The organism is Streptomyces sp. NPDC028635 (assembly GCF_040637635.1).
In the GTDB taxonomy this organism is placed as follows: Bacteria; Actinomycetota; Actinomycetes; order Streptomycetales; family Streptomycetaceae; genus Streptomyces.
Map to the genome: position 1 here is coordinate 56,658 of NZ_JBEZWX010000020.1, position 57,671 is coordinate 114,328.

At 72.4% G+C, this 57,671-nt stretch carries 49 protein-coding genes and 1 riboswitch (2 of these 50 cut by a window edge); of the genes, 32 read left to right on the forward strand and 17 right to left on the reverse strand.

What is annotated here, in order from left to right; all coding sequences use genetic code 11:
• From AB0E88_RS21695 to thiO, 6 genes are all read right to left on the reverse strand, one after another.
• Window positions 1–384 carry the 5' portion of a DUF4396 domain-containing protein gene (locus tag AB0E88_RS21695; RefSeq protein ID WP_361632732.1) on the reverse strand. The gene continues 180 nt to the left of window position 1, outside the view, so only the first 384 of its 564 coding nucleotides appear in the window; it begins with the start codon at window positions 382–384; its stop codon lies off the left edge, out of view.
• A gap of 75 nt (window positions 385–459) precedes the next feature.
• Window positions 460–1,332 (reverse strand): deoxyribonuclease IV, encoded by an 873-nt coding sequence (locus AB0E88_RS21700; RefSeq protein ID WP_361632734.1) that lies wholly within the window; start codon window positions 1,330–1,332, stop codon window positions 460–462.
• Window positions 1,333–1,411: 79 nt separating this feature from the next.
• Window positions 1,412–3,346 (reverse strand): Stk1 family PASTA domain-containing Ser/Thr kinase, encoded by a 1,935-nt coding sequence (gene pknB, locus AB0E88_RS21705; protein ID WP_361632736.1) that lies wholly within the window; start codon window positions 3,344–3,346, stop codon window positions 1,412–1,414.
• 140 nt (window positions 3,347–3,486) lie between these two features.
• A complete protein-coding gene (locus AB0E88_RS21710) occupies window positions 3,487–4,281 on the reverse strand; it encodes a thiazole synthase (protein ID WP_361632738.1) in 795 nt (264 codons plus the stop codon).
• 3 nt (window positions 4,282–4,284) lie between these two features.
• Window positions 4,285–4,485: a sulfur carrier protein ThiS gene (thiS, locus tag AB0E88_RS21715; RefSeq protein WP_361632740.1), complete on the reverse strand. Its 201-nt coding sequence runs from the start codon at window positions 4,483–4,485 to the stop codon at window positions 4,285–4,287.
• The gene (gene thiO / locus AB0E88_RS21720; protein ID WP_361632742.1) at window positions 4,482–5,672 is read right to left on the reverse strand and encodes a glycine oxidase ThiO; all 1,191 of its coding nucleotides are present in this window, start codon (window positions 5,670–5,672) and stop codon (window positions 4,482–4,484) included. The genes thiS and thiO overlap by 4 nt, the downstream gene beginning before the upstream one ends.
• Window positions 5,670–5,783, reverse strand: a riboswitch (TPP riboswitch). It overlaps the preceding gene by 3 nt.
• A gap of 52 nt (window positions 5,784–5,835) precedes the next feature.
• Between thiO and AB0E88_RS21725 the strand changes: the two genes are divergently transcribed.
• From AB0E88_RS21725 to AB0E88_RS21750, 6 genes are all read left to right on the forward strand, one after another.
• Window positions 5,836–6,207, forward strand: a complete 372-nt coding sequence (locus tag AB0E88_RS21725) for a hypothetical protein (protein ID WP_361632744.1) — start codon at window positions 5,836–5,838, stop codon at window positions 6,205–6,207.
• A gap of 32 nt (window positions 6,208–6,239) precedes the next feature.
• The gene (locus AB0E88_RS21730; RefSeq protein WP_361632746.1) at window positions 6,240–7,472 is read left to right on the forward strand and encodes an FAD-dependent oxidoreductase; all 1,233 of its coding nucleotides are present in this window, start codon (window positions 6,240–6,242) and stop codon (window positions 7,470–7,472) included.
• Window positions 7,473–7,582: 110 nt separating this feature from the next.
• Window positions 7,583–7,948: an Rv2175c family DNA-binding protein gene (locus AB0E88_RS21735; protein WP_361632748.1), complete on the forward strand. Its 366-nt coding sequence runs from the start codon at window positions 7,583–7,585 to the stop codon at window positions 7,946–7,948.
• Window positions 7,949–8,756: 808 nt separating this feature from the next.
• On the forward strand, window positions 8,757–9,410 hold the full coding sequence (gene thiE, locus AB0E88_RS21740; RefSeq protein WP_361632750.1) for a thiamine phosphate synthase: 654 nt from the start codon (window positions 8,757–8,759) through the stop codon (window positions 9,408–9,410).
• A gap of 146 nt (window positions 9,411–9,556) precedes the next feature.
• Window positions 9,557–10,480: a methylenetetrahydrofolate reductase [NAD(P)H] gene (metF, locus tag AB0E88_RS21745; protein ID WP_361632752.1), complete on the forward strand. Its 924-nt coding sequence runs from the start codon at window positions 9,557–9,559 to the stop codon at window positions 10,478–10,480.
• A 56-nt stretch (window positions 10,481–10,536) separates the two neighbouring features.
• Complete coding sequence (locus tag AB0E88_RS21750) at window positions 10,537–11,478, forward strand: hypothetical protein (protein WP_361632754.1); 942 nt, start codon at window positions 10,537–10,539, stop codon at window positions 11,476–11,478.
• Window positions 11,479–11,494: 16 nt separating this feature from the next.
• Here AB0E88_RS21750 and AB0E88_RS21755 read toward each other — a convergent pair whose 3' ends face one another.
• From AB0E88_RS21755 to AB0E88_RS21770, 4 genes are all read right to left on the reverse strand, one after another.
• Complete coding sequence (locus tag AB0E88_RS21755; RefSeq protein ID WP_361632756.1) at window positions 11,495–13,006, reverse strand: NAD(P)/FAD-dependent oxidoreductase; 1,512 nt, start codon at window positions 13,004–13,006, stop codon at window positions 11,495–11,497.
• Between the two features lie 452 nt (window positions 13,007–13,458).
• Window positions 13,459–14,085: a TetR/AcrR family transcriptional regulator gene (locus AB0E88_RS21760; RefSeq protein ID WP_361632758.1), complete on the reverse strand. Its 627-nt coding sequence runs from the start codon at window positions 14,083–14,085 to the stop codon at window positions 13,459–13,461.
• A 98-nt stretch (window positions 14,086–14,183) separates the two neighbouring features.
• The gene (locus tag AB0E88_RS21765; RefSeq protein ID WP_361632760.1) at window positions 14,184–16,268 is read right to left on the reverse strand and encodes a YhgE/Pip domain-containing protein; all 2,085 of its coding nucleotides are present in this window, start codon (window positions 16,266–16,268) and stop codon (window positions 14,184–14,186) included.
• Window positions 16,240–17,142 (reverse strand): ATP-binding cassette domain-containing protein, encoded by a 903-nt coding sequence (locus tag AB0E88_RS21770; RefSeq protein WP_361632762.1) that lies wholly within the window; start codon window positions 17,140–17,142, stop codon window positions 16,240–16,242. Before AB0E88_RS21770 ends, AB0E88_RS21765 begins: the two co-directional genes overlap by 29 nt.
• A 167-nt stretch (window positions 17,143–17,309) precedes the next feature.
• Here AB0E88_RS21770 and AB0E88_RS21775 point away from each other — a divergent pair, with 167 nt between their 5' ends.
• From AB0E88_RS21775 to AB0E88_RS21785, 3 genes are all read left to right on the forward strand, one after another.
• Window positions 17,310–17,876 carry an SAV_6107 family HEPN domain-containing protein gene (locus AB0E88_RS21775; RefSeq protein ID WP_361632764.1) on the forward strand — a complete coding sequence of 189 codons (567 nt, stop codon included), beginning with the start codon at window positions 17,310–17,312 and terminating at the stop codon, window positions 17,874–17,876.
• A 135-nt stretch (window positions 17,877–18,011) separates the two neighbouring features.
• Window positions 18,012–18,782, forward strand: a complete 771-nt coding sequence (locus AB0E88_RS21780; protein WP_361632766.1) for a methyltransferase — start codon at window positions 18,012–18,014, stop codon at window positions 18,780–18,782.
• Between the two features lie 287 nt (window positions 18,783–19,069).
• Window positions 19,070–19,462 (forward strand): DUF3040 domain-containing protein, encoded by a 393-nt coding sequence (locus AB0E88_RS21785; RefSeq protein WP_361632768.1) that lies wholly within the window; start codon window positions 19,070–19,072, stop codon window positions 19,460–19,462.
• Window positions 19,463–19,733: 271 nt separating this feature from the next.
• On the opposite strand, the gene AB0E88_RS21790 is transcribed toward AB0E88_RS21785, so the two are convergent.
• From AB0E88_RS21790 to AB0E88_RS21800, 3 genes are read right to left on the reverse strand one after another with little or no spacing between them, the layout of a single operon-like run.
• Entirely contained in the window at window positions 19,734–22,214 is a 2,481-nt protein-coding gene (locus AB0E88_RS21790) for a DUF3488 and transglutaminase-like domain-containing protein (RefSeq protein WP_361632845.1), read from the reverse strand.
• A complete protein-coding gene (locus AB0E88_RS21795; protein ID WP_361632770.1) occupies window positions 22,214–23,590 on the reverse strand; it encodes a DUF58 domain-containing protein in 1,377 nt (458 codons plus the stop codon). Before AB0E88_RS21795 ends, AB0E88_RS21790 begins: the two co-directional genes overlap by 1 nt.
• On the reverse strand, window positions 23,590–24,624 hold the full coding sequence (locus AB0E88_RS21800) for a MoxR family ATPase (protein ID WP_361632772.1): 1,035 nt from the start codon (window positions 24,622–24,624) through the stop codon (window positions 23,590–23,592). Before AB0E88_RS21800 ends, AB0E88_RS21795 begins: the two co-directional genes overlap by 1 nt.
• Before the next feature lie 680 nt (window positions 24,625–25,304).
• On the opposite strand from AB0E88_RS21800, the gene rsmH reads away from it, so the two are divergent.
• The 16 genes from rsmH (at window position 25,305) to AB0E88_RS21880 (ending at window position 43,496) form a co-directional block, all read left to right on the forward strand.
• Window positions 25,305–26,261: a 16S rRNA (cytosine(1402)-N(4))-methyltransferase RsmH gene (rsmH, locus tag AB0E88_RS21805; protein ID WP_361632774.1), complete on the forward strand. Its 957-nt coding sequence runs from the start codon at window positions 25,305–25,307 to the stop codon at window positions 26,259–26,261.
• A gap of 391 nt (window positions 26,262–26,652) precedes the next feature.
• The gene (locus AB0E88_RS21810) at window positions 26,653–27,234 is read left to right on the forward strand and encodes a septum formation initiator family protein (RefSeq protein WP_361632776.1); all 582 of its coding nucleotides are present in this window, start codon (window positions 26,653–26,655) and stop codon (window positions 27,232–27,234) included.
• Between the two features lie 5 nt (window positions 27,235–27,239).
• Window positions 27,240–29,213, forward strand: a complete 1,974-nt coding sequence (locus AB0E88_RS21815; protein WP_361632778.1) for a penicillin-binding protein 2 — start codon at window positions 27,240–27,242, stop codon at window positions 29,211–29,213.
• A 282-nt stretch (window positions 29,214–29,495) separates the two neighbouring features.
• Window positions 29,496–31,016, forward strand: a complete 1,521-nt coding sequence (locus AB0E88_RS21820) for a UDP-N-acetylmuramoyl-L-alanyl-D-glutamate--2,6-diaminopimelate ligase (RefSeq protein ID WP_361632847.1) — start codon at window positions 29,496–29,498, stop codon at window positions 31,014–31,016.
• A gap of 4 nt (window positions 31,017–31,020) precedes the next feature.
• Complete coding sequence (murF, locus tag AB0E88_RS21825; protein ID WP_361632780.1) at window positions 31,021–32,436, forward strand: UDP-N-acetylmuramoyl-tripeptide--D-alanyl-D-alanine ligase; 1,416 nt, start codon at window positions 31,021–31,023, stop codon at window positions 32,434–32,436.
• Window positions 32,436–33,506: a phospho-N-acetylmuramoyl-pentapeptide-transferase gene (mraY, locus tag AB0E88_RS21830; protein ID WP_361632849.1), complete on the forward strand. Its 1,071-nt coding sequence runs from the start codon at window positions 32,436–32,438 to the stop codon at window positions 33,504–33,506. Before murF ends, mraY begins: the two co-directional genes overlap by 1 nt.
• Complete coding sequence (murD, locus tag AB0E88_RS21835; RefSeq protein ID WP_361632782.1) at window positions 33,488–34,921, forward strand: UDP-N-acetylmuramoyl-L-alanine--D-glutamate ligase; 1,434 nt, start codon at window positions 33,488–33,490, stop codon at window positions 34,919–34,921. The genes mraY and murD overlap by 19 nt, the downstream gene beginning before the upstream one ends.
• Window positions 34,922–34,990: 69 nt before the next feature.
• Window positions 34,991–36,352, forward strand: a complete 1,362-nt coding sequence (ftsW, locus tag AB0E88_RS21840; RefSeq protein WP_361632784.1) for a putative lipid II flippase FtsW — start codon at window positions 34,991–34,993, stop codon at window positions 36,350–36,352.
• 6 nt (window positions 36,353–36,358) lie between these two features.
• Window positions 36,359–37,456, forward strand: coding sequence for an undecaprenyldiphospho-muramoylpentapeptide beta-N-acetylglucosaminyltransferase (gene murG / locus AB0E88_RS21845; protein ID WP_361632786.1), 1,098 nt, complete (start codon window positions 36,359–36,361; stop codon window positions 37,454–37,456).
• A 26-nt stretch (window positions 37,457–37,482) separates the two neighbouring features.
• Window positions 37,483–38,277: an FtsQ-type POTRA domain-containing protein gene (locus AB0E88_RS21850; protein WP_361632788.1), complete on the forward strand. Its 795-nt coding sequence runs from the start codon at window positions 37,483–37,485 to the stop codon at window positions 38,275–38,277.
• 278 nt (window positions 38,278–38,555) lie between these two features.
• Window positions 38,556–39,755 (forward strand): cell division protein FtsZ, encoded by a 1,200-nt coding sequence (ftsZ, locus tag AB0E88_RS21855; protein ID WP_361632790.1) that lies wholly within the window; start codon window positions 38,556–38,558, stop codon window positions 39,753–39,755.
• Entirely contained in the window at window positions 39,752–40,480 is a 729-nt protein-coding gene (gene pgeF / locus AB0E88_RS21860; protein WP_361632792.1) for a peptidoglycan editing factor PgeF, read from the forward strand. The genes ftsZ and pgeF overlap by 4 nt, the downstream gene beginning before the upstream one ends.
• Before the next feature lie 6 nt (window positions 40,481–40,486).
• Complete coding sequence (locus AB0E88_RS21865) at window positions 40,487–41,206, forward strand: YggS family pyridoxal phosphate-dependent enzyme (protein WP_361632794.1); 720 nt, start codon at window positions 40,487–40,489, stop codon at window positions 41,204–41,206.
• Window positions 41,207–41,334: 128 nt separating this feature from the next.
• Window positions 41,335–41,976: a cell division protein SepF gene (gene sepF, locus AB0E88_RS21870; RefSeq protein WP_103782991.1), complete on the forward strand. Its 642-nt coding sequence runs from the start codon at window positions 41,335–41,337 to the stop codon at window positions 41,974–41,976.
• A 52-nt stretch (window positions 41,977–42,028) separates the two neighbouring features.
• Window positions 42,029–42,319 carry a YggT family protein gene (locus AB0E88_RS21875; RefSeq protein WP_361632797.1) on the forward strand — a complete coding sequence of 97 codons (291 nt, stop codon included), beginning with the start codon at window positions 42,029–42,031 and terminating at the stop codon, window positions 42,317–42,319.
• A gap of 52 nt (window positions 42,320–42,371) precedes the next feature.
• Window positions 42,372–43,496 (forward strand): DivIVA domain-containing protein, encoded by a 1,125-nt coding sequence (locus AB0E88_RS21880; protein WP_361632799.1) that lies wholly within the window; start codon window positions 42,372–42,374, stop codon window positions 43,494–43,496.
• Between the two features lie 228 nt (window positions 43,497–43,724).
• On the opposite strand, the gene ileS is transcribed toward AB0E88_RS21880, so the two are convergent.
• Window positions 43,725–46,868, reverse strand: coding sequence for an isoleucine--tRNA ligase (gene ileS, locus AB0E88_RS21885; RefSeq protein ID WP_361632801.1), 3,144 nt, complete (start codon window positions 46,866–46,868; stop codon window positions 43,725–43,727).
• Between the two features lie 612 nt (window positions 46,869–47,480).
• On the opposite strand from ileS, the gene AB0E88_RS21890 reads away from it, so the two are divergent.
• The 6 genes from AB0E88_RS21890 (at window position 47,481) to AB0E88_RS21915 (ending at window position 53,680) form a co-directional block, all read left to right on the forward strand.
• The gene (locus AB0E88_RS21890; RefSeq protein WP_361632803.1) at window positions 47,481–49,034 is read left to right on the forward strand and encodes a TraR/DksA family transcriptional regulator; all 1,554 of its coding nucleotides are present in this window, start codon (window positions 47,481–47,483) and stop codon (window positions 49,032–49,034) included.
• Window positions 49,035–49,104: 70 nt separating this feature from the next.
• Window positions 49,105–49,704 carry a signal peptidase II gene (gene lspA / locus AB0E88_RS21895; RefSeq protein WP_361632805.1) on the forward strand — a complete coding sequence of 200 codons (600 nt, stop codon included), beginning with the start codon at window positions 49,105–49,107 and terminating at the stop codon, window positions 49,702–49,704.
• A 51-nt stretch (window positions 49,705–49,755) separates the two neighbouring features.
• Window positions 49,756–50,700 carry an RluA family pseudouridine synthase gene (locus AB0E88_RS21900; protein WP_361632807.1) on the forward strand — a complete coding sequence of 315 codons (945 nt, stop codon included), beginning with the start codon at window positions 49,756–49,758 and terminating at the stop codon, window positions 50,698–50,700.
• The gene (locus AB0E88_RS21905; RefSeq protein WP_361632809.1) at window positions 50,697–51,167 is read left to right on the forward strand and encodes a GNAT family N-acetyltransferase; all 471 of its coding nucleotides are present in this window, start codon (window positions 50,697–50,699) and stop codon (window positions 51,165–51,167) included. The genes AB0E88_RS21900 and AB0E88_RS21905 overlap by 4 nt, the downstream gene beginning before the upstream one ends.
• Window positions 51,168–51,308: 141 nt before the next feature.
• Window positions 51,309–52,895 carry a Na+/H+ antiporter gene (locus AB0E88_RS21910; RefSeq protein WP_361632811.1) on the forward strand — a complete coding sequence of 529 codons (1,587 nt, stop codon included), beginning with the start codon at window positions 51,309–51,311 and terminating at the stop codon, window positions 52,893–52,895.
• 38 nt (window positions 52,896–52,933) lie between these two features.
• Entirely contained in the window at window positions 52,934–53,680 is a 747-nt protein-coding gene (locus AB0E88_RS21915) for an SDR family oxidoreductase (protein ID WP_361632813.1), read from the forward strand.
• Between the two features lie 44 nt (window positions 53,681–53,724).
• Here the strand turns inward: AB0E88_RS21915 and AB0E88_RS21920 are convergent, their stop codons facing one another.
• Complete coding sequence (locus AB0E88_RS21920) at window positions 53,725–54,852, reverse strand: mechanosensitive ion channel domain-containing protein (protein WP_361632815.1); 1,128 nt, start codon at window positions 54,850–54,852, stop codon at window positions 53,725–53,727.
• A 77-nt stretch (window positions 54,853–54,929) separates the two neighbouring features.
• Here AB0E88_RS21920 and AB0E88_RS21925 point away from each other — a divergent pair, with 77 nt between their 5' ends.
• The gene (locus AB0E88_RS21925) at window positions 54,930–55,499 is read left to right on the forward strand and encodes a dienelactone hydrolase family protein (RefSeq protein ID WP_361632817.1); all 570 of its coding nucleotides are present in this window, start codon (window positions 54,930–54,932) and stop codon (window positions 55,497–55,499) included.
• A gap of 7 nt (window positions 55,500–55,506) precedes the next feature.
• Here AB0E88_RS21925 and AB0E88_RS21930 read toward each other — a convergent pair whose 3' ends face one another.
• Together AB0E88_RS21930 and AB0E88_RS21935 are read right to left on the reverse strand one after the other, a co-directional pair.
• Window positions 55,507–56,490, reverse strand: a complete 984-nt coding sequence (locus AB0E88_RS21930) for a zinc metalloprotease (RefSeq protein ID WP_361632819.1) — start codon at window positions 56,488–56,490, stop codon at window positions 55,507–55,509.
• A 259-nt stretch (window positions 56,491–56,749) separates the two neighbouring features.
• Window positions 56,750–57,671, reverse strand: the 3' portion of a protein-coding gene (locus tag AB0E88_RS21935) for an alkaline phosphatase D family protein (protein ID WP_361632821.1). Its footprint extends 752 nt past the window's final position; the window shows 922 of its 1,674 coding nt (coding positions 753–1,674); its start codon lies off the right edge, out of view — the gene reads right to left on this strand; the stop codon is at window positions 56,750–56,752.

Here is a 57,671-nt window from a genome sequence, read left to right on the forward strand (position 1 = left end):
CAGTTCCATCACGGCGATCGACAGGGTGTCCGCGGCCAGCGCCACCCGGAAGGCCGTACGGAAGTCGACGCCGGCCTTCAGCACGCCGCGCAGCGTCAGGGAGTAGCCGAAGACGAAGGCCAGCGCGATCGCCGCCACCATCGTCGCCACGTTGCCCCAGCCGAGCCAGGTGCCGATCACCATGCCCAGCACCTCGCCGATGGCGCAGCCGGTGAGGCAGTGCAGGGTGGCCTGCGCGGCCATGGCCCAGCTCGCGGCCGGCGCGTGGTGACGGCCGCCGTGGCCGTGGCCGCTGTGGCTTTCGTGGTCAGCGTGGTCGCTGTGGTCGCCGTGACCGTGGTCCGCGTGGTGGTGCGTGTGCTCGGCGTGCGCTTCGTGCTGCATGACTGCCCCCATGGCCAGGTAACGGTTCCTGCGACGACAGGAACCGTATACCCCCCTGGGGTATTCCTCAACGCGTTATGACACGCGGAGTTTCTTCAGCCGCTCCACGTCCGCCGCGTGCCCCTCCTTGCCGCCGGGCGTCTCGATGACCAGCGGCACCCCGTCGGTCGCGGGGTGCGTGAGCAGCGCGCGGAACGCGTCCTCGCCGATGTGACCGGCGCCGATGTTCGCGTGCCGGTCCTTGTGCGCGCCCACCACGTCCTTCGAGTCGTTGGCGTGGATCAGCTTCAGCCGTCCCTCACCGACCGTTTCCACCAGCAGATCCAGCGTCTGGTGCGCCCCGTCCGGCCCGGTCAGGTCGTGCCCCGCGGCGAAGATGTGGCAGGTGTCCAGGCACACGCCGAGCTTCGGGTGACGGTCCAGCGCGTCGAAGTACGGCCCGAAGTCCCAGGTCCGCGAGCACAGCGAGGCACCCTGCCCGGCCGTGGACTCCAGCAGCAGGAACGGATCGTCGTCATGGGTCAGCTCCTCCAGCAGCGGAAGCATGTGCGCGCGCACCTGCTTCAGCGCCACCTCCCGGTGCCGGCCGCCGGTCGCGCTGCCGGTGTGCACGACCACGCCCAGCGCCCCGATCTCACGCCCCCGCCGCAGCGAGTGCCGCAGCGACTCCACCGACCTCTCGACCGTCGCCTCCGTGTGGGAGCCGAAGTTGATCAGGTACGGCGCGTGCACGTACGCCGGGATGGACTCCGCCTCGCACGCCGCGCGGAACGCCTCGTCCTGCCGCGGGTTCCCGGCGGGCGTGGCCCAGCCGCGCGGGTTGGCGACGAAGACCTGCACGGTCTCGGCACCCAGGTCACGGGCGTACGGCAGACCGACGGAGTGCAGACCGCCGGCCACCGGGACGTGCGAGCCGACGGGGTTGCGCAAGGGGGATCGAGGTGTCACCCGTTCAGCCTGCCACGCGCGCCGGCGTGGCCCCGCACACGGCCGAGGTGGCCTCGGTCACCGCAGGCCCGCTGCTCCGTCAGCGGATGGTGATCGTGATCGTCGACCCCTTCGGCGCCTTCTCGCCGCCCTTCACGGACTGCTTCTTCACCGTGTCACCGAACAGCCCGAGCAGCCCGCGGTCCTCCTTGACCTGGAAACCGGCGTCCTTCAGGGCCTGCTTGGCGTCGTCGACGCTGTCCCCGACCACGTCCGGGACCTCGATCATCTGCGGTCCCTTGGACAGGGTCAGCGTCACCGTGTCGCCCTCGGCGGCCTGACCGCCGGAGTCCGGGGACTGCGCGGCGACCTGTCCGGCGTCGAGCTCCGAGTTCACCCGCTCCGGGGCGACCTTCACCTTCAGGCCGGCCTCCTCCAGCTGGGACCGGGCGTCGGCGAGGCCCGAGCCGGTGACGTCCGGGATGTCGACGGGGCTGCCCTTGCTGACCGTGAGCGCCACCGCCGAGCCCGCGCGGCGCTCCGTGCCCGCCTCGGGATCGGTGCCGATCACCGAGCCGCGCGTCACGTCGTCGCTGAACTCCCGGTTGATCATGCCCGGCTCCAGTCCGCTGTCCTTCAGCACGGAGCGGGCCTTGTCCAGCTTGTAGCCCTCCAGATCGGGCACCTTCACGGTCTCCGGGCCCTTGGACACGGTCAGCCGCACCGCGTCGTGGTCACGGATGCGGGCTCCCGGCTCCGGGTCGGTGCTGATGACCTTGCCCCGCGCGACCGTGTCGCTGTAGGCGTAGGTGACCTTGCCGGACTCCAGACCGGCCCGCTCCAGCCGCTGCTTGGCCTGCGCCTCGGACTGCGCCAGCAGCGGCGGCACCTTGGTGAACTGCCCCGAGTTGATGTACCAGACGCCCGAGCCGACACCGAACACCAGCAGCACGGCGGCGACCAGGGTGATCAGCCGCCGCCGGGAGCGCGAAGGCCCCGGGCGCGGAGGCACCGGCGGCGGGCTCTGCAAGCGGCTGGTGCGGTTCAGCACGGCCGCGCCGCCCTCGGCGTCCACGTCGACCGGCAACGGGCGGGGCACGGTCAGCGCGCGCGGGATCACGCTCGTGCGGTCGTCGGCGTTGTCGTGCTCCGCGGACAGCGCCTGCGGCGGCACCGCGTCCAGCTGCTGCTCGCTCAGCCCGGCCCGCGCCTCGCGCGCGTGCGCCAGCAGCGCCACCGCGTCGTGCGGGCGCGCCTCGGGCGAGCGGGCGGTCGCTGCCGCGACGAGTTCGTCCAGGGGGTGCGCCAGCCCCGGCACCAGGGTGGAAGGCGCCGGGACGTCCTCGTGCAGATGCTTGTAGAGCACGGCGGCCGGGGAGTCGCCGTCGTGCGGCTTGCCGCCGGTCAGCATCTCGTAGAGCACGACACCGCACGCGTACACGTCCACGCGCGGGTCGGCCGTGCCGTGCTCGATCTGCTCCGGCGCCAGATAGGAGACGGTCCCCAGCACCTCGCCGGTCGTGCTGGTGACGGTGTCCACCGAGCGCACCAGCCCGAAGTCGGCGACCTTGACCCGGCCGTCGTCCCCTATCAGGACGTTCTCCGGCTTCATGTCGCGGTGCACGAACCCGGCCCGGTGCGCGGAGCCGAGCGCGGCCAGCACCGGCTCCAGGATGTCCAGCGCGGCCCGCGGCTGCAGCGCGCCGCGCTCACGCAGCACGTCCCGCAGGGTGCAGCCGGCGATGTACTCCATCGCCAGATACACGTACCGGCCGTCCGCGCCTTGGTCGAAGACCTGGACCACGTTGGGGTGGGCCAGCCTGGCGACGGACTTCGCCTCCCGGATGAACCGCTCGACGAACGAGGCGTCGGCCGCGAGCGCCGGGTGCATCACCTTCAGCGCGAGCACGCGGTCCAGACGGGTGTCCAGGGCCCGGTAGACCGTGGCCATCCCGCCGGCCGCGATCCGCGCGTCGACGCGATACCGGCCGTCGAGCACCTGCCCGACGAGGGGGTCCGAGAGGGTCGTATCCACGCAGGCGAGTCTACGAGCCATGACCGACACCCCAGCCGTTTCACCCAGCCGGCGGGGTGACTGCAGCCGACCTGTGACGTGTCGCGCGCACCGGCATCACGCATGTCAGGCGCACCGCCACCCCCGAAGGGCCACCGGTCTCAGAAGGCCGGGCGCTCCGGGTCCAGCCGGGCGACGCCCTCCCTGGGCGAGGACGCCTCGGCGAAGTGCCGCTTGGGAATGCGTCCCGCCCGAAAGGCCAGCCGGCCCGCCTCCACCGCGTGGCGCATGGCCTCCGCCATCACCACCGGCTCCTGCGCCCGCGTCACCGCCGAGGCGAGCATCACACCCGCGCACCCCAGCTCCATCGCCAGCGCCACGTCCGACGCCGTGCCCGCGCCCGCGTCCAGGATCACCGGCACGCGCGCGTGCTCGACGATCAGCTGGAAGTTGTGCGGGTTGCGGATGCCGAGCCCGGAACCGATGGGCGAGCCCAGCGGCATGATCGCCGCACAGCCGACGTCCTGGAGCTTCCGCGCGAGCACCGGGTCGTCGTTGGTGTACGGCAGCACCGTGAACCCGTCGTCGACCAGCGTCTCCGCCGCGTCCAGCAGCTCGATCGGGTCCGGGAGCAGCGTGCGTTCGTCGGCGATGACCTCCAGCTTCACCAGGTCCGTGCCCAGCGCCTCGCGCGCGAGGCGGGCCGTGAGCACCGCCTCCCCGGCGGTGAAGCAGCCGGCGGTGTTCGGCAGCACCCGGATGCCGAGGCGGTCCAGCACCGACAGCACCGAGCCGTGCACGCCGGGGTCGACCCGGCGCATCGCGACGGTCGTCAGCTCGGTGCCGGAGGCGACCAGCGCCCGCTCCAGCACGTCCAGGCTCGGCGCGCCGCCGGTGCCCATGATCAGACGGGACGAGAACGGCGTACCGCCGAGGACGAAGGGGTCGTCAGCCATGGTTCAGCCTCCCTGGACGGCGGTGAGGACCTCGACGCGGTCGCCCTCGGCGAGGGCCGTGGTGGACCACTGCGTGCGCGGGACGACGGTCTCGTTGAGGGCGGCGGCCACCCCGGAGGGGGCCGCGGTGAGGGACGTCACGACGGCGTCGAGAGCCGTGCCGGGATCGACGCGGCGGGGCTCACCGTTGACGGAGATGTTCATGCGGGCTGCTCCGTGAGGGTGCGGGCGGGCTGCCGCGCGGCCGCGGCGGGGGCGAAACGCTTAGGGGTGAAGGGGCGGGCCTCGTCCGGCAGCTCACCGGTGACGAGGGCGTGGGCCAGCACGTCCCCGGTGACCGGGGTGAGCAGGACGCCGTTGCGGTGGTGCCCGGTGGCCAGCAGCAGCCCCTCCAGCGCGGTGGGGCCGAGCAGCGGCGCGTTGTCGGGGGAGCCGGGGCGCAACCCGGCCCGGGTCTCCGTGAGCGGCAGCTCGGTGATGCCGGGCACCAGCTCGTGGGCGTCGCGCAGCAGCTCGTAGACGCCGCCCGCGGTGACCGTGGTGTCCCAGCCCATCTCCTCGCTGGTCGCGCCCACGACCAGCTCGCCGTTCTCGCGCGGCACCAGATACAGCGCGCCGCCGCGCACCACCGCGCGCACGGTCCGGCTCAGGAACGGCGTCCGGTGGTCCGGCATGGTCAGCCGCAGGACCTGGCCCTTCACCGGCCGCACCGGCGGCAGTACGTCCTCCGGTACGCCCGCGAGGCGACCGCTCAGGCTGCCGGCGGCGAGCACGACCTGTCCCGCGCCCAGCTCCTCGCCCCCTCGGGTGACGACGCCCGCGGCGCGCTCACGGGAGACGACGAGCCGCTCGGCCCAGTCGCGCCGGAACACCACTCCGGCCCGCTCGCAGGCGGTGACCAGCGCGGCCGCCAGCCGCCGCGGGTCCACCTGGTGGTCGCCGTCGACCCGCAGCCCGCCGCGCACACCCGGCGCGAGCATCGGCTCCAGACGCCGGCACTCCCGGCCGGACAGCCACTCCGAGGCGAGGCCCGACTGCCGTTGCAGGGCGTGCAGTTCCTTCAGGTGGGCGCGGTCGTCGGCGTCCAGGGCGACGGCGAGCGTGCCGCTGCGGCGGTAGCCGAGGCCGTGGCCGCTCGCCTCGGTGAGTTCGGCCGCGAAGTCCGGATAGCGGCGCGCCGAGGCCAGGTTGAGGGCGAGCAGGGTCTGCTCGCCGTGGTGCAGTTCGGTGACGGCGGCCAGCATCCCGGCCGCCACCTGCGCGGCTCCGCCGCCGGGCTCGGGTTCCACGACCGTGGTGGCGAACCCCCGCTGCGCGGCCCGCCAGGCCGTGACCAGCCCGATGATCCCGCCCCCGATGACGAGGACGTCTGACGTACGCGTAGGCGACATGGGCGTCCAGCCCCTCCCTTCGCCGGCATGACCCGGATCAGGTTCGTACGGTCGGAGGCCGTCCCAGCCTCCCTCTCAGCCCGGTGCGTCCGGGCTCCCGCGAGTGCTTTACGGTGGCCACCCTAGCCCGTGCCGCTGTGTGTCTGTAAGGGAGCCTTCCGTCATGCCCCGGTCCCTCGACGGTCTCGTCCTCGCCCCGGTCGCCGACCAGGCACCAGGTCAGGTGGGCACGCGCACCCGCTTCACCTACCACGAGCGCGGCGGCGAGATCTGGGCGGAGTACGCCGGCGGCGACGTGGTGCGCGGGCACCTCGTGGGCACCCGGCAGGGGGACCGGCTGGACTTCCGGTACGTGCAGCTCAAGCAGGACGGGACGACCTCCGGCGGGCACTGCGTGTCCACGGTCGTCGAGCTGCCGGACGGGCGGGTGCGGCTGGAGGAGACCTGGGAGTGGGAGTCCCAGGAGGGCAGCGGCACCAGCGTGGTGGAGGAGCTGCACGCGCGTGTGGAGCAGGTCACGGCGCAGGACCGCTGACTGACGGTCTGTCAGGTGTCTATGGTGATCAGGTGAGCGAGCAGACGCAGCAACGGGGCACGTCATCGGCGGCGCGGCGGGTGGTCGTCGTGGGCGCGGGCATGGCCGGGGTGCAGACCGCGGTGGCCCTGCGCGAACGGGGTTTCACCGGCACCGTCACGCTCATCGGCGCCGAACCCCACCAGCCCTACGACCGTCCGCCGCTGTCCAAGGCCGTCCTGCTCGGCACGGCCGAGGGCTCCGCCTTCGACGTGGACTTCGAGGCGCTGGGCATCGAGCTGCGCCTCGGCTGCGAGGTGCTGGGCCTGCGCCCCGCCGACCATGAACTGGACACCGGGGCCGGACCCGTCCCGTACGACGTCCTCGTGCTCGCCACCGGCGCCGAACCGATCACCCTGCCCGGCGCCGAGGGCGTCCCCGGGGTGCACCTGCTGCGCACCCTGGACGACGCAGAGCGGCTGCGCCCGGTGCTGGCCGCCCAGCACGACATCGTGGTCGTCGGCGCGGGCTGGATCGGCGCCGAGTTCGCCACGGCCGCGCGTGAGGCGGGCTGCGCGGTCACCGTCGTGGAGGCCGCCGACCGCCCGCTCGCCGGGGCACTGCCCGCCGAGGTCGCCGCGCCGATGACCCGGTGGTACGCCGACGCCGGCGCCGAGCTGCGCACGGGCGCGCGCGTGGCGGGCGTCGAGCCGGGCGTGGTGGTCCTCGACGACGGCACCCGGCTGCCCGCCGGCGCGGTCGTCGTCGGCATCGGCGCACGGCCGGCCACCGGGTGGCTGGCGGGCTCCGGCGTCGCGCTGGGCCCGCGCGGCGAGGTGGTGGCCGACGCGCGTCTGCGCACCTCGGTGCCGGACGTGTACGCGGTCGGCGACTGCGCCTCCTTCCCCTCCGCCCGCTACGGCGAACGTCTGCTCGTCCACCACTGGGACAACGCCCTCCAGGGCCCGCGCACCGTCGCCGCGAACATCGTGGGCGACACGCCCGCGGAGTACGACCCCGTGCCGTACTTCTGGTCCGAGCAGTTCGGCCGCTTCGTCCAGTACGCCGGCCACCACACCTCGGCCGACCGCACCGTGTGGCGCGGTGACGAGTACGGACCGGCCTGGACGGTGTGCTGGCTGCGCGAGAGCCGGCTGGTCGCCCTGCTGGCGGTGGGCCGCCCGCGTGACCTGGCCCAGGGGCGGCGGCTGATCGAGGCGGGCACGGCGATGGATCCGGAGCTGCTGGCGGACCCGGCGAGGCCGCTGAAGGCGGCCACGGCCTGAGCCGTCCGGGGGTGTCGTCAGGGGTGTGCCGGGTGTGTCGTCCCAGGTCGACCGGCCCGGGTGGACCGCCCTGACTTCCGACTGTCAGTGGCAGATGGCAGGCTTGTCCCGTGACCGAGATTGACGCAAAGATCGATGCTCTCGTCCCCGCCTGGCTCACCCTTCCCGACATCGCCGAGATGCTCGGCGTCGAGGTGACGCGTGTCCGGCAGCTGGTCAAGGAGGGCCAGCTCATCGCCGTACGCCGCGGTGAGAACCGCGCGCTGCACGTCCCCGCCCCCTTCATCGACGGGGACAAGGTCGTCAAGGGCCTGACGGGCACCCTGACGCTCCTGCGGGACGACGGGTTCACGGACGAGGAGATGCTGGAGTGGCTCTTCACGCCGGACCCGAGCCTGCCCGGTACGCCCGCACAGGCGCTCAGCGAGAATCGCGGCACGGAGGTGAAGCGCCGCGCCCAGGCGCTCGCCGTCTGACGCACCCACACTGAACACCGTCGACACACGGGCCGCGGCCCGGGGGGCCACGGCCGGGGCCACGTGCGGCCTCGGCCACGACCTCCCGGACCGCGGCGCTCTCCGTCCCGGTGCCGTTCGCCGGGGCAACCGTGCCCTCGGCGCTTGATGCCCTCGTGCCCGCCGGGCCGGTGGGCAGCGGCCCGCGAGGCGAGACACGCCTCAGGGCGGAGGCCACGCTCGCTCGGCGCGACGTGCTGCTCGGGCTGAACTGCGGCCGGGCCTGAAGACCGGCCGGTCCTGCATTTCGGCCCGGACCTCACGTCCGGCCGGCCTGAAGTCCGGCCGGGGCGTGCACTCCGGCCGAGGCGTGCACTCCGGCCGGGCCTCAAGACTGGCCGCGGCCCGAAGGTCGGCCGGATCTGAAGGGCGGGCCTGAAGCCTGGCCGGGTTCGACGTCCGGCCTCGTCGGAAAGCCGGACGGGCGGAAGAACGTGCCCCGCCGGAAGCCGGACCGGCCCGAAGAAGCTGCCCCGCCGGAAGCCCGACCGGCGGGAGAACGGGCCCCGCCGCAAGCCCGACCGGCCGAAGAAGCTGCCCCGCCGGGAAGCCGGGGCCTACGGAAAAGCCGGGCCCGTGCGCGTGGTGGCGCAACGGTTGCGAGCCGGGGGGCCGACCGGCCGGCCGGGCCCGGGCTCCCCTGTCGTGGTGTGCGCGGGATACGTTCCTGGGGTGCGTCCGTGGGCCGGGTCCGCGGAGCGCGCCGCCGCCGCCCGCACGCCGCGGCCCGTACGATCCGGACACCTCACCCACCCCGGGGGGACCACGTATGACCACCGCCGCCACTCCTCGCGCCCAGCTCGCCGACGCCCGGCTGTACCTGTGCACCGACGCCCGCAGGCGCCAGGGCGACCTGCCCGAGTTCCTCGACGCGGTCTTCGCCGGCGGGGTCGACATCGTGCAGCTGCGGGACAAGGGCATGGAGGCCGCCGAGGAACTGGAGCACCTGAGCGTCTTCGCCGACGCCTGCGCCCGGCACGGCAAGCTCCTCGCGGTCAACGACCGCGCGGACGTCGCCCACGCGGCCCGCGCCGACGTCCTGCACCTCGGGCAGGGCGACCTCCCGGTCCCGGCGGCCCGCGCGATCCTCGGCGACGACGTGCTGATCGGCCGCTCCACCCACGCCGAGGCGGAGGCGGAGGCGGCCGCCGTCCAGGAGGGCGTGGACTACTTCTGCACCGGCCCGTGCTGGCCGACGCCCACCAAGCCGGGCCGCCATGCCCCCGGTCTCGACCTGGTCCGGCACACCGCCGCGCTCGGCACCGACCGCCCCTGGTTCGCCATCGGCGGCATCGACCTCGGCAACCTCGACGAGGTGCTCGAGGCGGGTGCCCGCCGTGTCGTCGTCGTCCGGGCGATCACCGAGGCGCAGGACCCCGGTGCCGCCGCGGCGGAGTTCGCCAAGCGGCTGCGCCAGATGTGAGCGCGGGGCGGCCGTGGCGGCCCGGGCACCCGCGGCTCACCCGCCGTCGTCTCATGAGTGTCCAAGGGGTGGACAACAACCCGACAATTCGGGCAAATTTCCCGCTTTCGGTTGGGGGACCGTCCACCCCTGGCTAACCTGCCCGTATGGCCCTAGGAACCGCATCCACCAGGACTGATCGCGCCCGTACCGTGCGCGACATCCTCGCGACCGGCAAGACGACGTACTCGTTCGAGTTCTACGCGCCCAAGACGCCGGCCGGTGAGCGGAACCTGTGGAACGCCCTGCGCAGGGTCGAGGCCGTGGCCCCCGACTTCGTCTCCGTCACCTACGGCGCCGGCGGTACGACCCGCACCACCACGGTGAAGGAGACCCAGCAGATCGTCGTGGACACCACGCTCACGCCGGTCGCCCACCTCACCGCGGTCGACCACTCCCTCGCCGAACTGCGCAACATCATCGGCCAGTACGCCGACGCCGGCATCCGCAACATGCTCGCCGTGCGCGGCGACCCGCCCGGTGACCCCATGGGCGAGTGGGTGCCGCACCCGCGGGGTCTGACGTACGCCGCCGACCTCGTCCGGCTCATCAAGGAGTCGGGCGACTTCTGTGTGGGCGTCGCCGCCTTCCCGGAGATGCACCCGCGCTCCACGGACTGGGACACCGACATCCGGCACTTCGTCGACAAGTGCCGGGCCGGGGCGGACTACGCCATCACACAGATGTTCTTCCACCCCGAGTCCTATCTGCGCCTGCGCGACCGCGTCGTGGCGGCCGGCTGTGACACCCCGGTGATCCCGGAGGTCCTGCCGGTGACCAGCATGAAGATGCTGGAGCGCCTGCCCAAGCTGAGCACCGCCGCCGTCCCGGACGAGCTGAAAGAACGGATCCTCTCGGCGCAGGACGATCCGGCCGCTGTACGCTCCATTGGCATCGACTTCGCCACGGAGTTCTGCGCGCGGCTGCTGGCCGAGGGAGTGCCGGGTCTGCACTTCATCACGCTCAACAACTCCACGGCGACGCTGGAAATCTACGAGAACCTGGGCCTGCACCACCCTCCGCAGGCCTAGACCGGTCGCACCGCCGTACGACACACTGCGGTGCGGCCACAGGGAGAGGGGCGTACATGGGCTGGACGGTCCTCTACATCGCGTTCGGCGGCGTCGCGCTGTGGCTGCTCGGTGAAGTGCTGCTGCAGTACAAGGCGCGGCTTCGCTGGCGGCTGCTCGCGTTCGTCGGCTTCCTCGGCGTCGTGCTCGGCGTACTGATTCCGTCGGTCGTCGTCATCGGGCTGGGCGCGGCGGCGTTCGCGGTCGGGCAGACCTACGTCACGCTGTCGTTCCGGCGTGGCTTCGCCGCGGGCTGGGCGGTCCGCCGCCGCGACGAGGAGCCCGTGAAGCGCCGCAGGGGCCGGGCCGAGCGCCGGGACCCGGCGCTGGAGGTCTCCGACCTGGAGCCGGCCGACACCGGACACTCCGGCGCGGACGCGGACCACGGAAGCGCCTTCGCCGCCGAGACAATGTCCTACGGCCCCGACGACGACCACGACGACGTCTTCACCCCGGCCCGCCCGCCCGTCGCCACGGCCGCCGAGTCCACCATGGTCTACGAGCCGCAGCCGATGCCCGAGGACACCGGCTCCTACGGCGTCTACGGCGACCCCGCCTCCTCCACCGCCTACGCCGCGACGGCCCAGACCGCCGCCGGCGAGCAGCAGTCGTCCTACGGCTACGACTACTCCGGCTACGGCCAGTACGGCTACGACACCACCGGCCAGCAGCAGTACGCCGCCTACTCCGACCCGTACATCGGCACCCAGACCTACGGCGGCGCCCCGTACGACGCGGCCTACGGCGGCTCGTACGAGCAGCAGCAGGGCTATGCGCAGGACCCCTACCTCGGCGGCTACGACCAGACGCCGCCGGACGGGGTGTGGGTCCCGCAGCAGCGCACCGACGACTCCTACGGCGGTGAGCTCCCGCAGGAGCAGCCGTACCCCTACCAGCAGGGCACCGGGACCGGCCCGCAGCAGGCCGGCCACGGCTTCGACGAGCAGTACCGCTTCTGACGACGCCCCGCGGTCCTCACTGGGAGCCGCGGAACTCCGGCCCCTCGACGATGAGCCCGGCGACCAGGGCGCCCGACATGCCGGCGTGGGGGAGCCCCCCGCCGGGATGCGACCAGCCGCCGACGCGGTAGAGGCCGGGGAGGGCGGTGGCGTTCCCCGGGTGCAGCAGGCGTCCGGCGCCGGCGGCGAGGGCGGGGGCGGGTACCGCTCCGAAGCGGGCGCCCGTCTCGTCCTCCGTGTGCCCGGGAGTGCGCACCTCGTGCCACAGGATCCGCTCGGGCAGCTGCGGCACGGCCCCACCGGCGGCCTGGAGGAGATGGTCCGTGCAGCGCCGGACCGTGCCCTCGTCCTCCCAGGCGGCCTCGGCCGGCACCACCGCGGACAGCACCACGGCCTCGTGGGCGCCGTCAGGGACGAGCGAGGGGTCGTCCGGGCGCAGCACGGTCACGGTGGGACGCGGGGGCAGGTCGCCGTCCGGGGAACGCAGGAAGTCCAGCTCCGGCCCGGGAGCCGGCGGGTGGATCACCGTGCGGTGCACGGCGTCGGCCTCGCGCGCGCCGCGCAGCGCCAGCAGCACCGTGAAGCGGCCGGGGCGGACGGTCGCCGTGTCCGCCCGTACGTCACCGTCCGCGTCGAGCAGATGCTCGGTCAGCCCGCGCAGCCGGGCGGGATCGACCCCGGCCACCACGTGGTCGGCCTCCGCCACCGTCCCGTCGGAGAACTCCACGCCCGCGGCCCGGCCGTCCTTCTCCACGATGCCCGTGACCTCGGCGCCGAAGACGAACTCGACCTTGCGTGCCACGCACCGCTCGTACACCGCGCGAGCGAGTTCCCTGATGCCGCCGCGCACGTACCAGACGCCGAAGGCGTGCTCCATGTAGGGCAGGACGGCGGCGCTCGCCGGAGCGGTCCGGGGATCGAGGCCGTGGCCGAGCACGCAGCTCTCCAGCAGCGCCGCCAGCCGCTCGTCCCCCAGCTCCCATGCCCCGATCTGCGCGGCCGTGGCCGCCTTCCGCGTCCGCAGCAGCCGCTTGCGCTCCAGTGCCGGATACGGCTCCTTGTCCGCCAGCACCCGCCAGTTCGGCCACAGGGGCTCCTCCAGCAGGGGCCGGCGGGTGCGGTCCCAGGTCTCGCGGGCCCGGACCAGGAAGTCGCCCCAGCGTTCGCCGGCGCCCTTGCCGAGCGCCTCGTCCAGGGCGGCGACGACGCCCGCGCGGGAGGCGTTCGGCAGGGACACGCGTGTGCCGTCGGGGAAGACGTGGTGCGAGGCCGGGTCGACCTGCACCAGTTCGACGCAGCTCTCCAGCGGCTCCTTGCCGGTCTTGACGAACAGGTCCCGCCACACCGCGGGCAGCGGCAGCAGCCCCGGGCCCGTGTCGAAGCGGAACCCGTCCCGCTCGAAGCGGCGCACCGCCCCGCCGTACGTGTCCGACCGCTCGTACACCACCACCCGGTGGCCCGCGACGGCCAGCCGGGCGGCGGCCGCCATCGCGCCCATCCCGGCGCCGATCACCGCAATCCGTGCCATGCCTGCGACTTTATCCGCCCCCACCGACACCGCCGACCGGGTGCCTGGGCATGAGCGCGCAGGTCTGAGTATCCGTACTCAGCCGGTGAGATGAGTAGCTGTGCGGATGGGCCGCGACCTGCGGGGACGGGAGAGTGGAGACACGGAGACGGGGCACGGCTCCGGTACCGGCGGCACGGGGCGCCGGAACCGGGCGGCCCTCGATCCTCTCCTTCCGCCGGCGGTCGTCGGCGGGAGCGAGACACGGGGGAGATCCGGGGGACGACCGCACAGGGGGTCCCACGGGGGACGTACGGGGGAGCAACAGGAAGCGCCGGTTCCGGCGTGGCCCGCGGGGGACGCGGCCACTTCGGCACCGGCGCTTTCCCGTGCGCCCGGCGATCTCGCCGCGCCCGGTCGACGGCGTCCGGACTGCGGCGGGCGGACTGCGGCGTCCGGTCGGCGACGACCGGTCAGCGGCGGCCGCTCACCCGGCCCTGCAGCAGCCGGGACAGCGCCGCGTGCACGTCGTCCAGGGAGCGCTCGGGCTGGAAGGACTTCCAGTCCAGGGCGGCCACCAGCACCATGCCGACCAGCGCCGCGGCGGTCAGCGGCACGTCGATCTCCTCGCTGAACTCGCCGCCCGCCACGCCCTCGCGCAGGACGCCCTCGACGACCGCGACCGCCTCCTGCCGGACCACCATCAGGGTGGACTGCCAGGCCCGGTTGGTACGCCACAGCTCCGCCACGTACAGCTGGGTGAAGGCCGGGTAGCGGTCGATGAACACGAGCCCCGCGCGGATCATCGCGTCCAGCGCGTCCACCCGGGAGCCGCCCCCGTGCACGGTGGACTCGGCGGCCTGCCGCAGGGAGGCGGTCAGCAGGCCCACGCCGTGCCGCAACAGCTCCTCGAACAGGACCGACTTGCTCGCGAAGTTGTAGTAGACCGTGCCCTTCGCGACGCCCGCCCGCTCGGCGATCTCGTCCACCGTGGTGGCGGAGAACCCTTGCTCGGCGATGAGCGTGACGGCGGCCTCGTAGAGCTTCTGCCGGGTGGCCTCGCGGCGGGAGCTGCCGCCCGGCGTGGTGCTGCTGTCCATGCCGCTGATTCTCACAGGTCGCGCGGGGCGGCACGCGCGCGTGGTCGCAGGCCCGGTCGCGGGGGCGGTGGTCAGGGGGTCGGTTCCGGGGGTGGTGGTCACAGGCTCAGCTCCGGATGCAGCCGGTCCAGGGTCCACACCTGCCGGCGTCGCGCCGACAGGGCGGTCAGGGCGAGCGCCCCGGCCGTGAACGCCGTGAGGACCGCGCACGCCGTCCACACCGGTCCCAGCCCGCCGCCGGTGACGAGCCTGCGCAGCGCCTCGACGACGTAGCTCATCGGCAGGAAGGGGTGGATCGCGTTGAAGAAGCCCGGCGAGGTCTGCACCGGATAGGTGCCGCCCGCGGAGGTCAGCTGGAGCATCAGCAGCGCGAGGACCAGGATCCGGCCGGCCGCGCCGAACCGGGCGTTGAGCCACTGCACGATCGCCGCGAAACACGCCGCCACCAGGAAGAGGAAGCCGACCGTGCCGGCCGCGCGGACCATCTGCAGGCCGATCGCCCAGTGCAGCACGGCCATGAGCGCCGCCGTCTGCAGGACGCCGACGGCCACCACCGGCAGCCAGCCCGCCAGCGCGATCCGCCAGGCCGGGGCGCCCGCGGCGAGCGCGCGCCGGTTCATCGGCGGAATCAGCATGTACGCCACCATCGCGCCCACCCACAGCGACAGCGGGATGAAGTACGGCGCGAACCCGGTGCCGTAGTTGGGTGCCTTGTGCAGGTCCTGCGCGGCGAGCCGCACGGGGTCGGCCATGACGCCGGTGCGCCGGTCGCGGTCCTGCCGGTCGTAGTCGGGGATCTTCCCCGCGCCGTCGTGCAGCCCGCCGGCCAGCTTGCCGGAGCCGTCGACCAGCTTGTACATGCCGCCGTTCAGGGTCTCGGCGCCCGTCTTGAGCTTGCCGACGCCCTGATCGAGAGTGCCGGCGCCGGTCGAGGCGGTGCCGAGCCCGGTGTGCAGCTTCTTGGCGCCCGCGGCGACCTTGGCGGCCCCGTCGTTCAACCTGTTGATCTTGGATACGGCGTCGTCGAGGTCCTCGGTGAGGTGCGGGGCGCGCTTGGCGAGGGCCTGCGCCTGCTCCTGCAGCGTGCCGAGGTTGGCGCGGATGGTCTTCAGGTCGCCGTTCTGGTCGGCGATCAGGGTGTTGAGGTCGTCCGCGATGCCCGCCACGTCGGCGGCCGCCTGCTTGGCGTCCTTCAGCTTGGTGCAGCCCGAGTCCGGCAGCAGGGACTTCTCGCAGTGCTCGCGGTAGAACGTGTTCAGCGCGTCGGAGGCCAGATGGGCGCCCTTGGCGGCCTGGGGGGCCCGCTTCACCAGGTCGTCCAGGTTGTGCTGGACGGCGGCCGCCGAGTCGGCGACGAGCCGGGCGGTGTCCCCGATGGTCTTCTCGTTGGCCTTCAGGAACGGGCGCACCTGGCCGGCGGTGCCGTTGACCTTGTCGGCGAGTGCCTGCGTACCGTCGGCGACCCGCTGCGAGCCGTCCTCCAGATCGCTCGCGCCCTGGTTCAGCTTGGTGAGCCCCGTGTTGAGCTTGCCGCTGCCCGCCTTGGCCTCCTTCAGCCCGTCGGCCAGGTCCTTGGAGCCCTTCTCCGCCTTGCCGATGCCGGTGCTGAGCCGGTCGGCGCCGCTCGCCGCCTGGACGGTCTTGTCGTGGATGTCGGAGAACGAGATGAAGATCTTGTCCAGGAAGGAGCGCGACGCCTTGCTGGAGGCCGCGGCGCGCACCTCGCTGAACACCGTCCGGGAGATCTGCCCGACGATGTAGTTGTTGGCGTCGTTGGTGCGCACCTGAAGGGCGCCGGTCTCGGGGGCGTCACCCGCGCTGGAGGCGATCCGCTTGCTGAAGTCGGCGGGCATGGTCAGCGACAGGTAGTACGTGCCGTCCTCGACGCCCCGGCGGGCCTGCCCGGCGCTCACCTGGTGCCACTCGAACGTGCGGCTGTCCAGCAGCCGCTCGGTGATGTCGTCGCCGGCGGTGAGCTTCTTGCCGTCTACGGTGGCGCCCTTGTCCGCGTTCACGAGAGCGACGGGGATGCGGTCGAGGCGGCCGTAGGGGTCCCAGAAGGACCACAGGTACAGCGCGCCGTAGAGCAGCGGGAGCAGCAGCAGCGCGACCAGGGCGGCGCGCGGCAGCTTGCCCCGGCCGAAGCGCCGCAGCTCAAGAGCGGCCAGTTTCGGCGAGCGCATCGGCCGCCGCCTCCTTCTCGTCGTCCTTCACGGTCGCGTCACCCGCGCGGGTCTTGTCGGTGTCCTCGGCGGTCTCGTCGGTCGCGCCGGTGTTGCCGCCGTCCTCGGCCGTCGCCTCCCCCGCGCGGCCCTTCTCGTCGTTGCCGGTGGCCGTGGCGTCGGCGCCGGTCTTCTGATCGCCGCCGGTGGACACGGTGACGGCGCCGTCCGGGGCCTCGCTGCACACCGCGGCGACGGTGATGCCGGCCTCGGTCAGGGACCTGAGCAGCGCCCACATCTCGGCGCGCTCGGCGTCCGCCAGCTTCAGATCCGCGTCGTCGACGCCCAGCAGCCCCGGCCGCCCGATCAGCGCGAGTGCGATCGACAGCCGCAGCGCCTCCAGCCGCTCCAGATCGCGAACGGCCGTGCGGGGACCCTTGGGCAGAGCGTCCAGGTCCAGTCCGGCGGACGTCAGGGCCTCCTCGACGCGCCGGGAGGCCGTCGCGGCCCGCTCCGCGCGCGGCCTGAGCAGAGAGCGCAGTCCGTCCCCGAAACGCCGCTGGAGCAGCGCCCGTTCCCGCAGGTGCTCGCCGACCGTGAGCGCGGGGTCGAGGTCGGTCACGCCGGGCACGTGGGCGAGTGCGGCGACCCGGCGCAGGGCGGCCATCTGCCGGGGCAGCCGGTGGCCGCCGACCGTGACCGACCCCTCGGTGGGGCGCATACGTCCGGTGAGCGCGAGCAGGAGACAGGTACGGCCCGAACCGGACGGCCCGGTGACCGCGATCAGCGAGCCCGGTTCCGTCTCGATGTCGACGCCGCGGAAGGCCCAGCCCCGCGGCCCTTTGAGTCCGAGGCCGCGGGCCGCTACGGCGAGCCCGGGCGAGTCGTCGTCCACGTGACCCCCTGCTTTTTTGAACTGACTGGTCAGTGCAAAAACTAGCCCGAACCTTCGATCGAGGCAAAAGCCCAGGTCAGAACGGATTGTCAGTGGCATACCCGACGATGGGCACATACGGCACCCCCGTAGGGCAGTGCCGTCACGCAGACGACAGGAGGTTCGTCATGGCCACCCACTCCGCAGCAGCCGCGCACCGGCGCCGCGCCACCGGCCCTGCCCCCTCACTGAACGGCCCGGCGAGCGACGTGCACCCGGTGCTGCGCCGGGCATCCGCCCCGCCCGCCGCACTCGACCTGCTCGCCCAGGCACGCGCCGGCCTCGACGAGGCCGCGGTCCTCGACACCCCCAACGAGCGCTACGCCACGGCCCACCTCGCCGCGCTGCGCACCGCGGCCGCCGTGCTCGCCGCGCGCGGCCGGCCCGAGTCCACTCCCAGGAAGCGGGCCAGGATCCGGAGCGCCTGGGAAGTGCTCCCCGAGATCGCGCCCGAACTGACCGAATGGAGCGCGCTGTTCGCCTCAGGCGCCCGGCGCCGTGCCCGCGCGGAGGCGGGCATCCAGGGCGCGGCCGGCAACCGCGACGCCGACGACCTGATACGCGACGTGGCGATGTTCCTCCGCATCGTCGAGCGGATGCTGGTCCTCCAGCCGGTCCTGCCGCAGCCCCGCCAGGACACGGACGAGGCGGTGCGCGGGGAGGTGAGGGGCGCGGACATGCCGGACGCGGGCTGACGCGGTGGCCTGGGGCGACCACGGAGGCAATAGGGTGGAGCACGCCTGAAGCCTTCCGTCCCGCGTCCGGGCCCGGAGGGCAGCCCGTATCGCGCCGCCGTGACGTGGCGGTGCCGCGCCGAGGAGTCAACCAACGTGTCGGACCCGATGCGACCCCGAGCCTCTCTTCGTACCGCCGTCGTCTGGGAGGTCCTCCAGGACGCCCTCGACCGCCGGGTGAAGGCCACGGGCCGGCAGGTGCTGGACGTCCTCGACACCGGCGGCGGCAGCGGCAACTTCGCGGTGCCCGTCGCCCGCCTCGGCCACAACGTCACGGTCGTCGACCCCAGCCCCAACGCGCTCTTCGCCCTGGAGCGCCGCGCCGCCGAGGCGGGCGTGGCCGACCGGGTGCGGGGCGTTCAGGGCGACGCCCACGGACTGTTCGACGTGGCCGAGCGGGGCGGCTACGACGCCGTCCTGTGCCACGGCGTCCTGGAGTACGTGGACGACCCGGCCGAGGGCGTGCGCAACGCGGTCGCCGCGCTGCGCTCCGAGGGCGTGCTGAGCCTGCTCGCCGCCGGCCTCGGCGGAGCCGTGCTCGCCCGGGCGCTCGCCGGGCACTTCACCGAGGCCCGGCAGGCCCTCGCCGACCCCGACGGCCGCTGGGGCACCGGCGACCCGGTGCCGCGGCGCTTCACCACCGAGCAGCTCACCGGGCTGGTCGAGAGCGCGGGGCTGCGGGTCGCCGCGGTCCACGGCGTGCGGGTCTTCGCCGACCTCGTCCCCGGCGTGCTGGTCGACACCGAGCCCGGTGCGCTGGAGGCGCTGCTCAAGCTGGAGGAGGCCGCCGCCGAGCTCCCCGCCTTCCACTCCGTGGCGACCCAGCTCCACGTCCTCGGTGAGACGCGGGCGGCTGCGGAGGGCTGACAGGCCTCCCGAGGCGATCCGCGGCGCGCCGTTGATCAGCGCGTTGGCCGCGGATGGAGTCCGCCACAGACCCCCCGTTCGGGGGCTTGTCGCCGTATGATCGAAGGAGACCGCCCGGCATGACGGGTCGGCCGCCGGGGAATGGAAGCCTCAGCGAGCCGGGACGTTCATGACGGATTCCGGTTGGCCAATTGGCGCAGAGGGGCGGGTTTCACGGGGGCGATTCCCTGCCTATCCTGAAGGGACCCCCCGGGTCGCCCCGGCGACTGCACGATGAGGAGGACTCCGTGCCGCTCTCGGAGCACGAGCAGCGCATGCTCGAGCAGATGGAGCGAGCGCTGTACGCCGAAGATCCCAAGTTCGCGTCGGCGCTTGAGGGAAGCGGGCTGCGTACGTACACCCGGCGGCGGGTCTACCAGGCGGTCGCGGGCTTCCTCGTGGGTATCGCGCTCCTCATGGCCGGAATGGTCGCCAAGCAGGTCTGGCTCAGTGTCGTGGGCTTCCTCGTGATGCTGGGGTGTGCCGTCCTCGCTGTGACCGGCTGGCGCAAGGCACCCAAGCCCGGAGAGCATCCGGCTGCCGCGGGTCCGCATGCCCGGCGGCAGCGGGGGCCGAAGCGTTCCATGATGGACCGCATCGAACAGCGCTGGCAGCGGCGCCGGGACGAGCAAGGCCACTGAAGCCGAGGGTCCTCGACGACATCCCGAGGGGTGACCACCACCAGGTGGTCACCCCTTCGGCGTCTGCGCCATGCGTCTGCGCCCACGACGCCCGTCCCGGGGGCGCAGTGCTCTCCCGACCGGACGCCCCGGGGCGGGCTCAGGATGCCCGTCGAGCCGGCCCGCGGGAGTGCCGTCGGGCCGGCCCGCGAGGCCCCGGGCCACTCAGGGGAGCCCTAAGCCTGGCCCCCGGTGAGGGGAGCCCTGAGCCTGGCCCCCGGTCAGGGTCGGCTCAGCTGGATTCCTGGCTCCGTGGGCGGGGGAGCAGGTGGGCCAAGCGCTGGGACCAGCGGGATCTGAGCGCTGTCCAGCGGGCCGAGACGTCCCACAGTGCCCGGACCGCCGACCGCGGGGCGACGAGGGCTCGCAGCCGGGTACGACGGCCGGCCTTCGCACGGAGAGCGGCCCGCATCCGGCGCACGTCGTCGGCCAGCCCGGCCTCCGCCTGCGCCCGCGGCGCGTACAGCACCTGCTCCACGGCGCCCGCCACCCGGTGCACCGACGCAGCCGCCGGTCCCTCCAGCTCGCCCAGCCGCACGATCCGCGCCGCCGCCTTGCGCGGGGTGAGCGCGTCGTCCGGCGGGATGCCGTAGTCCCAAGCCGTGTCGATCAGCTCGCCCCATACCGCGAGGACATGCCCGGTCGCCGCCTGCTGCGCCGTGAGCAGCGCCGGCTCCGCCGTCACCTCGGGGCCCTCGGCGCCGCCCTCGCGGCCCGCACGGGACGCGGTCGGCCCGCGCGGCGCGTGCTGGGCCGACGCCAGCCGCAGCGCACGCCGCCGCACCCGCCACAGCATGGGCAGCAGCAGCACGGTCACCGCCGCCAGGCCCAGCAGCGTCCAGGTGGCGATCGCCCACCAGGGCGTGGAGTCGTCGCCGCCCTGCGCCGGGTTCAGCGGCAGCGCACCGGCGCACTCGTCGAGCTTCTTGGCCTGCACCGAGCAGCTCGAGCTCGCCGAGGGCGCCGCCGACGGGGCGGTGCCCGCCGAGCGCGAGGCCTGCGGTGCGTCGGGGAGGTTGTTGCCCGGGCTGTCCGGCGTGGTGTACGACGGCGTCGTCCCGCGGGTCGGCGTGGGCTCGAAGCGGGTCCAGCCCACGCCCTCGAAGTACAGCTCGGGCCAGGCGTGCGCGTCCTTCACCCCGACCGCCACCGAGCCGTCCGACTGCACCGTCCCCGGCGCGAACCCGACCGCGACCCGGGCCGGGATGCCGAGGGTGCGGGCCATCGCCGCCATCGCGAAGGAGAAGTGGACGCAGAAGCCCTGCTTGTCCTTCAGGAACTTGGCGATCGCGTCGGGACCGCTGCCCACCTCGACCTGCGTGTCGTACTGGAAACCGCCGGTCAGCGCGAAGTAGTCCTGCAGCGCGACCGCCTTGTCGTAGTCGCTCGTCGCGTTCCGGGTGATCTGCCGTGCCGTCCGCGCCACCACCGACGGCACCGAGCCCGGCACCTTGGTGTACTCCTGCAGGATCCGCTCCGGCGCCCGCGGAGCCGATGCCAGCTGCTGGGCCGTCGGCCGCACGTCGAGGCTGCGCACCTCGTACGTCTCACCGCGTGTGGTCTGGCCGTGGTCACCGACCAGCGTCATGCCCACCGGCTCGTAGCGCCACTTGCCCCCCACGCTCACACCGCTCGGCGGGTAGGGCATCGGCAGCCAGTCCTGGGCGTACCACTCGGCCGCGGAGATGCGGGTGGTGATCTGCGCCCGGCGGACGTCCGCGCCCAGGCCGGCCGGGCCGGGGAACTGCTCCGGCACCGCGGTGATGTGCCGCTTGGCGGGTTTCCACGTGGTGCCGTCGAAGTCGTCCAGCGAGACGATCCGCAGATACAGGTTGTTGAAGTCGTCGCTGTCGGTGCGCAGGACCATGGCCGTGCGGTCCTGGTCCTGGTTCAGGCTGTCGCGCAGGGAGACCAGCGGGTTGACCGCGGAGATCGTGCCCCCGGCGCCGCTGCCCGAGCCCACGCCGCCCCGGGCGTCGGCCAGCAGTCCGCCCTGGATCGCCGGCAATGGAAGCAGCGGCACCACCAGGGCGATTCCCAGCGCGACGGCGCCGATGCGCCGGCCCGTGCGCACCGGGGCCAGCGGACCGTCCGGCGCCCCGGGGACACGGGGGGTGCCGCCGAAGACGCGCCCCCACTGCGACAGCCGCTCCCGGCCCTCGGCGAGCAGCAGCATCAGATAACCGGCGGCCGCCACCAGGAACCACAGCCAGTCCATGCCGCCGTCGGACAGCCCCGCCGCGACCGAGTACAGCGCGAGCAGCGGCAGTCCCGCCGGGGCGGCACTGCGGTAGGTCACCGCGAGCGTGTCCACCAGCAGCCCGATCACCAGGACGCCGCCGACGAGCATCAGCCGGATGCCGTCGGACTCCAGCGGTGCCGGGATCGCGTACCGCGCTATGTCGTCGGAGCCCTGCCGCAGCAGGTCGGAGAAGTGCTGGAACGCCTGCGGGCCGGGGACGAACCCGGCCACGGCCTGCCGGCCGGCGAAGACGAGGGTGAGCAGCAGCAGGGTGACCAGCGCCTGCGCGGCCACGGTGAGCGGCCGCGCCAGCGGCACGCGCCGGGTCGCCGCGCCCACGCCGGACTGGACGGCCAGCAGGACCGCCGCCTGCAGGATCCAGGTGGCCGGGTCGACCAGGGGCAGCAGCGCGCAGGACGCCATCACCGTGGCCGCCCACGCGCACAGCGCCAGCCGTGCCCGTCCGCTGATCATCGTGCCTCCCCCGTCATGCCCGGACCGCCCGCGGCCGCGAGGCTCGTGCGCTCCCGGTCCGCCTGACGCCACAGATCGGCCGGTGTCGCACCCCGCGGGACGCTCAGGGCTGTCCAGCCCGCCTCCCGCAGCAGCCGCAACCGCTCTTCCGTCCTGTTCATCGGACGAGGGACGTCGATCGGTTCACGCAGCCACACGTCGCTGTCCAGGACGAACGCGATCGCTCCCGCGCTGCGCTGCCGCATCCTGGCGGCCACCGCGGCCTGCTGCTCGTCCAGGTCGCCGAAGAAGGCCACCAGCAGCCCCTCGTTGCCGCCGCGCAGCACGTCGTAGGCCCGGGACAGCCCCGCGCCGTCGGAGTGGTCGATCACCGCGAGGGTGTCCATCATCAGGCCGGCCGCGTCCGCGGACTGGTGGCCGGTGCCCGCGAACCCGTCGGCGCCCTCGCCGGGCACCGAACTGCCGGTGTCGGTCAGCAGCCGCACCGAGAAACCCCGCTCCAGCATGTGCGTCAGCACCGAGGCGCAGCCGGACACCGCCCACTCGAACGCGGAGTCCGGGCCCGCGCCGCGGAAGGCGACGCCCCGGGTGTCCAGCAGCACCGTGCAGCGCGAACGCTGCGGCTGCTCCTCGCGCCGCACCATCAGCTCGCCGTAGCGGGCGGTGGACCGCCAGTGCACGCGGCGCAGATCGTCGCCGTGGCGGTAGCCGCGCGGGATCACGTCGTCCTCGCCGGCCAGGGCCAGCGAACGCTGCCGTCCGTCGCCGTAGCCCTTCGCCTCACCGGTCAGCCGCACCGGCGGCAGCGGCTCCACCCGGGGGATCACCGTCAGGGTGTCGTACGACGAGAAGGACCGCGTCAGCTCGCACATGCCGAACGGGTCCGACAGCCGCAGCTGCAGCGGGCCCAGCGGAAAGCGGCCGCGCAGGTCGGAGCGGACCCGGTAGGACACCTCGCGGCGCCCGCCGGCCTCCACCCGGTCCAGCACGAAGCGCGGGCGCGGACCGAGCACGTACGGCACCCGGTCCTGGAGCATCAGCAGGCCCGTGGGCAGCCGCGAGACGTTGTCCACCCGCAGATGAACCCGGGCCTCGCTGCCGGCCGGCACCCGTGCGGGGCTCAGCCGGCGGCTGCCGGCGACCCGGTAGCGGGTGCGGTAGAGCACCGCCGCGCACACCAGCGGCAGCGCCGCCAGCAGCAGCCCGACGCGCAGCAGGCCCTCCTGTCCGAGGACGTAGGCGCAGATCGCGGCGGCGATGCCGGCGGCCAGAAAGGAACGGCCGCGCGTGGTCAGCCCGGCCAGGGCCGTACGGACACCGCCCGGCTCCCCGCGGCCGGCGTCCGGACGTCCCGTCCCCCCGTCGTACGCCATCACAGCCTCCGCGGCGGCTGCTGCGGGTAGGCCGGGGCGGTGGCGCCCAGGCCGAAGCCGTGCTGCTGGGACGCCGTCGGGACCGGGGTGTGCTGCAGGATCTCCAGCACGACCTGCTCGGCCGTACGACGGTTGAGCTGGGCCTGGGCGGTGGGCAGCAGACGGTGCGCGAGGACGGCCACGGCGAGCGCCTGCACGTCGTCCGGCAGCGCGTACTCCCGGCCGCTGAGGGCCGCGGACGCCTTCGCCGCGCGCAGCAGGTGCAGCGTCGCGCGCGGGGAGGCGCCCAGTCTGAGGTCCGGGTGCGTGCGGGTGGCGGCGACCAGGTCCACCGCGTAGCGCCGGACCGTGTCGGCGACGTGGACCCCGCGCACGGCGTCGATCAGCTTCACCACGTCGTGCGCGTGCGCCACCGGCTGCAGGTCGTCCAGGGGGCTGACCCCGCCGTGCACGTCCAGCATCTGCAGTTCGGCCTCCGGGGTGGGGTAACCGATGGAGACGCGGGCCATGAAGCGGTCGCGCTGGGCCTCGGGCAGCGGGTAGGTGCCCTCCATCTCGACCGGGTTCTGCGTGGCCACCACCATGAAGGGACTCGGCAGCTCGTACGTCTGCCCGTCGATGGTGACCTGGCGCTCCTCCATCGACTCCAGCAGCGCCGACTGCGTCTTGGGCGAGGCCCGGTTGATCTCGTCGCCGATCACGATCTGCGCGAAGATCGCGCCCGGCTTGAACTCGAAGTCCCGGCGCTGCTGGTCCCAGATGGACACACCGGTGATGTCCGAGGGCAGCAGGTCCGGGGTGAACTGGATCCGCCGCACCGAGCAGTCGATGGAACGCGCCAGCGTCTTGGCGAGCATCGTCTTGCCGACACCGGGGACGTCCTCGATCAAGAGGTGTCCCTCGGCGAGCAGCACGGTCAGTGCCAGCCGAACGACCTCGGGCTTGCCCTCGATCACTCCTTCCACGGAGCTGCGCACACGCTCCGCGGTGGCGGTCAGATCTGTAAGGCTCGCTCGCTCGTCATAGGTCGTCACCCGGCCCTCCTCGGCCCGTTCTTTCTTTCGGGCCGCCGCAGATGCGGAACCGGCCCACCCCGAATCACGGACACCTCGCGAAAAAGGTTCCGCGCGACGTCACAACCGCATTCTTGTTGCCGTTACCGGTTCGTGTCACTCGCCTGTGGACAACTGGCTGCGATATGTCGGGCCTTGCGGCCTTTCGGCCCTCGGAACGCCGGATTTCGCGAACGATGCGTGAGGAGAACGCGTGGGCGGGCCGTCCGGCGGGCATCCGTGACGGTCACGGCCACCCTGTCCGGGCGGGCTGTGGACCGGTCAGCACGTCACTCCGGTGCCGTGACCCACATGGGTAACGCGGGCGGTGCCGAACGGGTGAATTCGGCGGATCCGGTGCTACGCGTGCGTGCCGGTGCGCGACGCGCAGGCCGGTTGATTGACCGCGAGACAGGGTGGACTAAAGTGACGCGAAGCGGGAGGCGAGGCCCTCCCCACGGGACTTCCCGTCCCCGCGTCAGAACCCTGCAAGACCCCGGCGTGCTGTCCGGAGATCTCCCACGTGCGCGGCGCGTACGTACGGCTCGGCCTCCTCCCGCTCCCGGTCGGCCGCCGCCGTGAGGCGCCGGTCGGCCTCCCCTTCTGGGAGCGGGCGGGGACCCGGCGGTGCGGAGCGTTCGCGCCGGACCTGAGAGGGCCCCTTGAGTCAGAGTCGACACGTCCCAGTGATGCTCCAGCGGTGTCTGGACCTGCTGGCGCCCGCCCTGCAGGAGCCGGGGGCGGTCGTCGTCGACTGCACCCTGGGCCTGGGCGGCCACAGCGAGGCGCTGCTGACCCGCTTCCCCGAGGCCCGGCTGATCGGTCTCGACCGGGACAAGGAGGCGCTGCGGCTGTCCGGTGAGCGGCTCGCGCCGTACCAGGACCGTGCCACGCTCGTGCACGCCGTCTACGACGAGCTGCCCGAGGTCCTCGACCGGCTCGGCATCGCGCGCGTGCAGGGCGTGCTGTTCGACCTGGGCGTCTCCTCCATGCAGCTGGACGAGGCGGACCGCGGGTTCGCCTACGCGCAGGACGCGCCGCTGGACATGCGCATGGACCAGACGACCGGCGTCAGCGCGGCCGAGGTGCTGAACACCTACCCGCCCGGCGAACTCGTCCGCATCCTGCGCGCGTACGGCGAGGAGAAGCAGGCCAAGCGGATCGTGGCCGCGATCGTGCGCGAGCGGGAGAAGGAGCCGTTCAGCAACAGCGCGCGGCTGGTGGAGCTGATCCGGGACGCGCTGCCGCAGGCCGCCAAGCGCACCGGCGGCAACCCGGCCAAGCGCACCTTCCAGGCGCTGCGCATCGAGGTCAACGGGGAGCTGTCGGTCCTGGAGCGGGCCATCCCCGCCGCGGTCAAGGCGCTCGCGGTGGGCGGACGTGTCGCCGTCCTCTCCTACCACTCCCTGGAGGACCGGCTGGTCAAGCAGGTCTTCGCGGCCGGTGCCGCCTCCACCGCGCCGCCCGGGCTGCCGGTCGTGCCCGAGCGCTACCAGCCGCGGCTCAAGCTGCTCACCCGTGGTGCCGAACTTCCCACCGAGGAAGAGGTCGCCGAGAACCGCCGGGCGGCCCCCGCGCGGCTGCGCGGCGCCGAACGCATCAGGGAGGACGTGGAGTGAGCCAGGCGACGGGGCGGGCGCGCGCGGGGACCGGCCCCGGGCGGCCGGGGCCGACGACGGCCGTAACACCGGGCGGAGGAGTCGGCCCCCGCCGGTCACGGCCGGTCACGGCCCGTGCGGCCGGGCCGCGCGAGCCGGCCGCGCGGCCCGGGGCCGGCCGCGTCACGGCGCCCCCGCGCGCCGGAGCGTCCGCGTCATCCGGCGACCCGTGCGGTGCGGTCCACCGGGAGGCCGGCTGCCGCTGGGCGGTCCGGGCCGGCCGCACCACCCGCGCAGGGGGCTGCGGCCGCGCCTGCCGTCCGCCCCGGCGGACCGGCCTGCGCCCGCACTCCCGGTACGGCGCGGCAGCGACCGTTCGGCACAGCGGTGAGCGAACCCGGGGGAGGGGCGAGTGAGTGGGAAACCCCAGGTGAAGGGGCGGGCCGCGCGGCTTGCCCGGCTGTTCCCGGCGGCCGGGCGGGGGCAGGCGGCCCGTACGCCGTTCGTCCTGCTCGTCGTCCTGCTGCTCGGCGGCGGCCTCATCGGGCTCCTCGTGCTGAACTCCGCGCTCAGCGAGGGCTCCTTCAAGCTCGACGACCTGCAGAAGGACACCAAGTCGCTCACCGACGAGGAGCAGGCCCTGCAACGCGACGTGGACGCCTACTCCGCCCCCGAGGCCCTGCAGCGCCGCGCCCGCGAGCTGGGCATGGTGCCGGGCGGGGACCCCGCCTTCCTCGGCCTCGACGGCACCGTCAAGGGCTTCCCCTCGCCCGCCGCCGCGGACCTGGAGGAGGCCCCGCTCGTCCTCGCCCCGGAGGCCAGGCCCGCCGGCCAGGCACCGACGCCCACGGCATCCCCCTCGGCCACCGCCTCCCCGGCGGCGACCGCCCCCTCGGCCACCGGCTCCCCGGCGGCAACCACCCCGTCGGTCACCGCTTCCCCGGCGGCCGCCACCACGCCCCAGACATCCCAGACGACGCCCCCCGGCAGGTGACGGAAGTGGTCGATGACTTCGGCAGGAAACCGCCGCGCCGCCGCGTGCCCGGCCCCGCCCGGCCCGCCCGGTCCGGGGCGCCCCGGCGGCAGCCCGGCCCCGGCGGACGTCCGGCGCGCCGCCCCGCCCCGCCCCGCAGGGCCGCGCCCCCGCGCACGCTGAGGCTCGGCAGCCCGCGCCCGCGGCTGCGCCTGGTCGGCCTGGGCCTGACCCTCGTCATGGCCGCCTTCGTCTTCCGTCTGCTGCAGGTGCAGGCGGTCGACGCCAGCACCTACGCGGCCAAGGCCGAGCAGAACCGGTACGTCGTGCACACCCTCGCGGCCGAGCGCGGCGGCATCACCGACCGCAACGGCGTGGCCCTCGCGGCGAGCGTCGACGCGTACGACATCACCGCCGACCCCACGATGTTCACGCGCAAGCAGCTCAAGATCGACGACGGCCCCGAGCAGGCGGCGGCGCTGCTCGCCCCGATCCTCGGCCAGGACCAGGCGGCCCTGGTCAAGAAGCTGCGGCCGAAGGACAAGGACCTGCGCTACGTGCGCCTCGCCCTGAGCCGCACCCCGCAGGTGTGGACGCAGATCAAGGATCTCCGGCTCGCCCTCGCCAAGAAGGCCGAAAGGGACAAGTCCACGGTCAACGTCCTCGCCGGCGTCTTCGCCGACCCCAGCAGCAAGCGGATCTACCCCAACGGCGATCTCGCCGCCGGGATACTGGGCTGGGTCAACGCCGACGGCCGGGGCGGCGGCGGCATCGAGCAGCAGCTGAACAAGACGCTCTCGGGCAAGGACGGCAAGATCCGCTACGCCCAGTCCGGCGGCCGTCAGGTGCCGACCGCGGGCTCCACGGAGACGCCCGCCGTGCCCGGCTCCCAGGTCGAGCTGACCATCGACCGCGACATCCAGTGGGCCGCGCAGAACGCCATCACCGAGCAGGTGAAGAAGTCCAAGGCGGACCGCGGCTACGTCGTCGTCCAGGACACCCGCACCGGCCAGATCCTCGCCATGGCCAACTCGCCCGGCTTCGACCCCGGAAACCTGCGGCACGCCAACCCCGCCGCGCTCGGCAACGCGGCCGTGCAGGACGCCTACGAGCCCGGCTCCACCGCGAAGGTGATGTCGATGGCCGCCGTACTGGAGGAGAACGTCGCCACGCCGCTCACGCACGTCGTCGTGCCGAACCGGCTGCACCGCGGCGACCGGCTCTTCCAGGACGACATCGACCACGCCACCTGGTACCTCACGCTCAACGGTGTGCTCGCCAAGTCCTCCAACATCGGCACCATCCTCGCCACCGGCCAGCTCGGCAAGACCCAGCCGCAGGCGAACCAGGTGCTCTACTCCTATCTGCGCCGGTTCGGGATCGGCAGCTACAGCGGGCTCGACTTCCCCGGCGAGACCAAGGGCATCCTCGCGCCGCCCGGACAGTGGTCGACCTCGCAGCAGTACACGATCCCTTTCGGCCAGGGTTTCTCCATCAACGCCATCCAGGCGGCGTCCGTCTACTCGACCATCGCCAACGGCGGTGTCCGCGTCGAACCCACCCTCGTCCGCGGCACCAAGGGACCCGACGGGCGCTTCACGCCGGCGGCGAAGCCCGAGGTGAGAAGGGTCGTGAGCGCCAAGACCGCCAAGACGCTGGCCCAGATGCTGGAGTCGGTCGTGGACGACGAGCAGGGCACCGGCATCAAGGCGCGCATCCCCGGGTACCGAGTGGCGGGCAAGACCGGCACCGCCAACCGCGTGGATCCGGCCACCGGCCGCTACAAGGGCTACACCTCGTCCTTCGCCGGGTTCGCACCCGCCGACAAGCCGCGCATCACCGTCTACTGCGCGATCCAGAACGCCACCACGGGCAGCTACTTCGGCGGCCAGATCTGCGGACCCATCTACAAGCAGGTGATGGAGTTCGCGCTCAAGACCCTCCAGGTCCCACCGACCGGCGCCCACCCCGCGAACCTGCCCGTGTCCTACCAGCCGTGACCCCGCCCGCCCCCGGCACCGCCTCCCGCCGGCCCTGACCCCGCCCGCCCCGGGACCGTCTCCCACCAGCCCCGACCCCCACCGGACCGCTCCCCCCGACCCGGACCCGACCCCCTGCCGATCAGCGCGACCAGCCAGGAACGAGCCGTGACCATGATCACCCCCCAGCCCGGGAACCAGAACGCCTCCGGCCCCTCACTTCGCCCAGGGGCGGGTGCGCCCGGTACGCTCACCGCCGTGCCACACGCTGATCAGTCCCGAACCACCCAGAAGGGCGCTTCCGTGACCTACCCGGGACCGCCCCGGCCGGCCGAGGTCTCCGCCACACCCCTCGCGGACCTCGCCGACCAGCTGGGTATCCAGCAGCCGGAGAGCACCGCGGCGGTCACGGGCATCACCCACGACTCGCGCGCCGTCCGCCCCGGCGACCTGTACGCCGCCCTGCCGGGCGCCCGCCTGCACGGCGCCGACTTCGTCACCCAGGCGGCGAGCCTGGGCGCGGCCGCGGTGCTGACCGACCCGACGGGCGTCGAACGCGCCAAGGCGACCGGCCTGCCCGTCCTGGTGGTCGACGACCCGCGCGGACGGATGGGCGAACTGGCGGCGACGCTCTACGGCCACCCGGGCCGGGACCTGCTCCAGATCGGCATCACCGGCACCTCGGGCAAGACCACCACCGCCTACCTCGTCGAGGGCGGCCTGAAGACCGCGAAGAGCACCGGCCTGATCGGCACGGTGGAGATGCGCATCGGCGAGGAGCGCATCAAGTCCGAGCGCACCACCCCCGAAGCCACCGACCTCCAGGCGCTGTTCGCGGTGATGCGCGAGCGCGGCGTCGAGGCGGTCGCCATGGAGGTCTCCAGCCACGCCCTGGTGCTCGGCCGGGTCGACGGCTGTGTCTTCGACATCGCCGTCTTCACCAACCTCAGCCCGGAACACATGGAGTTCCACTCCGACATGGAGGACTACTTCCGGGCCAAGGCACAGCTGTTCACGCCGCACCGCAGCAAACGCGGCGTGGTCAACCACGACGACGACTACGGCCGCCGGCTGGCCAAGGAGGCGACCGTCCCGGTCGTCACCTACTCCGCCGAGGGCCACCCCGACGCCGACTGGCGCGCCGAGGACGTCGAGGTCGGCACCATGGACTCGACGTTCACCGTCGTCGGCCCCGACGGACAGCGCATCCGGGCCAAGTCGCCGCTGGCGGGCCCCTTCAACGTGGCGAACACCCTCGCCGCCGTCGTCGCCCTCGCCACGGCGGGCCTCGACCCGCAGGCCGCCGCCGACGGCATCGCCGCCGTACCCGGTGTGCCGGGACGTCTGGAGCGCGTCGACGCCGGGCAGCCCTACCTCGCGGTCGTCGACTACGCCCACAAGACCGACGCCGTCGAGTCGGTGCTCAAGGCGCTGCGCAAGGTCACCAAGGGCCGGCTGCACGTCGTGCTGGGCTGCGGCGGCGACCGGGACAAGACCAAGCGCGCGCCGATGGGCGCCGCCATGGCGCGGCTCGCCGACACCGCCGTACTGACCTCCGACAACCCCCGCTCCGAGGACCCGCTCGCGATCCTCGCGACCATGCTCCAGGGCGCGGCCTCGGTGCCCGCGCACGAGCGCGGCGAGGTCGTCCTCTTCGAGGACCGGGCCGCCGCGATCGCCGCCGCCGTGGACCGCGCCCAGCCCGGCGACACCGTGCTGGTCGCGGGCAAGGGCCACGAGCAGGGGCAGGACATCGCCGGGGTGGTCCGTCCCTTCGACGACCGCCAGGTGCTTCGCGAAGCAATCCAGAAGACCCAGGGATGAACCAGTGATCGCCCTCTCCCTCGCCGAGATCGCAAGCGTCGTCGGCGGGCAGACGTACGACATACCGGACCCGTCGGTGCAGGTGACCGGGCCGGTGGTCCGGGACTCCCGCGAGGTGGAGCCCGGCAGCCTCTTCGTCGCCTTCGTCGGCGAGCGCGTGGACGGCCACGACTTCGCCGACCAGGTCGTCCGCTCGGGCGCGGCCGCGGTGCTCGGCTCGCGCCCCGTCGGCGTGCCCGCGATCGTCGTGGACGACGTCCAGCGCGCTCTCGGCGCCCTCGCCCGCCATGTCGTACGACGCCTCGGCACGACCCTCGTCGCGCTGACCGGTTCGGCGGGCAAGACCAGCACCAAGGACCTCATCGCGCAGGTGCTGCAGCGCAAGGCGCCGACGGTGTTCACGCCCGGCTCCCTCAACAACGAGATCGGGCTGCCGCTGACCGCGCTGACCGCCACCGACGAAACCCGGTTCCTCGTACTGGAGATGGGCGCGCGCGGCATCGGGCACATCCGCTATCTCACCGAGCTGACCCCGCCGCGGATCGGCCTCGTCCTCAACGTCGGCTCAGCCCACATCGGCGAGTTCGGCGGCCGTGAGCAGATCGCCCAGGCCAAGGGCGAACTGGTGGAGTCCCTGCCGCCCGAGGCGGAGGGCGGCGTCGCCGTCCTCAACGCCGACGACCCCTATGTCCGCGCCATGGCCTCCCGAACCAAGGCGAAGGTGCTGTTCTTCGGTGAGTCCGACGAAGCGGACGTACGCGCCGAGAACGTGCGACTCACGGACAGCGGACAGCCTTCCTTCAGGCTTCTCACACCCTCCGGTGCAAGCGATGTGACCATGCGCCTGTACGGTGAGCACCACGTGTCGAACGCGCTCGCCGCGGCCGCCGTCGCCCATGAGCTGGGCATGTCCGCGGAAGAGATCGCCACCGCGCTCTCCGAGGCGGGCTCCCTCTCCCGGTGGCGCATGGAGGTCACCGAGCGCCCGGACGGCGTGACCATCGTCAACGACGCCTACAACGCCAACCCCGAGTCCATGAAGGCCGCTCTGCGCGCGCTGGTGGCCATGGGCAAGGGGCGGCGGACCTGGGCGGTGCTCGGCAAGATGGCCGAGCTCGGGGACGAGGCGCTCGCCGAGCACGACGCGGTCGGACGGCTCGCCGTCCGGCTCAACGTCAGCAAGCTCGTCGCGGTCGGGGGCAGGGAAGCCGCCTGGCTGCAACTGGGCGCATATAACGAGGGTTCGTGGGGTGAGGAGTCGGTGCACGTGTCCGACGCACAGGCGGCGGTCGACCTGTTGCGCAGCGAGTTGCGCCCGGGGGACGTCGTACTCGTGAAGGCGTCGCGTTCGGTCGGTCTGGAGGCGGTCGCGCAGGCGCTGCTCGAGACCGGTACCGAGGGTGAGGTTGCCGCCCGATGATGAAGCAGATCCTGTTCGCAGGAGTCATTGGCCTCTTCCTCACCCTGGTCGGCACCCCGCTGCTGATCAAACTGCTCGCCCGCAAGGGATACGGCCAGTACATCCGCGACGACGGTCCGCGCGAGCACGCCAGTAAGCGCGGCACGCCGACCATGGGCGGTATCGCGTTCATCCTGGCGACGGTCGCCGCCTACTTCCTCGCCAAGGTCATCACCGGTTACGCGCCGACGTACTCGGGTGTGCTGGTCCTCGGCCTGATGGTCGGCATGGGCCTGGTCGGCTTCCTCGACGACTACATCAAGATCGTCAAGCGGCGTTCGCTGGGTCTGCGGGCCAAGGCCAAGATGGCCGGCCAGCTCATCGTCGGCATCGCCTTCGCCGTGCTCTCGCTGCAGTTCGCCGACGCCCGCGGCAACACCCCGGCCTCCACCAAGCTGTCCTTCATCACCGACTTCGGCTGGACCATCGGTCCGGTGCTGTTCGTCGTGTGGGCGCTGTTCATGATCCTGGCGATGTCCAACGGCGTGAACCTCACCGACGGTCTGGACGGCCTGGCGACCGGTGCCTCCGTGCTGGTCTTCGGCGCCTACACGTTCATCGGCGTCTGGCAGTTCCAGGAGTCCTGCGCCAACGCGCTCACCCTCACCAACCCGGGCGCCTGCTACGAGGTGCGCGACCCGCTCGACCTCGCCGTGGTGTCCTCCGCGCTGATGGGCGCCTGCCTCGGCTTCCTGTGGTGGAACACCTCGCCCGCCAAGATCTTCATGGGGGACACCGGCTCGCTCGCCCTCGGCGGTGTGCTCACCGGTCTGGCCATCCTCTCCCGCACGGAGCTGCTGGTGGCCATCATGGGCGGCCTGTTCGTCCTCATCACCATGTCGGTCGTCATCCAGGTCGGCTCCTTCCGGCTCACCGGGAAGCGCGTCTTCCGGATGGCACCGCTCCAGCACCACTTCGAACTCAAGGGCTGGTCCGAAGTCCTTGTGGTGGTCCGCTTCTGGATCATCCAGGGCATCTGTGTGATCGTCGGACTGGGCCTCTTCTACGCGGGATGGGCAGCGGACAAGTGACCTCCTCGGTGTCCCCGGACTTCCAGGGCAAGCGCATCACCGTCGCCGGACTCGGCGTCTCCGGCGTCCCGGCGGCCAAGGTGCTGCACGCGCGCGGGGCGATCGTCACGGTCGTCAACGACGGCGACGACGCACGCGCGCGTGAGCAGGCCGCCGAACTGGAGGCGCTCGGCGTCACCGTGCGCCTCGGCGACGGCGACACCCTGCCCGAGGGCACCGAGCTGATCGTCACCGCGCCGGGCTGGAAGCCCACCAAGCCGCTCTTCGCCGCCGCCGAACAGGCCGGCGTGGACGTGTGGGGCGACGTCGAGCTGGCATGGCGGCTGCGCGGCCCCGACGCGGCCCCCTGGCTGTGCGTGACCGGCACCAACGGCAAGACCACCACCGTGCAGATGCTGGCCTCCATCCTGAAGGCCGCCGGGCTGCGCACCGCCGCCGTCGGCAACATCGGCGTCTCCCTGCTCGACGCCGTCCTCGGCGAGGAGACCTACGACGTCCTCGCCGTGGAGCTGTCCAGCTACCAGCTGCACTGGGCGCCCTCGCTGCGCGCCCACTCCGCCGCCGTGCTCAACCTCGCCCCGGACCACCTGGACTGGCACGGCTCCATGGAGGCGTACGCGCGCGACAAGGGCCGCATCTACGAGGGCAACCGCGTCGCCTGCGTCTACAACGTCGCCGACAAGGCCACCGAGGACCTGGTGCGCGAGGCGGACGTCGAGGAGGGCTGCCGCGCCATCGGCTTCACCCTCGGCACGCCCGGACCCTCCCAACTCGGCGTCGTGGAGGGCATCCTCGTCGACCGCGCCTTCGTCGAGATGCGGCACAAGAACGCCCAGGAGCTGGCCGAGGTCTCCGACGTCAACCCGCCGGCCCCGCACAACATCGCCAACGCCCTCGCCGCCGCGGCCCTCGCCCGCGCCTACGGCGTGGAGCCCCGCGCGGTCCGCGACGGCCTGCGGAACTTCCGCCCGGACGCGCACCGCATCGCGCACGTCGCGGACGTGGACGGCGTCGCCTACGTCGACGACTCCAAGGCGACCAACACGCACGCGGCGGAAGCCTCGTTGGCGGCATATGAGTCGATCGTATGGATCGCGGGCGGTCTGGCGAAGGGCGCGACCTTCGACGAACTGGTCGCGGGCGCGGCGAAGCGGCTGCGCGGTGTCGTCCTGATCGGCGCCGATCGGGCCCTCATCCGCGAGGCCCTCGCGCGACACGCCCCGGAAGTACCCGTCGTCGACCTCGACCGGACCGACACTGGGGCGATGCTCCAGGCTGTCCAGGAGGCCCAGCGGCTCGCCGAGCCCGGCGACACGGTGCTGCTCGCCCCGGCCTGCGCCTCCATGGACATGTTCGCCAACTACAACCAGCGCGGCGACGCGTTCGCTCAGGCCGTGTCCGAACTCGGCGCCTGACCCGGCCGCCTGGCGCCGGGCGACCTCGGAAGGGACGCGTGGGACGCGCGATGCGCAGCGGAGGCGCTGATGCCCAGTAGCCGTACCGGCCGGCCGCCCGTGCAGCGGGCCGCGCGCCGGCCCCCCGCCCCCCGCCCGCCCCGCGACAACGCCGTCACCCGGGCGTACGCGCGGGCCCGGCGGGCCTGGGACCGGCCCCTGACCGCCTACTACCTGATCGTCGGCGGCAGCGCGCTGATCACCGTGCTCGGCCTGGTGATGGTCTACTCGGCCTCTCAGATCACCGCGCTGCAGATGGGTCTGACCGGCTCGTACTTCTTCCGTAAGCAGCTGCTGGCCGCCGTCCTCGGCGGGGCGCTGCTGTTCGCCGCGTCCCGGATGCCGGTGAAACTGCACCGGGGACTCGCCTACCCGATCCTCGCGGGCGCGGTCTTCCTGATGGCCCTGGTGCAGGTGCCGGGGATAGGGATGGCGGTCAACGGCAACCAGAACTGGATCTCCCTCGGCGGCTCCTTCCAGATCCAGCCCAGTGAGTTCGGCAAGCTGGCGCTCGTGCTGTGGGGCGCCGACCTCATGGCGCGCAAGCAGGACAAGAACCTGCTCAACCAGTGGAAGCACATGCTGGTCCCGCTGGTGCCGATGGCGTTCCTGCTGCTCGGGCTGATCATGCTCGGCGGCGACATGGGAACGGCGATCATCCTCACCGCGATCCTGTTCGGCGTGCTGTGGCTCGCGGGGGCGCCGACCCGGATGTTCGTCGGTGTGCTGTCCGTGGCGGCCACGCTCGGTGTGATCCTGATCAAGACCAGCCCCAACCGGATGGCCCGCCTGGCCTGCATCGGCGCCACCGACCCGGGGCCGGGGGACAGCTGCTGGCAGGCCGTGCACGGGATCTACGCCCTCGCCTCGGGCGGACTGTTCGGTTCCGGACTGGGTGCCAGTGTGGAAAAATGGGGCCAACTCCCCGAAGCGCACACCGACTTCATCTTCGCCGTCACCGGTGAGGAACTGGGTCTGGCGGGGACGCTGTCGGTCCTCGCCCTGTTCGCGGCTCTAGGCTATGCGGGTATCCGCGTGGCCGGACGCACGGAGGACCCCTTCGTGAGGTACGCCGCGGGAGGCGTGACCACCTGGATCACCGCCCAGGCGGTGATCAACATCGGTGCGGTGCTCGGTCTGCTGCCGATCGCCGGTGTCCCGCTCCCGCTGTTCTCCTACGGGGGTTCCGCCCTGCTGCCGACCATGTTCGCCATCGGGCTGCTGATCGCCTTCGCGCGTGACGATCCCGCTGCGCGGGCGGCGCTTGCGCTGCGGCAACCCCGTTTTGGTAGAAAGCGGGGGGCCGGGGGCTCCGGGTCGGCCCGGAGTGCCCGGAGTTGGAACACGATGCGACGGCGTGCCTCGGCGGCGCGCTCGTCCGGAGAGCGGTGAATTTCGGTGCATGTCGTACTCGCCGGCGGGGGTACCGCGGGCCACATCGAGCCCGCGCTCGCCCTCGCGGACGCCCTGCGCAGGCAGGACCCGACCGTGGGGATCACAGCCCTGGGCACGGAGCGCGGCCTGGAGACCACGCTCGTGCCGCAGCGGGGCTACGAGCTCGCGCTGATCCCGGCGGTACCGCTGCCACGCAAGCCCACCCCCGAGCTGATCACCGTCCCGGGCCGGCTGCGCGGCACGATCAAGGCGGCCGAGCAGATCCTGGAGCGCACGAAGGCGGACGCCGTGGTCGGCTTCGGCGGGTACGTCGCCCTGCCCGGCTACCTCGCCGCCAAGCGCCTCGGCGTGCCGATCGTGATCCACGAGGCGAACGCCCGCCCGGGCCTGGCCAACAAGATCGGCTCGCGGTACGCCGCGCAGGTCGCCGTCGCCACGCCGGACAGCAAGCTGAGGAACGCGCGCTACATCGGCATCCCATTGCGGCACTCCATCGCCACCCTGGACCGGGCCGCCGTCCGCCCCGAGGCGCGCGCGGCGTTCGGGCTCGACCCCAACCTGCCGACGCTGCTGGTCTCCGGCGGCTCGCAGGGCGCCCGCCGCCTCAACGAGGTGGTCCAGCAGGTCGCGCCCTGGCTCCAGCAGGCCGGCATCCAGATCCTGCACGCGGTCGGTCCGAAGAACGAACTGCCGCAGGTCCACCAGATGCCGGGAATGCCCCCCTACATCCCGGTAAGTTACCTGGACAGGATGGACCTCGCGTACGCCGCGGCCGACATGATGCTCTGCCGCGCGGGCGCGATGACCGTCGCCGAACTCTCCGCCGTCGGACTCCCGGCCGCCTACGTCCCGCTGCCCATCGGCAACGGCGAGCAGCGGCTGAACGCCCAGCCGGTGGTGAAGGCCGGCGGTGGTCTGCTGGTCGACGACGCGGACCTCACCCCGGAGTGGGTGCAGCAGAACGTCCTGCCCGTCCTCGCCGACCCGCACCGGCTGTACCAGATGTCCCGGGCCGCCGCCGAGTTCGGCCGCCGGGACGCCGACGACCTCCTCGTCGGCATGGTGTACGAGGCGATCGCCGCCCATCGTGCACACCGTTAGGCACGTATGACGAAAGGGCAGGGAGCGTGGCCGGATCGACGACCGCCGAGCGCGGGGAACGCCAGCAGGAGTCGTCCGGCCCGCCCCTGGTCCGCAGGCTGGGGCGGCGCCGCCTTCGTGTGATCATCGCATCCGCGCTGGCCTTCGTCCTGGTCGCGGCGGGAGCCCTGTGGGCGCTCTACGGCTCCCAGTGGCTGCGGGTGGAGCGGGTCACCGTCTCCGGGACCCGGGAACTGACGCCGCAGGAGGTCCGCGAGGTGGCGCGGGTGCCGCTCGGGGAGCCCCTGGCGTCGGTCGACACCGACGAGATCGAGGCGCGACTGCGCCGGAAACTGCTGCGCATCGACACGGTGGACGTCGCGCGTTCCTGGCCGCACGGAATCACACTGAAAGTGACCGAGCGGACTCCGGTTCTTCTCGTGCAAAACGGGCGGAAGTTCATGGAAGTGGACGCGGAAGGCGTCCGATTTGCCATGATTTCCGAGCCGATTAAAGGCGTTCCACTGCTGCAATTGATGACCGCTCAGCCAGGTTCCGCCACCGCGAGCCTGCGCCGTTTCGGCGAGGCCCGGCTGGTGCGCGCGGCGGTGTCCGTGGCGGGCGCCCTGCCCTCCGCCGTGGCGCACGAGACGCGTGTGGTCAAGGTCCGTTCCTACGACGACATCTCGCTGGAGTTGGGCGGCAACCGCACGGTGGCCTGGGGGAGTGCCGAGAAGGGGCCCCTGAAGGCCCGTACCCTCACCGCTCTGATGAAAGCCGCCCCGCGCGCACGGCACTTCGACGTGAGTGTTCCCACCGCCCCCGCGTCAGCGGGGAGTTGACGCACATCAGCGCAGGCCAGCACCCTGGTTGGGCAGCGCTACGGCTGATCACATAGGGTGAAAAGAAAAACGGGAGGTTCGGCGTGTTCGTTGAACGTGCGCCACTTGTCGACTTAGTGTCCTGTTCAGAAGACTCCAAGGAACGGACACACTGGTAACCCTAAACTTCAGGGTTAGGGTTCGGGTCGGCGATTCGGACCGTCCCATTCGGCATCAGTCGCCGGAGCGCGCCACAACGCGAGACGGCGACACGTAACTCGAGGCGAGAGGCCTTCGACGTGGCAGCACCGCAGAACTACCTCGCAGTCATCAAAGTCATCGGTGTCGGCGGCGGTGGTGTCAATGCCATCAACCGGATGATCGAGGTCGGTCTCAAGGGCGTCGAGTTCATCGCCATCAACACCGACGCGCAAGCTCTGTTGATGAGCGACGCCGACGTCAAGCTCGACGTCGGCCGTGAACTCACCCGGGGACTCGGCGCCGGAGCCAATCCGGCCGTCGGCCGCAAGGCCGCCGAGGATCACCGCGAGGAGATCGAGGAGGTCCTCAAGGGGGCCGACATGGTCTTCGTGACGGCCGGTGAAGGCGGCGGCACCGGCACCGGCGGCGCACCCGTCGTGGCCAACATCGCGCGCTCGCTCGGCGCCCTCACCATCGGCGTGGTCACGCGCCCGTTCACCTTCGAGGGGCGGCGCCGCGCGAACCAGGCCGAGGACGGCATCGCCGAACTCCGCGAAGAGGTCGACACCCTCATCGTCATCCCCAACGACCGGCTGCTGTCCATCTCGGACCGCCAGGTCTCGGTCCTGGACGCCTTCAAGTCCGCCGACCAGGTCCTGCTCTCCGGTGTCCAGGGCATCACCGACCTCATCACCACCCCCGGCCTGATCAACCTCGACTTCGCCGACGTCAAGTCGGTCATGTCCGAGGCCGGTTCGGCGCTGATGGGCATCGGCTCGGCCCGCGGCGACGACCGCGCGGTGGCCGCGGCCGAGATGGCGATCTCCTCCCCGCTGCTGGAGGCGTCCATCGACGGCGCCCGCGGTGTGCTGCTGTCCATCTCCGGCGGCTCCGACCTCGGCCTGTTCGAGATCAACGAGGCCGCCCAGCTGGTCAGCGAGGCCGCCCACCCCGAGGCCAACATCATCTTCGGCGCCGTCATCGACGACGCCCTCGGCGACGAGGTCCGGGTTACCGTGATCGCGGCCGGCTTCGACGGCGGCCAGCCCCCGGCCAAGCGGGACAACGTCCTCGGCTCCTCCTCGGCCAAGCGCGAGGAGCCGACCCCGGTACGGCAGCCCGAGAGCCGGCCGGCCTTCGGCTCGCTCGGCAGCGTCAAGCCGAAGGAGGAGCCGGAGCCCGCTCCCGCTCCCGAGCCGGCGCCCGACATCCCGGTCGCCCCGCCCATCACCCCCGCGCCGCGCAGCTACTCGGACAGCGCGGCCGAGGAGCTGGACGTCCCGGACTTCCTGAAGTGATAGGACAGCGCGACACCGTGAGCGGCGCGCACTTCGCCTTCACCGACCGGTGGGGCGGGGTGAGCGCCGTTCCGTACGAGGAGCTCAACCTCGGCGGCGCGGTCGGCGACGACCCCGACGCCGTGCGCACCAACCGCGAGCTGGCCGCGAAGTCCCTGGGACTGGACGCCGCGCGCGTGGTGTGGATGAACCAGGTGCACGGCGACGACGTCGCCGTGGTCGACGAGCCGTGGGGCGAGCGGCCCGTGCCGCAGGTGGACGCGATCGTCACCACCCGGCGCGGCCTCGCCCTCGCCGTGCTCACCGCCGACTGCACCCCCGTCCTGCTCGCCGACCCGGTCGCCGGGGTCGTCGCCGCGGCCCACGCCGGCCGGCCCGGCATGGTCGCCGGGGTCGTGCCCGCCGCGCTACGCGCGATGATGGATCTGGGTGCCGAACCGTCCCGGATCGTCGCCCGCACCGGACCCGCGGTGTGCGGCCGGTGCTACGAGGTGCCCGAGGAGATGCGCGCCGAGGTGGCCGCCGTCGAACCGGCGGCGTACGCCGAGACGAGCTGGGGCACGCCGGCGCTCGATGTGAGCGCCGGCGTACACGCGCAGCTCGAGCGGCTCGGGGTGCGCGACCGGGAGTACTCGCCGGTGTGCACGCGCGAGTCGCGCGACCACTTCTCGTACCGCCGCGACCGCACCACCGGGCGGCTCGCGGGCTATGTGTGGCTGGACTGATGGGGCATGACGGACCGTAAGGACGAACTCGCCGGGAACCTGGCGAAGGTGGAGGAGCGCATCGCCGCCGCGTGCGCGGCGGCCGGGCGCCCGCGCGAAGCGGTGACCCTGATCGTGGTCACCAAGACGTACCCGGCGAGCGACGTGCGGATTCTCGCCGAGCTCGGCGTGCGCCAGGTCGCCGAGAACCGCGACCAGGACGCGGCACCCAAGGCCGCGGCCTGCGCGGATCTGCCCCTGAAGTGGCACTTTGTCGGTCAGTTGCAGACCAACAAGGTGCGTTCCGTGGTCGGTTACGCCGATCTCGTGCAGTCCGTCGATCGCGCCAGGCTGGTCACGGCCCTGTCGAAGGAGGCCGTGCGGGCCGGGCGGGAGGTCGGCTGCCTCCTCCAGGTCGCGCTCGACGCGGGCGCGAGCGGGAGGGGGGAGCGCGGGGGCGTGGCCCCTGCGGGAATCGAAGAGTTGGCCGGCCTCGTCGCCGCCTCGCCGGGGCTGCGGCTCGACGGCCTGATGACCGTCGCCCCGCTCACCGGGGAGTACGCCGGTCGTCAACGCCAGGCGTTCGAGCGGTTGATGGATTTGTCGACTGACCTGCGCCGAGCCCATCCGGCTGCAACCATGGTCTCGGCAGGGATGAGTGCGGACCTCGAGGAGGCCGTGGCGGCCGGGGCGACACATGTGCGCGTCGGTACGGCGGTACTCGGAGTCCGACCCAGGCTCGGGTAACGTCGCCAAGAAGTCGGACCACAGCAGAAAATATGGTCATTTCCGCTGAAAGGCGGGCAGAAGGACCACGTGGATCGCAGGCACTCGGCAGCGTCAGCCGATCCACCACAGAGCGGAGGACTCAGAGCATGGCCGGCGCGATGCGCAAGATGGCGGTCTACCTCGGCCTCGTGGAGGACGATGGGTACGACGGCCGGGGATTCGACCCCGATGACGACTTCGAGCCCGAGCTGGACCCGGAGCCCGAGCGCGACCACCGACGGCACGAGCCGTCCCACCAGTCGCACGGAGCACATCAGTCCCAAAGGGACGAAGAGGTGCGAATCGTCCAACCGCCCGCCCCGCGTGAGCCGGTGGCGCGCGCCGCTTCGCTCCCCGCGGAATCCAGCCGCCCGGCGCGCATCGCGCCCGTGTCATCCATCACACAAGAACGTCAGTCCCTGGAGAAGAACGCACCGGTGATCATGCCCAAGGTCGTGTCGGAACGAGAGCCGTACCGGATCACCACACTTCACCCGCGGACCTACAACGAGGCCCGTACCATCGGGGAACACTTCCGTGAGGGCACCCCGGTGATCATGAATCTGACTGAGATGGATGACACAGACGCGAAGCGACTTGTCGACTTTGCGGCCGGTTTGGTGTTTGGTCTTCACGGCAGCATCGAGCGGGTGACGCAGAAGGTGTTCCTGTTGTCGCCTGCTAACGTCGATGTCACGGCGGAGGACAAGGCCCGCATCGCAGAAGGCGGGTTCTTCAACCAGAGCTGAGACGCTTGACCGGAAAACGCAGTACGAAACAGGGGAGAGGGAAGCACCAGCCATGAGCGTGTTCGCGCAGGTGATCTACATCGCGCTGATGGTGTTCCTCATCGTGCTGATCTTCCGGTTGGTCATGGACTACGTGTTCCAGTTCGCCCGCTCGTGGCAACCCGGCAAGGCGATGGTGGTCGTCCTGGAGGCCACCTACACTGTCACCGATCCACCGCTGAAGCTTCTGCGGCGGTTCATTCCGCCGTTGCGTCTCGGGGGCGTGGCGCTCGACCTGTCCTTCTTCGTACTGATGATCATCGTCTACATCCTGATCTCCATCGTGGGCAACTTCGCGAGGTGAATGTGGACGATACGGTCTTGCCGACTGCCGATGACTACGTTGAGGTGAAGAGATGCCGTTGACCCCCGAGGACGTGCGGAACAAGCAGTTCACGACCGTCCGCCTCCGAGAAGGCTATGACGAGGACGAGGTCGATGCCTTCCTCGACGAGGTCGAAGCCGAACTGACCCGCCTGCTCCGTGAGAACGAGGATCTGCGCGCCAAGCTGGCCGCCGCCACGCGCGCGGCCGCGCAGAACCAGCAGAACATGCGCAAGCCTCAGGAGCAGCAGGACCAGCAGCAGCCGCCGCAGGGCATGCGAGGCCCCGGCCAGCCGGTGCCCGCCGGGATATCGGGCCCGCCGCAGCAGCAGATGGGCGGCCCCATGGGTGGCCCGCCCCAGCTGCCGAGCGGTGCCCCGCAGCTGCCGGCCGGTCCCGGCGGTCAGGGTCCGCAGGGTCCCGGCCAGATGGGTCCCGGTCCGATGGGCCAGGGTCCGATGCAGGGCCAGATGCAGGGCCAGATGCAGGGCCAGATGGGCCCCGGCGGCCCGATGGGCGGCCCCATGGGCGGCCCCGGTCCGATGGGTCAGGGCCCCGGTGGCGACAGTGCCGCCCGTGTCCTGTCGCTGGCCCAGCAGACCGCCGACCAGGCGATCGCCGAGGCCCGTCAGGAGGCCAACAAGATCGTCGGCGAGGCGCGTTCGCGTGCCGAGGGTCTCGAGCGTGACGCCCGTGCCAAGGCCGACGCCCTGGAGCGGGACGCGCAGGAGAAGCACCGCGTCGCCATGGGCTCCCTGGAGTCCGCGCGCGCCACGCTGGAGCGCAAGGTCGAGGACCTGCGCGGCTTCGAGCGCGAGTACCGCACGCGGCTGAAGTCCTACCTGGAGTCGCAGCTGCGTCAGCTGGAGACCCAGGCCGACGACTCGCTGGCCCCGCCGCGCACCCCGGCGACCGCGTCGCTGCCGCCGTCCCCGGCGCCCTCCATGGCTCCGGCCGGCGCGAGCGCCCCGTCGTACGGCGGCAACCAGACGATGGGCGGCAACTCCGGTCCGTCCGCCCCGTCGTACGGTGGTCAGCAGCAGATGTCGCCGGCCATGACCCAGCCGATGGCGCCGGTCCGCCCGCAGGGCCCGTCCCCGATGGGCCAGGCCCCGTCGCCGATGCGCGGTTTCCTGATCGACGAGGACGACAACTGACAGGCCGCTGAGACGAGTACGACAACGGCGTCGGCAACGTCATAGGGCGGGCCCCTCGGACTTCGGTCCCGGGGGCCCGCCCTTTTTACGCGGGTTGCGTCGGAGGTGGCCGGCGCAGGTGACGCCTTCCAGGGGCGCGGGGAACCGCGCGCGGCGCTCGATCCGGCGGACGGACGAAGAAGGGCCCGGCCTCCGCACTGGAGACCGGGCCCTTCTCGGACAGCCGTGCTACGCCTTCCGCAGCCGGAACGTGAGAGACAGCCCCTCGTCGGTGAACGGCTCACCGAAGCCGGCGTCCGCCTCGCCCTGGGCGAAGTCGGTCGCCAGGACTTCCTCCGCGATGAGACCGGAGTGGGCGCTCAGCGCCGAGATCGTCGCCGGGTCCGTGGCCGTCCACCGCAGCGCGATCCGGTCCGCGACGTCCAGGCCGCTGTTCTTGCGCGCCTCCTGGATCAGGCGGATCGCGTCACGGGCCAGGCCCGCCTGCCGCAGCTCCTCCGTGATCTCCAGGTCCAGCGCCACCGTGGCACCGGAGTCGGAGGCCACGGACCAGCCCTCACGCGGCGTCTCCGTGATGATCACCTCGTCCGGAGCGAGGTCGACCGTCTCGCCGTCGACCTCCACCGACGCCCGGCCCTCGCGCAGCGCCAGCGACAGCGCTGCCGCGTCGGCGCCGGCGATCGCCTTCGCCACGTCCTGCACCCGCTTGCCGAACCGCTTGCCGAGCGCCCGGAAGTTCGCCTTCGCCGTCGTGTCGACCAGCGACCCGCCGACCTCGGCGAGCGAGGCCAGCGCGGAGACGTTCAGCTCCTCCGTGATCTGCGTGTGCAGCTCCGGGTCGAGCGCGTCGAAGCCCGCCGCCGCGATCAGCGCGCGGGACAGCGGCTGACGCGTCTTCACGCCGGACTCCGCGCGCGTGGCGCGGCCCAGCTCCACCAGCCGGCGGACCAGGAGCATCTGCTGCGACAGCCGCGGGTCGATCGCCGACAGGTCGGCCTCCGGCCAGCCGGACAGGTGGACGGACTCCGGCGCACCCGGGGTGACCGGGACGACCATGTCCTGCCACACCCGCTCGGTGATGAACGGGGTGATCGGCGCCATCAGCTTGGTGACGGTCTCCAGCACCTCGTGCAGCGTGCGCAGCGCGGCCTTGTCGCCCTGCCAGAACCGGCGGCGCGAGCGGCGCACGTACCAGTTCGACAGGTCGTCGACGAACGCCGAGAGCAGCTTGCCGGCGCGCTGGGTGTCGTACGCCTCGAGGGCCTGGGTGACCTGGTCGGTGAGCGCGTGCAGCTCGCTCAGCAGCCAGCGGTCCAGCAGCGGGCGCTCGGCCGGGGCCGGGTCCGCCTCGCTCGGCGCCCAGCCGGACGTGCGCGCGTACAGGGCCTGGAAGGCGACCGTGTTCCAGTACGTGAGGAGCGTCTTGCGGACGACCTCCTGGATGGTGCCGTGGCCCACGCGGCGCGCCGCCCACGGGGAGCCGCCGGCCGCCATGAACCAGCGCACCGCGTCCGCGCCGTGCTGGTCCATGAGCGGGATCGGCTGCAGGATGTTGCCCAGGTGCTTGGACATCTTGCGGCCGTCCTCGGCGAGGATGTGGCCGAGGCACACGACGTTCTCGTACGACGACTTGTCGAAGACGAGCGTGCCGACCGCCATCAGCGTGTAGAACCAGCCGCGCGTCTGGTCGATCGCCTCGGAGATGAACTGCGCCGGGTAGCGGCTCTCGAACAGGTCCTTGTTCTTGTACGGGTAGCCCCACTGCGCGAACGGCATCGAGCCCGAGTCGTACCAGGCGTCGATGACCTCCGGCACGCGCGTGGCCGTCCGTCCGCAGCCCTCGTGCGGGCAGGCGAACGTCACGTCGTCGATGTAGGGGCGGTGCGGGTCCAGCCCGGACTGGTCGGCGCCGGACAGCTCGGACAGCTCCGCGCGGGAGCCGACGCAGGTGAGGTGGTCGTCCTCGCAGCGCCAGATCGGCAGCGGCGTGCCCCAGTAGCGGTTGCGGGAGAGCGCCCAGTCGATGTTGTTGTTCAGCCAGTCGCCGAAGCGGCCGTGCTTGACCGTCTCCGGGAACCAGTTGGTCTTCTCGTTCTCCGCGATCAGGCGGTCCTTGATCGCCGTCGTGCGGATGTACCAGGACGGCTGCGCGTAGTACAGCAGCGCGGTGTGGCAGCGCCAGCAGTGCGGGTAGCTGTGCTCGTACGGCAGGTGCCTGAAGAGCAGGCCGCGCGCGCCGAGGTCCTCGGTGAGCCGCTCGTCGGCCTTCTTGAAGAAGACGCCGCCGACCAGCGGGACGTCCTCCTCGAAGGTGCCGTCCGGACGGACCGGGTTGACCACCGGCAGGCCGTAGGAGCGGCAGACCTTGAGGTCGTCCTCACCGAAGGCGGGGGACTGGTGGACCAGACCCGTGCCGTCCTCGGTCGTCACGTAGTCGGCGTTGACGACGTAGTGGGCGGGCTCCGGGAACTCGATCAGCTCGAAGGGGCGCCGGTAGGTCCAGCGCTCCATCTCGGCGCCGGTGAAGGTCTGCCCGGTGGGCTCCCAGCCCTCGCCGAGCGCCTTGGCGAGGAGCGGCTCGGCGACGACGAGCTTCTCCTCGCCGTCGGTCGCGACGACGTAGGTGACCTCGGGGTGCGCGGCGACGGCCGTGTTGGACACCAGGGTCCACGGGGTCGTCGTCCACACCAGCAGCGCGGCCTCGCCGGCCAGCGGGCCGGAGGTCAGCGGGAAGCGGACGTACACGGACGGGTCGACGACCGTCTCGTAGCCCTGGGCCAGCTCGTGGTCGGACAGGCCGGTGCCGCAGCGGGGGCACCAGGGGGCGACGCGGTGGTCCTGGACGAGCAGGCCCTTGTTGAAGATCTCCTTCAGCGACCACCACACGGACTCCACGTACTCGGGGTCCATGGTCCGGTAGGCGTCGTCGAGGTCGACCCAGTAGCCCATGCGGGTCGTCAGCTCGGCGAAGGCGTCGGTGTGCCGGGTCACCGACTCGCGGCACTTGGCGTTGAACTCGGCGATGCCGTACGCCTCGATGTCCTGCTTGCCGGAGAAGCCCAGCTCCTTCTCCACCGCCAGCTCGACGGGCAGGCCGTGGCAGTCCCAGCCGGCCTTGCGGCCCACGTGGTAGCCGCGCATGGTGCGGAAGCGGGGGAAGACGTCCTTGAAGACGCGCGCCTCGATGTGGTGCGCGCCGGGCATGCCGTTGGCGGTGGGCGGACCCTCGTAGAACACCCATTCGGGGCGGCCCTCGGACTGCTCCAGGCTCTTGGCGAAGATCTTCTGCTCGCGCCAGAAGTCGAGCACGGCGTGCTCGAGTGCGGGCAGGTCGACCTGAGCGGGCACCTGGCGGTACGTCGGCGCTGTCATCTGCGAGCTTCCTCCAACGGACTTTCTGCCTTCCGTCGGAGGGACGAGAGCCTTTGTCGTGCCTTACGCCGCTGTCGGCGCGCTCCCGCGGTACCACCCTCCTTGGCCCTCCGGTGCGTCGTGTGCACCGGTGAGCCCCCTCATTGGGGTCGCGATACCGGGTCTACTGGCCCCTGCGGGCGTTCTTCCGGCGGCTCCGGGGTGATCTTCACGTCGCGCTCGCCCCCGGGCTCACACCGTCCCCGGGTCGCTCTGGGCTGCGTACGCCGCTACTCGTCCCCATCCACGCTTTTCGCTCAGCCCAGTGTACGGCGCCGCGCGGACAGCGGCCGACCGGTTTTCCCGCGGCCGCCCGGTTCTCCCGTGCCGGGAGGAGAGCCGCCGGGGCGCGTCGGTGACCCGAATGGCCAGGTGCCGGGTGGCCGAATACCGGTACCTGCCGCTGCGCGGCATACCCGGCGGAGAGCTGGGCACAACGCATGCAGACCTGCCGCGCGGGGGGCGCGGGGTGGGCGAATCGGGCGGCGTGCCCCGTTGCCGCGGGACTCAAGTCGATTTATCGTCCCAGCACGATTCGCGAGCAAGATCACAATATGTGAAGGGGCCGCGGCCATGGTGGCGAAAAAGACCGCCGTACAGCAGTCGGCGTCCCGCGGGCCCACGCAGGCCCCCGGCGGTGCGGCCAAGGACGTGAGCGGGAGGAAGACGGTCGCGGGGGCCGCCGGCTCGGGCAGAGCGGGCACCGGGAAAGCGGCGACGGACAGAGCGGGTGCGCGGAAGGCGGCCACGAAGAAGATCACGGCGGCCGAGAACGGCGCGGTGACGGTGACGGAGGAGGCGCCGTCCGCGAAGGGCGCCGCGAAGGAGACCGCCGCCACGAAGGGCGCCGGGGGAAGGACGCCCGCGAAAAAGGCGTCCCCGGCGAAGACGCCTGCACCCGGGAGGTCTGCCGCGCGCTCCGCCGGGGCAGAGAAGACGACGGCAACGGGGACGACGGCGACCAAGAAGGCGACGACGACGAAGACGACGGCGAAGACGACGACGGCGAAGACGACGGCGAAGAAGACAGCGGCCGGGAAGACGGCCGGCGGCAAGAGCGCGGCGAAGAAGACGGGCGACCACCAGAGCGCGGCGAGGAAGACCACGGCGGCGAAGGCGCCCGCCAGGACGACCGCGAAGGCCACGGCGGCTGAGGCGACGGAGGGCACGGCACCGGCGGGCAAGGCCCGGGCGAGCACGGCCCGGGCAGGCAAGGCCCAGGCGGGCAAGGCGACGGCGAAGAAGATCGCATCGGTGACCGAGGACGCCGCGAAGAGCGCCGCCGAGGCCACCCCGCCCAAGAAGGCCGCGGCGAAGAAGACCGCGGCCCACAAGGCCGGCGCCGGGACGGCCGCGGCCGGCAAGACCTCGGCCCGCAAGACCGCGCCCCGGTCGGCGCCGGCCGCGGATGCCGCCCGTGAGGCGGCCCGGGCCCCTGCCGGGACGCACGCCGACACCGACGCGAGCACGCCCCGCGACGAGGGCGGCACGCCCCGCGACGCGGCCGGAACCACCGGCGACGCGGCCGGAACCACCGGCACGACCGGTACGACCCGTGCGAAGGGCACGGGCAGGAGCACGACCCGTAAGAAGAGCACGGCCAAGAAGGCGGGCGCGGCTGCGGCCGCGGAGCAGACGGGAGCCACGACGGTGGTTGCGAAGAAGACTCCTGGCACGGCCACGGCGGCCACGACCGCCGTTCCCAAGGCACGCGTCGCCGCGGCGGAGCCGGGCGACCTGGCGGTGCGCCCCGGCGAGGACCCCTGGACCCCTCAGGAGGTCGAGGAGGCCCGCTCGGAGCTGCAGGCCGAGGGGGACCGGCTGCGCGCGGAGCTGGACTCCTCGGAGAAGTCCCTGGCCGGGCTCATGCGGGACTCGGGGGACGGCGCCGGGGACGACCAGGCGGACACCGGCACGAAGAACATCACCCGTGAGCACGAGCTGGCGCTCGCGGCCAACGCGCGCGAGATGCTCACGCAGATCGAGCACGCCATGGAACGGCTCGACGCGGGCACCTACGGCCTGTGCGAGAACTGCGGCAACCCGATCGGCAAGGCCCGCATGCAGGCGTTCCCGCGCGCCACCCTGTGCGTGGAGTGCAAGCAGAAGCAGGAGCGCAGGTACTGATGGGTACCGGGGCGCCGGTGGGCGTGCCGTACCCTCGTCCTCAGTCAGGTACCTAGGTTGAGGGACTCACGTGGCAGAGGCGGAGCGCATCATCGGTACGCCGGAGACTCCTGAGGCGCCGGGATCCGAACCGGACCAGTCGTCCGGTTCGGACGGGCGGGCCGGCGCCGACGCGCGGCCCAGGGGCAGGCGGCGGATCGCCGTGCTGTTCGCGGTCGCCGCCTTCGCGTACCTGCTCGACCTGGGCAGCAAGCTGCTCGTGGTCGCGAAGCTGGAGCACCACGCGCCGATCGAGCTCGTCGGCGACTGGCTGAAGCTGGACGCGATCCGCAACGCCGGCGCCGCGTTCGGCTTCGGTGAGGCCTTCACCGTGATCTTCACGGTGATCGCGGCGGCCGTGATCGTCGTCATCGCCCGGCTCGCGCGCAAGCTGTACAGCCTGCCCTGGGCGATCGCGCTGGGGCTGCTGCTGGGCGGGGCGCTCGGCAACCTCACCGACCGGATCTTCCGCGCGCCGGGCGTGTTCGAGGGCGCGGTCGTGGACTTCATCGCGCCCAAGCACTTCGCCGTGTTCAACCTCGCCGACTCGGCGATCGTGTGCGGCGGCATCCTGATCGTGCTGCTGTCCTTCCGGGGGCTCGACCCGGACGGCACCGTCCACAAGGACTGACCGCCGAGGCAGGCGGTCGGCGCTGTCGGACCCGTCCGGCATACTCGACGGGTGAGCACGATTCCCGAGATCCGTACCCTGCCCGTGCCCGACGGTCTGGAGGGCGAGCGCGTCGACGCCGCCATCTCCCGCATGTTCGGCTTCTCCCGCACCAAGGCGGCCGAGCTGGCCGCGGCCGGGAAGGTCACGGTCGACGGGGCGGTGGTCGGCAAGTCGGAGCGGGTGAGCGGCGGGGCCTGGCTCGAGGTCGAGATGCCGCAGGCGCCCGCGCCGGTGCAGGTCGTCGCCGAGCCGGTCGAGGGCATGGAGATCGTGCACGACGACGACGACGTGGTCGTGATCGTCAAGCCGGTCGGCGTCGCCGCCCACCCCAGCCCCGGCTGGAGCGGCCCCACGGTCATCGGCGGGCTCGCCGCGGCCGGCTACCGGATCTCCACCTCCGGCGCCGCCGAGCGCCAGGGCATCGTGCACCGCCTGGACGTCGGCACGTCGGGCCTGATGGTGGTCGCCAAGTCCGAGTACGCGTACACGTCGCTCAAGCGCCAGTTCAAGGAGCGCACGGTCGACAAGCGCTACCACACGCTGGTCCAGGGCCACCCGGACCCGACCAGCGGCACGATCGACGCGCCCATCGGCCGCCACCCCCACCACGACTACAAGTGGGCCGTGACCGCCGAGGGCAAGCCGTCCGTCACGCACTACGACCTCATCGAGGCGTTCCGCGCGGCCTCCCTGCTCGACGTGAAGCTGGAGACGGGCCGCACCCACCAGATCCGCGTGCACATGGCCGCCCACCGCCACCCCTGCGTCGGCGACCTCACCTACGGCGCGGACCCGACCCTCGCCAAGCGCCTGCACCTCACCCGCCAGTGGCTGCACGCCGTACGGCTGGGCTTCGAGCACCCCGGCAGCGGCGAGTGGGTGGAGTTCGCCTGCGACTACCCCGAGGACCTGCAGCGGGCCCTGGACCAGGTCCGCGAGGAGACCTACGCATGAGCACCCCGGCCTACGACGTCCGGGTCGCCGAGGACCCCGCCGACCGTGAGGCGTGCTTCGCCGTGCGCAAGGACGTCTTCGTGCACGAGCAGGGCGTGGACGAGGACATCGAGTACGACGCCCACGACGCCGGCGCCGTGCACGTCCTCGCCGTCCGCGCGGACGGAGTGCCGCTCGGGACGGGACGCCTGCTGTACGGCGAGGCGGCCGCCGCCAGGAACGGCGGCGACCCGGCGGTCGGCTCCCTCGGCCGGCTCGCCGTGACCCGGGCGGCGCGCGGGCTCGGCGTCGGCGCGGCGCTGGTGCGGGCCATCGAGGACGCGGCTCGCGCGCGGGGCCTGACAGCCGTCGACCTGCACGCGCAGACGCACGCACTGGGCTTCTACGAGCGCCTCGGCTACGAGGTGTACGGCCCGGAGTTCCCGGACGCGGGCATCCCGCACCGGGCCATGCGCCGCGCGCTGTGAGCGGCGGGCGCGTTCGCCGACCGCCGGGGTACTCCGTGTGCTGAGGGCGACAAAAGCGGCAGGCGTGGCAGGCTGGACGTCTGGGCACTCTTGATCGTCCAGCTCCCGTAGCCCGTCGTCTCGTCCCCCGGAGCGCTGACCGTGGATCAGTTGGCCCTGCTGTTCGTGCTGTTGCTCGGGGCCGTGATCAGCGTCCCGGTCGGGGACCGGTGGGGGCTGCCGGCACCGGTGCTGATGACGATCCTCGGTGTCGTCCTCGCCGTACTGGACTTCGTGCCGAATGTCGACATCCCGCCCGAGCTGATCCTGCCCACGCTGCTGCCGCCGCTGCTGTACGCGGCCGTGCGGCGGACGTCCTGGCGGCAGTTCGCGGCCAACAGACGGCCCATCTTCCTGCTGGCGGTCGCGCTGGTGTTCGTCACCACGCTGTGCGTGGCCACCGTCGCCCACTCCATCGTGCCGGGACTGCCGCTCGCCGCCGCGGTCGCGCTGGGTGCGCTGGTCGCGCCGCCCGACCCGGTCGCGGCGACCGCTGTCGCGGGTCAGCTCGGGCTGCCGCGCCGTCTGGTGTCGATCCTCGAGGGCGAGGGCCTGTTCAACGACGTGACGGCCATCGTGCTCTACCACGTCGCCATCGCCGCCGCCGTCAGCGGCACCTTCTCCCCGTGGCGGGCCGGGCTGGACTTCCTGCTCTCGGCCGTCGTGGCGATCGCCGTCGGCCTGGCGCTCGGCTGGGGCGCCAACAAGCTGATGGACCTGCTCGGCGACGCCACCCTGCAGATCGGGCTGACCCTGCTGGTCCCCTACGCCTCCTACGTCCTCGCCGAGGAACTGCACGGGTCGGGCGTGCTCGCCGTGCTGATGACGGCCCTGTTCCTCGCGGAGCACGCGACGGACGCCGACGACGTGATGACCCGGCTCGCCGGGCACACCTTCTGGGACATCGTCGACACGCTCGTCACCGGCGTCGCCTTCGGGCTGATCGGCCTGGAGCTGCACAACGCGATCCGCACCGCGTCCGGGCGCTGGGGCGAGATGCTCGGCTGGGCCGGCACCGTGGTCGGCGTGGTGATCCTGGTCCGGCTGGCGTGGCTGCTGCCGGCGACCTGGCTGACCAAACGGCTGCACGCCAAGCGCGACTACGACGAGGACATCCCGATGAGCTGGCGGGAGACCGTCGTCATGTGGTGGTCCGGGATGCGCGGCGTGGCGTCCGTGGCGCTGGCGCTGGCGGTGCCGCTGAAGACGGACGACGGCGGGCCGTTCCCGGACCGCGACGAGATCGTGTTCATCGCCTTCGGCGTGATCATGGCGACGCTGGTGGTGCAGGGGCTGACCCTGCCGTGGCTGGTCAAGCGGCTCGGCGTGCGGGCCGACACCGAGCGGGAGAAGGACTTCGAGAAGGAGCTGGCCGTCCGCGCGGCCAAGGCGGCCAAGCGGCGGCTGCGGGAGATCGAGACGGTGGAGGAGCTGCCGGAGGAGCTGTCCGAGCAGATGCTGCGGCGGGCCTTCGACATCGGGGTGCGGATCAGCCCGGACATCGGCGAGGAGGAGCGGCGCGAGGCGCACGAGCAGCGGGTGCGGCGGCTGAAGCGGGTGCGCAGGATCCAGCAGGAGATGCTGAGCGCGGCGCGGCACGAGGTGCTGGCGGCGCGCAGCGAGCCGGGGGCGGATCCGGAGATCGTGGACCGGGTGCTGCGGCACCTGGACGTACGGTCGCTTCGCTGACACACCCTCAGGCGGGCGTCGCGCCTATGATCGGAATCATGACTCGCAACGTCGTGATCAGTGGTGGCGGCACGGGGATCGGACTCGCCGCGGCGCGGGTGTTCGCCGCGGACGGGGACCGTGTGCTGCTGCTCGGGCGCCGGGCCGAGGTGCTCGAGAAGGCCCGGGCGGGGGTGCCGGGGGCGCTGACGTTCGCGGCCGATCTCGGCGAGCCGGCCGAGGTGCGGCGGGTGGAGCGGTTCGTCGCCGACGAGTTCGGCACCGTGGACGTGCTGATCCACAGCGCGGGCGGAGCCGGCTATCTGGAGCCCGCCGCCGAGAGCGAGGACCCGCTGGAGCAGGTCGCCTACGACTGGAACCTCAACTTCCGGCAGAACACGCTCACCGCGGCCCTGCTCACCGAGGCGCTCAAGGACCGGCTCGCCGACCCCGGCGGCCGGCTGCTCTTCCTCAGCTCCATCGCCGCCTACCGCGGCTCCGGCAGCGGGGCGTACGCGGCCGCCAAGGCCGCGCTGCACCCGTACGCCCACGACCTGGCCCGGCAGCTCGGGCCGCGCGGGGTGACCGTGAACGTCGTCGCGCCCGGGTACATCGAGGACACCGAGTTCTTCGGGGGCACGATGACCGAGGAGCGGCGGGCGCTGCGGATCGCGGAGACGTCCAACGGGCGCGCGGGGACGCCGGGCGATGTGGCGGCCACGCTGCACTGGCTGGCGTCGGCCGGGGCCGCGCATGTGACGTCGCAGATCATCCAGGTCAACGGCGGGGCCGAGCGCGGTCACTAGGGGCCGCGGCGGCCCGCTGCCGCCCGGTGGGCGGCAGCGGGGTGTCAGTCGCGGCCGGGGCCGGAGCGGGGGACCGTCTCGTAGGCGCGGCGCGCGGCGCCGTCCTGGGAGGTGCGGGCCGACGGCACGCCGGGCGGGCGTACGGCGTCCGCCGTGTTGACGCGGGGCAGGGCGTAGGGGTGGTGGTCGCAGAGCCAGGCGATCATCTGCTCGCGCACGGTGACCCGGACGGTGAAGATGTCGTCGGCGTCCTTGGCCGTGACCAGAGCCCGCACCTGGAGGGTGTTGGGCGTGGAGTCGGTGACGACCAGGCTGTAGTCGCGGCCGTCCCAGGCCGGGCACTCGCGCAGGATGTCCCGCAGCTTCTGGCGCATCGCCTCCACCGGCGCCGAGTGGTCGAGGTGCCAGAAGACCGTGCCGGTCATCTGCGGGGTGCCGCGCGACCAGTTCTCGAAGGGCTTGGACGTGAAGTACGACACCGGCATGGTGATCCGGCGTTCGTCCCAGGTCCGCACGGTCAGGAAGGTGAGCGTGATCTCCTCCACCGTGCCCCACTCGCCGTCGACCACGACGGTGTCCCCGATCCGCACCATGTCGCCGAAGGCGATCTGGAAGCCGGCGAACATGTTGCTCAGCGTGGACTGGGCGGCGACACCGGCGACCACGCCGATGATGCCGGCGGAGGCCAGCAGGGAGGCGCCGGCCGCCCGCATCTCGGGGAAGGTCAGCAGCATCGCGGAGACCGCGATCACACCGACGAGCGCCGACACCACCCGCATGATCAGCGTCACCTGGGTGCGCACCCGGCGGACCCGGGCGGGGTCGCGGTGCATCCGGGCGCTGGCGTAGCGGGTGTAGGAGGTCTCCACGACGGCGGCGGCGATCCGGATCACCAGCCAGGCGGTGGAACCGATCAGCACCAGGGTCAGGGTCTGTCCGACCCCGACCCGGTGGTGGGGCAGCACCCCGGCCTGGACGTAGGACCCCCTGAGCAGGGCCGCGCACAGCACGACCTGGTAGGGGATGCGGCCCCGGCGCAGCAGGCCCCACAGGGGGGTGTGCGGCGTGCGGGCGTCGGCTTTCTGCAGCAGCCGGTCCGTTGCCCAGCCGATGGCCAGGGTGAGGACGACCGAGCCGCCGATGACGATCAGCGGGCGGAGTACGTCTTCCATGCCTGGGCTCCTAACCGGGCCCGGCGGCTGATGAACATGTGAGTTCCGGGGCTGCCTGGGTACGGCACCATGGGTTCATGAACATCATGCTCTTTCACTCGACCTACGGCCTGCGCCCCGCGGTGCGCGAGGCCGCGGACCGGCTGCGGGAAGCCGGACACGAGGTGTGGACCCCGGACCTCTTCGAGGGACGGACCTTCGACACGGTCGAGGAGGGCATGGCGTTCAACGAGGAGATCGGCAAGGACGAGCTGCTCAAGCGGGCCGTGCTGGCCGCCGCGCCCTACTCGGAGCGGGGCCTGGTGTACGCCGGGTTCTCGCTGGGCGCGTCCGTCGCGCAGACCCTCGCCCTCGGCGACGACAAGGCGCGCGGGCTGCTCCTGCTGCACGGGACGTCGGACATCGCGCCGAACGCGCAGGTGGACGAGTTGCCGGTGCAGCTGCACGTGGCGGAGCCGGACCCGTTCGAGACGGACGACTGGCTGAGCGCCTGGTACCTGCAGATGGGCCGCGCGGGCGCCGACGTGGAGGTGTACCGCTACGCCGGGGCCGGCCACCTCTACACCGACCCCGGTCTGCCGGACTACGACGCGGAGGCCGCCGAGGCCACCTGGCGGGTGGCGCTCGGCTTCCTCGACAGCCTGTAGGTCAGGCTCAGCCGGCCGCGCGGTAGGCCGCCCAGCTCTGCTGCATGCGCGTCACCTGGCCCGCGGTGAACTGGTACATGCACGCGTCGTACGTGTAGTCCATGAAGTTGTGGATCGGGTCGGCGCCCGGCTTGTTGGTGCAGGTGTCCCGGCCCGTCGGGCACTGGTACGCGGCGCTCTTCTCGGCCGGGGTGTCGTCGACGTAGTCGCCGTTGCCGCTGCAGCCGCCCTGGAAGGTGTGGTACAGGCCCATCCAGTGGCCGACCTCGTGGGTCGCGGTGTCGCCCTGGTTGTAGTTGGCGGCGGAGCCGCCGGGCAGCGAGGCGTCCAGGATGACCACGCCGTCCATGGACGGGCTGGACTTGTAGGAGCTGGGGAAGGTGGCCCAGCCGAGCAGTCCGCCGCCGAGGTTGGCGGTGTAGATGTTGAGCGCGTTCGCGCCGCCCTTGCGCAGGGCGGTCTTCATCGCCTTCTCCTCGGCCGACCCGTCGGTCAGGTTGTACCAGGCGGCGTTGTCCGTGTAGTCGGTGCCGGCCAGCGTGAACTGGAAGCCCGTGTCGTTGTTGCCGGTGCCCTGACCGGCGTAGGCGGCGTTCAGCACGTTCATCTGGGCGTTGATGTCCGTGGCGCTCAGGTTGCCGGCGGCGCCGTCGTGGACGACGTGGAAGTACACCGGGACGGTGGCGGAGGTGGCCGCCAGCGAGCTGCGGCCGCCGGTGCGCAGCTGGTCGAGCTTCTTGTGCAGGTCGGCGTCCATGGCCTTGGCCTTGGCGTCGGTGACCTCGTTGGGCTCGGCGATGTGCTGGCCGGCCGCGGGGCGGGCCTCACGGGCGGCGGCGTTGCCGCTGTCGGCGCAGGAGGCGGCCGCCGGGGCGGCCGCGGCCACGCCGGTGGGGGCCGACAGCGGGGAGAGCAGGAGGGTTCCGGCCACGGCGGCGGTGCCGAGCAGGCGTCTGCGCGTGGAGGGGGATATCCGGGCAAGCGCACGCATGGGTGTCTCCTGGTGGAGGCGGTGGGGTGTGCGACGCAGGGGGGTTTCCTGTGTCGTGGCCCGGAGATTACGTGCACATGACCAAGCGGGAAGAGCAGTGATCAAGCCACATCGGCTTATAGGGATACCCCTGTGCCGGGGCGGGTGGTGTGTCCGGATTCGACTGCGGATCACCCCACCCGCCGGGGTGGCGTGAGGAGAAGTCAGCCATTCAACGAAGCCGTTGCGATGGCCGAAAATCGCCCTTCGCTCACAGCTGTCACACAGGGCTGTAGGTCCGCTCGACCTTCTGCGTGCCGCTGCGGGTGCGGTAGGAGCGCACCCAGGTGGAGGTCGCGTCCGGGTCGGTACGGTCGGACAGCACGTAGTAGTCCATCTGCGCGCGGTCGGCGGTGAGGTCCAGTACGCCGTAGCCGTGCCGGTCGGTGTCGACCCAGTGGACGTGCCGGTTGGCGGCCCGGATCACGGGCGAGGTGAGCGCGGAGATCGTGCCCTCGGGCGCCTTGACGATGTCGTCGAGGTTGTCGGACGTCACCGAGGTGACCACGAACTCCGTGGCCGCCGACGGGGAGAGCGGATACGTCCCGGCGTCCACCGGAACGTCGTTGGCCCACGCCATGTGGATGTCGCCGGTCAGGAACACGGTGTTGCGGATGGCGTTGGCGCGCAGATGGGCCAGCAGCTCGCGGCGGTCGTCGGTGTAGCCGTCCCACTGGTCGGTGTTGAGAGCGATGCCCTCCTGCGGCAGCCCCATCAGCTTGGCCAGCGGCTTCAAAAGGTCCGCGGAGAGCGAGCCGATGGCGAACGGCGAGATCATCACCGAGTTGCCGACCAGCCGCCAGGTGGTGTCCGAGGCCTTCAGCCCGGCCTTGAGCCAGTCCAGTTGCGCCCGGCCGGTGATCGTGCGGTCCGGGTCGTCCACCGCACCGGAGGCCGTGGACGCCTGCTGGGAGCGGAAGGAGCGCAGGTCCAGCAGGGACAGGTCGGCGAGCTTGCCGAAGCGCAGCCGGCGGTAGGTGGTGCCGGCCAGCGCCGGACGCACCGGCATCCACTCGAAGTAGGCCTGCTTGGCGGCGACCTGGCGCGCGGCCCAGGTGCCCTCGGCGCCCTCGGTGTGGTTGACCGCGCCGCCCGACCAGGCGTTGTCCGCGAACTCGTGGTCGTCCCAGATCGCCACGACC

What these genes read in the sequence shown, in the direction of transcription:
- AB0E88_RS21710 (WP_361632738.1), bottom strand. Translation starts at nt 4,281, where the DNA reads ATGGCTGACGACCCCTTCGTCCTCGGCGGTACGCCGTTCTCGTCCCGT.
- thiS (WP_361632740.1), bottom strand. Translation starts at nt 4,485, where the DNA reads ATGAACATCTCCGTCAACGGTGAGCCCCGCCGCGTCGATCCCGGCACG.
- thiO (WP_361632742.1), bottom strand. Translation starts at nt 5,672, where the DNA reads ATGTCGCCTACGCGTACGTCAGACGTCCTCGTCATCGGGGGCGGGATC.
- AB0E88_RS21725 (WP_361632744.1), top strand. Translation starts at nt 5,836, where the DNA reads ATGCCCCGGTCCCTCGACGGTCTCGTCCTCGCCCCGGTCGCCGACCAG.
- thiE (WP_361632750.1), top strand. Translation starts at nt 8,757, where the DNA reads ATGACCACCGCCGCCACTCCTCGCGCCCAGCTCGCCGACGCCCGGCTG.
- metF (WP_361632752.1), top strand. Translation starts at nt 9,557, where the DNA reads ATGGCCCTAGGAACCGCATCCACCAGGACTGATCGCGCCCGTACCGTG.
- AB0E88_RS21750 (WP_361632754.1), top strand. Translation starts at nt 10,537, where the DNA reads ATGGGCTGGACGGTCCTCTACATCGCGTTCGGCGGCGTCGCGCTGTGG.
- AB0E88_RS21755 (WP_361632756.1), bottom strand. Translation starts at nt 13,006, where the DNA reads ATGGCACGGATTGCGGTGATCGGCGCCGGGATGGGCGCGATGGCGGCC.
- AB0E88_RS21760 (WP_361632758.1), bottom strand. Translation starts at nt 14,085, where the DNA reads ATGGACAGCAGCACCACGCCGGGCGGCAGCTCCCGCCGCGAGGCCACC.
- AB0E88_RS21765 (WP_361632760.1), bottom strand. Translation starts at nt 16,268, where the DNA reads ATGCGCTCGCCGAAACTGGCCGCTCTTGAGCTGCGGCGCTTCGGCCGG.
- AB0E88_RS21775 (WP_361632764.1), top strand. Translation starts at nt 17,310, where the DNA reads ATGGCCACCCACTCCGCAGCAGCCGCGCACCGGCGCCGCGCCACCGGC.
- AB0E88_RS21795 (WP_361632770.1), bottom strand. Translation starts at nt 23,590, where the DNA reads ATGGCGTACGACGGGGGGACGGGACGTCCGGACGCCGGCCGCGGGGAG.
- mraY (WP_361632849.1), top strand. Translation starts at nt 32,436, where the DNA reads ATGAAGCAGATCCTGTTCGCAGGAGTCATTGGCCTCTTCCTCACCCTG.
- murD (WP_361632782.1), top strand. Translation starts at nt 33,488, where the DNA reads ATGGGCAGCGGACAAGTGACCTCCTCGGTGTCCCCGGACTTCCAGGGC.
- ftsW (WP_361632784.1), top strand. Translation starts at nt 34,991, where the DNA reads ATGCCCAGTAGCCGTACCGGCCGGCCGCCCGTGCAGCGGGCCGCGCGC.
- AB0E88_RS21865 (WP_361632794.1), top strand. Translation starts at nt 40,487, where the DNA reads ATGACGGACCGTAAGGACGAACTCGCCGGGAACCTGGCGAAGGTGGAG.
- sepF (WP_103782991.1), top strand. Translation starts at nt 41,335, where the DNA reads ATGGCCGGCGCGATGCGCAAGATGGCGGTCTACCTCGGCCTCGTGGAG.
- AB0E88_RS21875 (WP_361632797.1), top strand. Translation starts at nt 42,029, where the DNA reads ATGAGCGTGTTCGCGCAGGTGATCTACATCGCGCTGATGGTGTTCCTC.
- AB0E88_RS21880 (WP_361632799.1), top strand. Translation starts at nt 42,372, where the DNA reads ATGCCGTTGACCCCCGAGGACGTGCGGAACAAGCAGTTCACGACCGTC.
- ileS (WP_361632801.1), bottom strand. Translation starts at nt 46,868, where the DNA reads ATGACAGCGCCGACGTACCGCCAGGTGCCCGCTCAGGTCGACCTGCCC.
- AB0E88_RS21890 (WP_361632803.1), top strand. Translation starts at nt 47,481, where the DNA reads ATGGTGGCGAAAAAGACCGCCGTACAGCAGTCGGCGTCCCGCGGGCCC.
- AB0E88_RS21905 (WP_361632809.1), top strand. Translation starts at nt 50,697, where the DNA reads ATGAGCACCCCGGCCTACGACGTCCGGGTCGCCGAGGACCCCGCCGAC.
- AB0E88_RS21915 (WP_361632813.1), top strand. Translation starts at nt 52,934, where the DNA reads ATGACTCGCAACGTCGTGATCAGTGGTGGCGGCACGGGGATCGGACTC.
- AB0E88_RS21920 (WP_361632815.1), bottom strand. Translation starts at nt 54,852, where the DNA reads ATGGAAGACGTACTCCGCCCGCTGATCGTCATCGGCGGCTCGGTCGTC.
- AB0E88_RS21925 (WP_361632817.1), top strand. Translation starts at nt 54,930, where the DNA reads ATGAACATCATGCTCTTTCACTCGACCTACGGCCTGCGCCCCGCGGTG.
- AB0E88_RS21930 (WP_361632819.1), bottom strand. Translation starts at nt 56,490, where the DNA reads ATGCGTGCGCTTGCCCGGATATCCCCCTCCACGCGCAGACGCCTGCTC.